Below are 54,291 nucleotides of genomic sequence, written 5' to 3'. Positions count from 1 at the left end.
GAGTGTGGTGCTGCTCGTGTTCGGGGTGGGGACGGTGGCGGGGATCTGGGTGATCGGGGCGGTGATCGACCGGTTCCTGCGGGTGTCGCTCGTGGTGGTTCTGGCGATGGTGGCCGGCGCGATGACCGTTCTGGGAGTGCTGGCGGGGCCGGGCGGAACGGCTGCCGGTTCAACGTCCGGTGGGCCGGCGGTTCTGCTGCTGGCGGTGGCCGCCTGGGGAGCGGCCTTCGGCGGGGTGCCGACGCTGCTGCAGACGGCCCTGGTGAACGCGTCGGGGCAGGAAAGCGCGGATGTGGCCACGTCCATGCAGACCACGGTGTACAACGCGGGCATCGCGGCGGGGTCGCTGGCCGGTGGGGTGGTGCTGGAGGGCGCCGGGGCGGGGGCGCTGCCGTGGACGACGCTTCCGCTGGTGGCGGTGGCCCTGACGATCGTGATCGTGGCGCGCCGCCACGCCTTTCCGTCCCGGCGGCGTCCCGTGGGCTAGTCGTACGTGGCCAGGATCCCGGTGACACGTGGCCGCGGACACGGGCTGCCGGTGATCATGGCAGCGGCGGAGTCCTCACGCAGTCCCATAGGAACGATCGCGGCTGCCGTGGCGTCCTCACGTACAGACCCCCAGGAACGATCACGGCAGCCCCTTCACAAGCAGTCCCAAAGAAAGCGGCCCTCGTTGCCGTCCGGCGCGGCGAAGCCCAACCGGCTCCAACCCGCTCCGCACCCGCTTCCGTCCCAGGCGTGGTGGCTCGGCGCGACGCCCTGCCCGGAGGCCGCGCGCCTTGGAGCGGTGGGCTTCGGGCGGCGCGCGCTGGGCGGTCCGGTGGCCGGGCGCCGGGCTCAGAGGCCGTGCCTGGCCAGGGGCTCGACGAGCTCGTGTTCCTCGTACGACAGGTGGGACAGCAAACTGTCGGTGAGCAGGTCTACGGTGGTGCGCAGGTGGTCGAGGCCGCCAGGGTCGGTGACGAAGGCGACGAGAGCGCGATCGATGCGTTCGATGATTTTGTGGATGGCTTGGTGTTCCTCCGCGAGGCGGTCGAGCACGGGGGCGAGCTCGGGCTCGGCGCGGCGCAGGCGGGGGAAGACGACGGCGTCCTCGCCGGAGTGGTGCATGGTGACGAGCCGGCAGTAGGACTCGCAGTAGGCGCTGAGGGTCCAGTTGTTCTGGCGCATGGTCATGGTGTTGATGTGGGAGCGGGCGGCGCTCGCGTCGAGTGTGCCGGCGGCGACCTGGTCGACGAGGTCGCGTAGCTGGGCGAGCTCGCCGCGCAGGTGGTCGTGGACGTCGATGAGGTGGCGGCCGTCGGCCTGTTCCCGAGGGGTGTAGCGCCGTTCGGAATCGGGGCGGGGGCCGGCAGGGCGGGTGCTCTCGTCCCAGACGCGGGCATCGGTGAGGCGCACACCGTCATCCGGCGTCGGAACGGCGGCCAGCGGAGTGCCCTGTGCCACGGCGCTCCGCGGTGCTGCCGCCCTGCCGCCGGTCTGCCAGCTGGCGGCTTGACCGGAAGCGGCTTGGGAGGAGGTGGCGGGGGCGTCCGGAGCGGTGGTTTCCCTGGGGGCTTCCGCGGTGGTTTCCCTGGGGGCTTCCGCGGTGGTTTTCATGGGGGCTTCCGCGGTGGCTTCCGCCGCGGTGACGTGTGAGCTCGTAGCGTGTGAGCTCGTGACTTGAGCGGTCGTGACTTGAGCGGTCGCGGGTTGTGAAGTCGTGGCTTGAGCGGTCGCGGCACGGGCCCTGTCGCGTTCGGCGGCGACGAGTTCGCGTACGGCCGGGGCCGTTTCCAGGGCGAAGCGCTGCATCACGGCGGGATCGTCGGCCATGAGGGTGAAGACGCTGATGCCATGCGTGAGGGCGAGCTCCGCGAGCTGCGCGGGGGGCAGCTCCGCACCGAGGTTGAGCAGGCGGCGGATGTCCTCGGGGGAGCGGCCCGCCTCGGTGGCGGCCTCGTCGATGATGGCGTTGCCTTCGCCGATCTTGTCGGTGCTCCGGAGGTAGGGAAGGGAGGGGAGCCAGCCGTCCGCGAGCCGGCCGGTGAGGCGGAGCATGCGGGGCTTGTACGCGCCGAGCCAGATGCCGATGTCGTGTGCCGGCCTCGGGCCGCGCTTGGCGCCGTCGATCCGGTAATGCTCCCCGTGGTGCTGAATGCCGCCGGGTGTGCCGGTGTCCCAGGCTGCCCGGATGATCGGGATGCCTTCCTCGAGTGCGTCCACGGCCTGGCCGGGAGTCAGGCGGGGGCCGCCGATGGAGGCGATGGCGTCCCAGAAACCGCCGGTGCCGAGAGCGAGCTCGAAGCGGCCGTGACTGAGGATGTCGAGGCTGGCGGCGGCCTGGGCGAGCATGGCGGGCGGGCGCAGCGGCAGCGGGTGAACGTTGCCCGCCAGCCGGATCGTCTCCGTGCTCGCGGCCACGTAGCTGAGCAGGGTCCACGTGTCGAGGAAGGCGGGCTGGTACGGGTGGTCCTGGAAGGTGACGAGATCGAGTCCGGCGCGTTCGGCGAGCTGGGCGAGGGCTACGACGGTGTCAGCCTGCTGGGCGTGCGGCACCAGGTTGGCGCTGAAGAGGAGGTCGTGGCCGTAGTCGGGCATGGGGGTTGGCTCCTTGGTTGTGCCGTTCGCCGCCGGAGACGCCTGCATTAGTTGGTGTAGCGAACCATTGCGTACAATGAGGAAATTAGTTCGTATCGCAAACCATTGTCAACTAGACTCTGAGCCGTGGTCACGACGAAAGAGCCGGTCCTGGGGTTCACCGAGGCGCTCGTACGCCTGGCGCACCTGGTGCAGGCGGTGTTCGGGGACGTCAGCCGGGAGCACGACCTGACGCCGCAGCAGGCCCAGTTGCTGTGCCTGCTGATGGGCGGGCCGGTCGGGATGACGGAGCTGACGCGTTCGCTGCACCTGGAGAAGTCCAGCCTGACCGGCCTCGTGGACCGGGCCGAGAAGCGGGGCCTCGTGGTCCGCATCCGGGACGCCCGTGACCGGCGGGCCTGCCTGATCGAGCTGACCTGCGACGGGGCGCGGATCGCGGTGCAGGCGCACGACGGGGTCGCGGAGCGGCTGGAGACGCTGGCGGGCGGGCTGCCGCCGGAGCACCGGGAGCTGCTGGCAGGGGTCATCGACGGGATCCTGACCGAGGACACTTCGCTGAGCGGGCGGATCTGGTTTTCCCCGGAGCGCGAGACCGGTCTCCGGACGTAGCGGATCCCCTGGAAGCCCCGGGTCTCGACTCGGCTCTCCAGCCGGGTTCTTGAGTTCGCGCGCTCAGCCCCGGTTCTTAAGTCCGCATGCTCTGCCGGGTTCTTAGTCCCGATGCTCAGATCGCGTGCTCGGCTCGGCTCTTCACTCCGAGGTCGGCTCCACGCTCCGGGGTCGGCTCCACGCTCCGGGGTCGGCTCCTTGCACCGGGCTCCTCGCACCGGGGGTCGTCAGGTCGGCGGGTGCATGCCTGGGGCGGGTGGAGGCACGAGCATGGCGCGAGTTGCGCGCTCGGTCAGGAGCGGGTTCCTGGGCTCGGTGCCCGAGGGGGTGTGCCACAAGCGGGTTCCTGGGCTGGGTTCCTGGGGTGGTGCGTCAGGAGCGGGTTCCTGGGCTCGGTATCTGCGGTGGTGCGTCAAGGGGTGAGGGTGTCCGCCAGGAACGTGGTCAGGGCGGCGGTCACCTCGGCGGGGCGTTCCAGCGGCGGGAGGTGGCCCGTTTCGGCAGGTCGATGAGCCGCGCAGCCGGGATGCCTGCCGCGAGCAAGCCGGACACCTCCTGGATGCCGGGCTCGCCGACAGTGTCCTTCTGGGTAAGCGGGGCGCCCTTCGTGGGTGGGGTGGCCCGAGCTGGTGGGGTGGGGGCGGTATAACCGGTGGTCGTGTGCTGGTCTGTGCCGCATGCTGAATAATGTCCTCGGTTGATATCGGGCGGAAGTTAGGGGTTCGCATGCGCCTCGGCAAGGTCACCGTCGCCGCTTCATGGCGAGGGCGCTGCACGCGCTGAGTCGATCGCCGTCGGGTTCGTGCCGGCGGGCGATGCTCCTCGTCTGAAGCGGTCGCTCGCGTAAACGACCGTTTCCTCTTCCGTCCGAGGAGCTCTTTTGCATGCCTCCATGTCCGCGCGCCTTGGCGCGGACTTCTCCAAGCTGTGGACCGCTTCGGCGGTGTCCAACATCGGTGACGGCATCACCATGGCGGCCGGGCCGCTCCTGGTCGCCTCACTCACCGCCGATCCCGCGCTGGTGGCCGGCGCCGCGTTCGCGCAGCGGTTGCCATGGCTGCTGTTCTCGCTGATCAGCGGCGCGTACGTGGATCGGCTCGACCGGCGCAAGCTGATCGTGGTGGTCAACCTGCTGCGTGGCCTGGTGCTCGGCGCGCTGGCCGTCTCGGTGGCGACGGGCACGACCGGCATTCCGGTCATCTATCTGGCGTTCTTCCTGCTCGGCGTGGGGGAGACGCTGGCCGACACGGCCTCGGCGGCGCTCCTGCCCGCCATCGTGCCGCCCGAGCGGCTCGCCGCCGCCAACGCGCGGCTGATGGCCACGTTCACCGTCGCCAACCAGTTCCTGGCCAAGCCCCTGGGCGCGGGGCTGTTCGCGGTGGCCGCGGCGCTGCCTTTCGGGGTGGACGCGGTGTCGTTCGCCGTGGCCGCCGCGCTGGTGGCGACCGTGCGCCCGGTGCCCGCGCAGCCGTACGAGCGGGCGCCGGGCGGGCTGCGCGCCGAGATCGCGGACGGGGTGCGCTGGCTGTGGCGGCACCCGCTGATGCGCACGCTGGCGCTCAGCATGGGGCTGGCGAACGTCGTGTTCTGCGCGGCGTTCGCGGTCTTCGTGCTCTACGCCCGTCAGCGGCTGGGGCTGTCCGAGGTCGGGTACGGGGTGTTGCTGACCACGTTCGGCGTCGGCGGCCTGGTGGGCACGGGGGTCGCGGCGCGGTTGCAGGCCAGGTTCGGGGCGGCGGCGCTGCTGCGGGCCGGACTCCTCGTCGAGGCCGCGACCCATGCCGCGCTGGCCGCCACCACCGTGCCTCTCGTCGCGGCGGCGGTGCTGGTCGTCTTCGGCGTCCACACGATGGTGTGGGGCGTCATCGCGGCGACGCTCAGGCAGCAGGTCGTGCCCGGCGGGCTGCTGGGGCGGGTCGGGAGCGTGAGCGCGCTGTTCGACGTCGGGGGCGCGGCCGTCGGGTCGCTGCTGGGCGGCCTGCTCGCCAAGGCGTGGACGATCACCGCGCCGTACTGGATGGCCGCCGTTGTGATGGTCGCCATCGCGGTCGTCGCCTGGCGCCCGCTCGCCCAGGCCGGCACCGCGTGACCGCCGACCTCGCCGCACCCCGGCCGCCCACGCGGGCACACCCGCCGACCTCGCCGCACCCCGGCCGCCCACGCGGGCACACCCGCCGACCCCGCCACATCGCGGCCCGCCATGCGAGCAACGCCTGTGCCATCGCTCTACGAACCGCGTCCCCCATCGACCAGCACGCTTCCATCAGGTGAGACCATCCATGCTTCCCGACGAACTCGGAACCGCTCTCGACCACGCCCTGGCCCGCCACTCGCTCCAGGAGCTGTCCGACTCGGTCGCCCGCCTCACCGAGCGCTACCGCACGCCGGCCGCCACCACCGGCCAGACGCACCTGCGCTCCAAGGCCGACATCGCCGCCTACGCGGCCTATCGCATGCCCGCCACCTACGCGGCCGCCGCCACGGCCATGCGCCAGGCCGCCGCAACGGCCTCGGGGTTCCGGCCGAGAACCCAGCTCGACGTCGGCGGCGGCACCGGGGCGGCGATCTGGGCGGCCCGCGAGATCTGGCCGTCGCTCGAACAGGCCACCGTCATCGAACACGACCCGCACATCATCGACCTCGGCAAACGCCTGGCCCGCACGTCCGAGGCGCTCCGCGGCACCGCCTGGCGGCAGGCGTCCGTCCGCCCCGGTCTCGACCGGCCCGCCGCCGACCTGGTGACCATGTCGTACGCACTCAACGAGCTCCCCCAGAAGGACCGCCAGGACGTCGTACGATGGCTGGCCGCCGACGCCGCGATGGTGCTCATCATCGAGCCCGGCACCCCCGCGGGCTACGCCACCATCGCCGCGGCACGCGAGGTCCTGACCGGGCAGGGAATGACGATCGTCGCCCCCTGCCCCCACGACGGCCGATGCCCGATCGCGCCAGGACGCGACTGGTGCCACTTCTCCGTCAGGCTCCCCAGAACCTCCCTGCACCGGCGGATCAAGGCGGGCACGCTCAGCTTCGAGGACGAGAAGTTCTCCTACGTGGCCGCCACGACCGGCGGGTGGCCGCGCGCCGGCGGCCGGGTCCTGCGCCATCCGCAGAAACGCAAGGGCGTGGTGGCGCTGCGGCTGTGCACCGGCGACAGGGAGGTCCGCGACGTGACCGTCTCCAAGCGCCAGGGTGACCTCTACCGCCGCGCCAGGGACGCGGGCTGGGGAGACGGGTGGTCGCCGGCCGACTAAAATCAATCTGTATTGACATAGAAGGCCGGGGAGTGGTTGGGTGCTGGCACGCACCACTCCCCGCCTCCTGAAGGGCCCGGCCCGTGAGCATCGAGTTCCTGCTGACCTCGCTCGTGATCGTCATCACCCCGGGCACCGGCGTGCTCTACACGCTGGCCGCCGCCCTGTCGCGCGGCGGGCGGGCCGGGGTCGTGGCCGCGTTCGGCTGCACGCTCGGCATCGTGCCCCACATGGCGGCCGCCGTGACGGGACTGGCCGCCCTCCTGCACACCAGCGCGGTCGCCTTCCAGGTCATCAAGTACGCGGGCGTGGCGTACCTGCTCTACATGGCCTGGAGCACGCTGCGCGAGCGCGGGGCGCTCAGCGTGGACCAGGAGACGGCCCCGCGTCCTGCGGGCAGGGTGATCGCCGACGGGGTGCTGATCAACATACTCAACCCGAAGCTGTCGATCTTCTTCTTCGCGTTCCTGCCGCAGTTCGTGAGCGCCGGCGAGCCGTCCGCGGTGCTGCGCATGCTGGAACTGAGCGCTGTGTTCATGCTGCTGACGTTCGTGGTCTTCGTCGGGTACGGGCTGTTCGCCGCCGCCGTACGTAACCACGTGATCTCCCGGCCGAAGGTGCTGACCTGGATGCGGCGCGGGTTTGGGGCGGCGTTCGTCGCGCTAGGGGCCAAGCTGGCGGTGACGGAGCAGTGAGCCACCGGGCCGGCCGGCGAGCACGTGCGGTACGGCCACACCATCATCAATCCCGACAATCTCTCGCATCTCTGCCCCGAGAATCCGGAAAGATCGGATTCCGGGTCCGCGGCGCGTCATTCTGGGTGGGTGCAGACGACTGACCTCCTTCACGCTCTATACGCCCGGCGCCTGCGCCGTCAGGTCATGGCGGGCCCGCTGCCGCGCCACGTAGGCCTGATCATCGACGGCAACCGGCGCTGGGCCAGGCAGCAGGGTATGGCGAACCCCAGCATCGGCCACAAATACGGCGCGGACCACATCTCACACGTCCTGACGTGGTGCGAGGGACTGGGCATCGATCACCTGACCGTGTTCCTGTGCTCGACGGAGAACCTGCAGCGGCGCGGGGACGAGGAGGTGGCCTACCTGCTCCGGGTGATCGAGCAGATGGTCGCCGACCGGTTCGACCGGCCGGACGCCCGCTGGCGGATGCACGTGGCCGGGCTGCTCGACATGCTGCCCGACTCCACCGCGCGGGCGCTCAAGAGCGCCGTCGAGGCGACCCGTACGTGCGACACCGGCTTCCACCTGACGCTGGCCATCGGGTACGGCGGCCGCCAGGAGGTGATCGACGCCCTGCGGGAGCTCCTGTACGAGCGGGCCGAGGCGGGCGAGTCGATGCGGGACCTGGCCGCGACCCTCAGCGTGGACGACATCGCCCGCCACCTGTACACCGCCGGGCAGCCCGACCCCGACCTGGTGATCCGCACGAGCGGTGAGCAACGCATGTCGAACTTCCTGCTCTGGCAGTCGGCCTACTCCGAGCTGTACTTCTGCGAGGCGTACTGGCCGGCCTTCCGCGAGATCGACTTCCTGCGGGCGCTGCGCAGCTTCGCCGCCAGGCAGCGGCGCTTCGGCGGCTGACGCCCGAGGCGCGGCCCAGGCCGGCGTGCGGGCTCGGTAATCCGGTTGCCTCGGCGGGGCGTGAGTGCTGAGGTGGCCGGATGATTCGTGATGAGGTGCTGGCCGCGTTCGACCGGCAGTTGCGGCGTGAGGCCGCTCCCGACGCGCCGGGAGCCAGGGTCGAGCGGGCGGGCGGCGTGGTGCGGCAGGTGGGGCCCGAGCACGGCTGGAACGGCGTCCTCTGGTCCGAGCTCGACCCCGGCGGCGCGGACGGGGCGATCGCCGAGCAGGTCCGGTACTTCGGCGGGCTGGGGCGGGCCTTCGAGTGGAAGCTGTACGCGCATGACCAGCCCGCCGACCTCGACCGCCGCCTCCTCGCGGCCGGTTTCACCGCCGAGCCCGTGGAGACGGTGATGATCGCCGAGGTCGCCGGTCTGGACGCGAGCGCCGGCGGTGCTCCGGAAGGCGTCCGCCTGGTTCCGGTCACCGGCGAGGAGGGCGCCGACCTGGTGGCCGCCGTCCACGAACGCGCCTTCGCCACAGACCCTGAGCCCACCGACCCCGCCACGGAAACGAACACGGCGGCATCCGCACACGGGATCGCGGCGGCGGAACAGGCGGCATCTGCGCACGGGATGGCGCCGGCGCAGCAGGCGGCGCCCGCGCAGGGTGTGGCGCGGGAGCAGGTCAGGCGGCGGCTGCTCGACCAGCTCGCCGCCGGCACCGCGATCGCCGTCCTCGCCATGGCCGGCGACGTGCCGATCAGCGCGGCCCGCATGGACATGCACCCCGGCACCCGGTTCGCGAGCCTGTGGGGCGGCGGCACCGTGCCGGAATGGCGCGGGCGGGGCGTCTATCGTGCGCTGGTCGCCTACCGGGCCCGCGAGGCGGCCGCGCGCGGCTACGACTACCTCCAGGTCGACGCCTCCAGCCAGAGCCGGCCGATCCTGCTGCGGCTGGGGTTCGCGCCCCTCACCACGACGACGCCGTACGTCCATCCTTGAGTACCCTTGACTCGACCCGTCCGCCGCCTGCGAGGAGACCAGCGCGTTGCCCGGAACGAACCCGCGCGAGCTCGGCCTGGCCGCCGACTGTGAGAGCTGCTTCGGGCTGTGCTGCGTCGCGCTGCCGTTCGCGGCCTCGGCCGACTTCGCGGTGGACAAGGCCGCCGGGCAGCCCTGCGACAACCTGCGCGAAGACTTCCGCTGCTCCATCCACCAGCAGCTCAGGCCGCGCGGCTTTCCCGGCTGCACCGTGTTCGACTGCTTCGGGGCCGGTCAGAAGGTCTCGCAGGTCACGTTCGAGGGCACGAGCTGGCGGCAGGCGCCGGGCACGGCCAGGCAGATGTACGCCGTGTTCCCGGTCATGCGGCAGCTGCACGAGCTGCTGTGGTATCTGGCCGAGGCGCTGACGCTGGAGCCCGCCGAGCCCGTGCACGCCGAGCTGCGCCACGCCCTCGACGAGACCGAGTGCCTGAGCCGCGAGAGCGCCGACGTGCTGGAGAAGCTGGACGTCGGGGCGCACCGGGCCGAGGTCAACGTGCTGCTGCTGCGTACGAGCGAGCTGGTCAGGGCCGGTGACAAGGGCAAGGACCGGCGCGGCGCGGACCTCATCGGCGCCAAGCTCAAGGGCGCCGACCTGCGGGCGGCCAACCTGCGCGGGGCGTACCTGATCGGGGCCGACCTGAGGGGCGCCGACCTGCGGCGCGCTGACCTGATCGGGGCCGACCTCAGGGGAGCGGAGCTCGCGGGCGCCGACCTGACCGACGCCATCTTCCTCACCCAGGCCCAGGTGAACGCGGCCCGGGGCGACGCCGCCACCCGGATCCCCGCCACCCTGACCCGCCCGCCGCACTGGGCCGCCCTCCCCGAGCCCCGCGACCGCCGCCCGGCCCCTGGCGCGGGCACCCGGGGCAAACCGGGAGGCACCGGCCGCCGCCCCCGCCGCCGCTGACTCTCCGCCGACGCCTGACCTCCGCCCGATGCCCGGCCTTCGGCTGGCGTCCCAAGGCCGGGTGTCCGAGGTCGGGTGTCCGAGGTCGGGTGTCCGAGGTCCGGGGCTCGGAGGTCACGCTGGGTCTGTGGTGTCGCCGAGCGACTCCAGAAGGTCCCGCAGTGTGCCGGCCAGCCCGTCGCGCTGGGTCGCGCTGAGCGCGGCCAGCACCCGATCCTCGGCCTGAACGTGATCGGGCAGCGCCCGGTCGATCAGCGCCCGCCCCTCGTCGGTGAGGGTCACCACGACGCCGCGCCCGTCGGACTCGCTCGGCGCACGCCGCACCAGCCCCCGCGCCTCCAGGCGGTCGAGCCGCTGCGTGACCGCTCCCGAGGTGATCATGGAGGCCCGCATCAGCTCGGCGGGCGTCAGCCGGTGCGGCGGATCGCTGCGGCGCAACGTGGCCAGCACGTCGAACGACGCCGGATCCAGCCCGTGCGAGGCGAACGTCTTCCGGAGCTCGGCATCGATCAACTGCTTCAGCCTGGACAGCCGCCCGATCACCGCCATGGGAGAGACGTCCAGGTCAGGACGCTGAGCGTGCCACTGCTTGAGGATGAGGTCGACGTGATCTGCCACCGCCCCAGCCTAGCGATGTCTTAGCGGTGAGGTAAATCACCTGGCGCAGTCGCTTAGCGCTGAGATACTTTGTCTTAGTGCTAAGCAATCGAATGATACTTGTGACCGCGCTGACCCCCGCCATCTGGGGGACCACCTACCTCGTCACCACCGAACTGCTCCCGCCCGGCCGCCCCCTGCTGGCCGCGGTGATCCGGGCCCTGCCCGCCGGGCTGCTCCTCGTGGCCATCACCCGCCGCCTGCCGAAGGGCATCTGGTGGTGGCGCGCGCTCGTGCTCGGCGCGTTGAACATCGGGGTGTTCTTCGCGCTGCTGTTCGTGGGGGCCTACCGGCTGCCCGGCGGGGTGGCCGCGACCGTCGGCGCCATCCAGCCCCTCCTGGTCGCCATGCTGTCGGCCGGGCTCCTGGGTGAACGCCTGACCCTGCGCACCACGCTGGCCGCCGTGGCGGGCGTGGCCGGGGTCAGCCTGCTCGTCCTGCGGGCCGACGCGCGGCTGGACGGACTCGGCGTGGCGGCGGCGCTCGGCGGAGCCGTGGTCATGGCCGCGGGAGTCGTCCTGAGCAAGCGCTGGCAGTCGCCCGCGCCGCTGCTGGCCACCACGGGCTGGCAGCTCGTGGCCGGCGGCCTGGTGCTGCTCCCCGTCGCCTTCCTCGTCGAAGGGCCTCCGCCGGCCGCGCTGACCAGCGCCAACCTCGCCGGGTACGCGTACCTCACCGTCATCGGCTCAGCCCTCGCCTACGCGCTGTGGTTCAGGGGCCTGCGGGAGCTGTCGGCGACCAAGGTCACCTTCCTCGGCCTGCTCAGTCCCGTGGTCGCCACCGCGCTCGGCTGGCTCGTACTCGGGCAGGAGCTCACAGCCGCCCAGGGGCTGGGCGCGTTCGTCGTCCTGGCGGCCCTGGTGACCGCCCAGCTCCAGCCCAGGCCCCGCCCGCTCCCGGGCCCGGCCCCCGTTCTGATCGGCAAGGGGTCCTGACCATCATGCGCATCACCGTTTTCGGCGCCGCCGGAGCCGTCGGCGGCCGAGTGGTGGCCGAGGCCCTCTCGCGCGGCCACGACGTCACCGCCGTCGTCCGCGACCCCGCCCGCTTCCCCCTGCTGCACCCCGCCGCGCACGCCCGCGCCGGCGACGCCTCCGACATCGGGGACGTGGCCGCGCTCAGCGCCGGGCAGGACCTCGTCATCAGCGCCACCCGGCCGCCGCCCGGCCATGAGAACGACCTGGTCACGACCGCCGAAGCGCTACTGGCCGGGCTGGCGGGGACCGGCGTGCGGCTGCTGCTCGTCGGCGGCGCGGCCGGGCTGACCGTGCCGGGCGGCGGCGGGCTCACCGTCGTCGACACCCCGGACTTCCCGCCCGCGTGGCGGCCCATCGCGCTGGCCTGCAACGCGCAACTCGACGCCTGCCGGGCCGAGCAGGGCGTGGACTGGGCCTACCTGAGCCCGCCCGCACTGCTCGAACCGGGGGAGCGCACCGGAACGTACCGGATCGGGGCCGACGAGCTGCTGGTCGACGCGGCCGGGCGGTCGGCGATCTCGATGGAGGACTTCGCGGTCGCGCTGCTCGACGAGGCGGAACGGCCGCGCCACCACCGGGTCAGGTTCACCGTCGCGTATTGACGTACCGGAGGCCGCCGGGTCCGCGGCCCGATTGGATGCCGCCGGGTCCGCGGCCGACTCGGATGCCGCCGGTTCCGCGGCTCGATCGGATGCCGCCGGTTCCGCGGCCATGGGGATGTCAATAGGGTCGGGAACCGTACACATCCCCCGTGATCGCCGAGGAGCCCGGCATGACCATCGCCCCGTACACCGTGACCGACCCCGTCGCCCAGCACGGCGAGGGGCCCGTGTGGTCCAGCCGCTGGGGCGGGCTGCGGTGGGTGGACATGCTGGCGGGCGACGTGCTGGCGCTGGACGCCGACGGCGCGGTACGCCGCCGCCACGTAGGCGCGGTGGCCGCCGTCGTACGGCCGCGCGCGTCGGGCGGCTATCTGGTCGCATCCGAGCGCGAGCTGCTGCTGTCCGGCTCCGACGACCTCGACGCCCCGCTGCGCTCCCTGGGCGAGGCGTGGAGCGACCCGGCGATCCGGATGAACGAGGGCGGCTGCGACCCCGACGGCCGCTTCTACATCGGCAGCATGGCCTACGACGCCGGACGCGGGCGCGGGTCGTTCTACGTGGCGGAGCAGGACGGGAGCCTGCGCGTGGTGCTGCCGGAGGTGACGATCTCCAACGGCTTCGACTTCAGCCCGGACGGCGCCCTCGCCTACTACGCCGACACCGAGACCGGCCGCATCGACGTGCTCGACTACGAGCCGGAGGGCGGGCTGACCGGCCGCCGCCCGTTCGTGAGCGTCGAGCCGGAGCACGGCGCCCCCGACGGGCTGACGGTCGACGCCGAGGGCGGGGTGTGGGTGGCGCTGTGGCAGGGCGGGGCGGTACGCAGATACACCCCGCAGGGGCGGCTCGACGCGGTCATCGACCTGCCCGTGCGCAAGGTCACGGCGGTCACGTTCGGCGGCGCGGACCTCGACCGGCTGTTCATCACCACCTCGGCGCTCGGCGTGGACCGCGCCGAGCAGCCCGACGCGGGCGCGCTCTTCGCCGCCGACCCCGGCGTGCGCGGCCGCCCGGTGCGTCCGACCACCTTGTGAGCCGGTACGCGGAAAATCCGGTTGTCCCAGCGAACCTAGGACCCTTAGGCTCCACTTTGGCCAGATTAGGTTCGTACGAGGAGAGAGCCGTGAAGACCATCACCGAGCAGGACATCCGCGCGTCCTTCGTCAACTGCTCCAAGGGAGAGGCCCGGCGGCTGAACCTGCCACGTGAGCTGGCCCGATCCCCTTGGGACGATCTCGACTTCCTGGGCTGGCGCGATCCGGGGGCGCCGGAGCGCGCCTACCTGGTCCTGGAGCGCGACGGCGGCCTCGTCGGCGTCTCCCTGCGCCTGGCGCCGGAGGTGCGCAGGAGCTTCGCCAAGTCCACGCTGTGCTCGGTCTGCGTGACGCCGCACGCGGGGCCCGGGGTGGCCCTGTTCGCCGCGCCCAGGGTCGGCGCCGCCGGTCGCCAGGGCAACACCGTCGGCGCCTACATCTGCGCCGACCTGGCGTGTTCGCTGTACGTACGCGACAAGAAGCAGACCGAGCTGGGCACCCGCTTCGAGTCGCTCACGGTGGGGGAGCGGATCGCCCGGGCCGTCGTCAACCTGGACGCGTTCCTGGACCGGATCCTCGACGACACCCTCGCGGACGCCGCGCGCTGAGGATTGGTGGGGGCGACGTCCAGCACGAGCCGTCGGACGGGAAGGGCCGTCTGCGGCGTCAGCCGGCTGTCCAGCAGCGCCCCGGCGCCTGCGGCGATTGGAACGCGGTGGGCGCCGGCGTGAACGTCGCCCATGTCTTGGACCGCGCGTGCACCCCCGCCGGTTCCATCGAGAACGAAACACGCGCCGCATAGGCCCGCGCGCCCCGGCCGCGGCAGGTAAAAGTACGCGGCCCGTGGCGGTATTTGTCCTTCGAAGCGCGGGCGGTCTCCTCCTTACCGTGGTCCCCGACCGTTGTTCGGGAGGATGTCATGCGAGCTCGTACATGGATCGTCGCGGCAGTCGCGCTGCCGTTCGCGTTGTCCGGCTGCGCCGTCCCCGGCACCGGCCGCGCCCCCACCGCCGCCCCCGCCACCACGTCCGCACCCGCGCCCGGCCGGGAACCCGCGCAGCCGACCGGCTCGCCCACCGGCTCACCCGGGCCGGACGCGGGGGCCGTGCCGGTGGCCGCCGCGACGTTCAGTCCCGGCGCGAAGAAGAGCGCGGAGGTCGAGGTGCTCGCGCTCAGACGGCGCGGCAAGCTGCTCGACCTGGTGCTGTCGATCACCGCCCACTCCGGGGACGAGACCTACATCTCGGTCGAGGACTTCACCGGCACGGGGCCGTCGGCGATCACGCTGGTCGACAACGTCAGGCTCAAGCGCTACCTGATCGTGCGCGACTCCGCCGGCGCGCTGCTGCAGCCGCCGTACTGGATCATCAAGGCGGACGAGGCGAGCGTGCGGACCTACACCTTCGCCGCGCCCCCTGCCGAGGTCACCCGCCTGGACGTGAGCATCGGCGGCCAGCCGCCCTTCCGCGACGTGCCGGTGACGTCATGATCCGCCACGCCCTGGCGGCGCTCCCCATGATCGCGGCGCTGCTCGGCCCGACGCCTGCCCCTGACGTGCCCGACGCGAACCTCCGGCAGGCCGTGCTCGACCTCACCGGCACGGTCGAAGCGCTGCAGACCGAGACCGGGGACGGGCCTCTCACCAAGATCACGATCTCGTCGGACGTGCTGTTCGCGTTCGACAAGGCGGCGCTGACCCCGGTCGCCGCCCGTCACCTGGCCCGGATCGCCGAACGCCTGCGTACGGCCACCGGCACGGTCCGCGTCGACGGCTACACCGACGCCAAGGGCACGAACGCCTACAACGCGGGCCTCTCACGGCAGCGCGCAGAAAGCGTCAAACGCGAGCTGGACCGCATCCTGGGCGGCACGCCGGCGATCGCCGCCACGGGACACGGCGAGGCCGATCCGGTCGCGCCGAACACCGAGGGCGGCAAGGACAGCCCCGGCGGCCGGGCCAAGAACCGCCGCGTGGTCATCCGCTTCGAGAGCTGAGACCCGGTCAGCGGGGCGGTTCGGTGGTGGCGGCGGTGTGGCAGGCGCCGAAGCCGTCCGCGCGCACCGCGATCCGTCCGGACTCGACGCGGAGCGCGGTCTCCGTGGCGTCGCGCGGCTCGCCCACCCCGGCCGCCGCCGCCACCTCACCCGTCTCGTCGTACACCACCCGCAGCCGCGGCCACGCCGGTCGCGGGAACGCCGCGCGCAGGCACGTGACCACCTCGGCGACGCACAGCCGGGCCAGCGGCATCAGCTCGTCAGGCGTGCTCGTGACCACCACCGCGGTGACCTCCGCCCCCGGCGGCGCGGCGCGTACCGCGTCCTCGGCGGCCGAGAGCCGGTGCACCCCCAGCACCGCCACCACGCCGTCGGCCGCCAGGCGCGCGGGCTCGCCCGTGATGGCGTCCAGCATGGCGGGCGGGGACCACGGCCCGGCGGCGAACCGCACCTTGGGGGTCATCGGCGCCACCGACCAGCGGTCGCCCAGGTCGAGGTCGGCGAGCTGCTCGCACACCCTGATCAGGTTGAACGGGTCCACGAGCCCCGGCGCCGCGCCCGCCAGCTGCCCCGCGCCCTGCAGGACCGTGAGCACGGACTCGGCCAGCTGCACCAGCCGCCCGTCCGGCGTCGTGGGTGGCCGCAGCCGCTCCAACGCGAGCCCGAGCAGCACCGCGTTCAGCTTCATGACCTGCGCGAACGCCTTCCGCGCCACCTCGTCGGCGAGGATCTCGGGCATCAGGTCCATGCCCAGCCTGGTCGGGCCGTGCTCGTCGTCGGTGACCAGCGGCAGCCGGGTCACCCACGTACGGGCCACCGCCCCGAGCGCCTCGCGGACCGTCAGCGCCGGCTCGGCGGGAGGCACCGCGGACGCCCGCTCGGCCAGCTCCGCCAGCACGGTGAAGTAGAGCGCCCGCTTGCCGGGAAAGTTGGAGTAGACCGCACCGCGCGTGAGGTCGGCGCGATCGGCGATGCCGTCGATCTTCGCCTCCCTGAATCCGCGTTCGGCGAACTCCTCCCTGGCCGCCGCCAGCACTCTGGCGCGATTGCGCTCCTGCGCCTCCGCTCTGGTGAGCCGGGCCATCATCCTCCTCGTTGCCGTTCACTCCCGAGCCAAGATACCGTGAGCATTCAGATGATGAGATCATTCGAAACGCGGAGTGGGGTCATGGGCGACGTTCCCGAGATGGACCTGACGGACCTGACGGTGCTGGGCGACCCGTTCGGCGCGTTCACACGGCCCAGGGAGGAGTCCGCGGTGGTGCGGCTGCTGGCGCCCGGGATGCCGGTGTTCTGGGCCGTGACGCGGCACGAAGAGGCCAGGGCCATGCTGAACGACCCCCGGCTGGAGACGAGCGAGAGCACGTTCATCCGCCCGGAGGTGCCGGAGCACTGCAGGCCGTACATGCGCAGCATGACCGAGATGAACGGCGCCGAGCACACGCGGCTGCGCAGGCTGGTGGCGCCCGCCTTCACGCCGCGCAAGGCGAGCGAGCTCGGGCCGCGGATCGAGGCGATCGTCGCGGACCTGCTCGACGAGCTGCCGGGCCACGCGGGGCCGGACGGCACGGTGGACCTCCTGGCGCACTTCGCCCAGCCGCTGCCGATCGAGGTGATCGGCGAGCTGGTCGGCATCCCCGCCGCCGACCGACCCCGCTGGCGCGCGTACGGCGCCGCCATCGCGGCCGGGCACGGCGAGAGCTTCCTCGCCTCCATCCCGAAGATCATCGAAGGCGCCCAGGAGGCGGCCGCCCGCGGCACGGCCGAGCCCGGCGACGACCTGCTCTCCGGCCTGGCCCGCATCGTGGCGGAGGACGGCGACCGGCTCGGCGAGGACGAGCTGGTCACCCTCGTCTGGCAGCTCGTCCTGGGCGGGCAGACACCGGTCAACCTCATCGCGAACTCCGTCGCCGCCCTGCTCGCGCACCCGGGGCAGCTCGCCGCGCTGCGCGCCGACCCCGGCCTCATGCCGCGCGCCGTCGAGGAGCTCATGCGCTGGTGCGGGCCGCAGCTGCTGACCTTCCCGCGCTTCACGCAGGAGGACGTCGAGATCGGCGGCGTGCTCGTCCCCAAGGGGGAGGCGGTCCTCGCCTCGATCGCCTCCGTCAACAGGGACCCGCGGGTGTTCGAGGAGCCGGACCGGTTCGACCTCGGACGCGAGCCGTCGGGGCAGCTCGGGTTCGCGCACGGGCCGCACTTCTGCGTCGGCGCGTCGCTGGCCCGAGTGCAGACCGGCATCGCGCTCGGCGCCCTTCTGCGCCGCTTCCCCGTCCTGGCGCTCGCCGGGGAGGCGCGGCACCTCCCGGACCCGGGCACGTGGCGGCTCGCCGCGCTTCCCGTGACCCTGACCTGATGGCACGCATCGGCAAGGGCGGCGACCTGCTGCTCTGCTCGTTCTGCGGGAAGAGCCAGCAAGAGGTGCGCAAGCTCATCGCGGGCCCGCCGTCCGTCTACATCTGCGACGAATGCGTGGAGCTCTGCACCGAGCTCATCGCCGAGGAACTGCAGGACGGGGCCGACGGCTCCCGCGAGCCGCCGCGGCCGCGGGAGATCCACGCGTTCCTGGAGCAGTACGTGATCGGCCAGGATCGGGCCAAGAAGGCGCTCGCGGTGGCCGTCTACAACCACTACAAGCGCGTCCGCCGGGGCGCCGCCCAGCAGGAGCCCGTCGAGCTCGGCAAGTCGAACATCCTGCTGCTCGGCCCGACGGGCAGCGGTAAGACGTACCTGGTGCAGACGCTCGCGCGGCTGCTGGACGTGCCGTTCGCCATCGCCGACGCCACCACGCTCACCGAGGCCGGTTACGTCGGCGACGACGTCGAGAACATGCTCCTCAAGCTCATTCAGGCGGCCGGCCACGACGTCAGCAGGGCCGAGACCGGCATCGTCTACATCGACGAGATCGACAAGGTCGCCCGCAAGGGCGAGAACGCGTCGATCACCCGGGACGTCTCGGGCGAGGGTGTCCAGCAGGCGCTGCTGAAGATCCTGGAGGGCACGGTCGCCAGCGTGCCGCCCCAGGGCGGTCGGAAGCATCCGCACCAGGAGTTCGTGCCGATCGACACGACGAACGTGCTGTTCATCGCCGGTGGCGCGTTCGACGGCCTGGCGGAGATCATCGAGCGCCGGACCGTCCGCGGCGGCGCGGGTTTCGCCGCCGTCCAGCCCGCACGCCAGGAGGACCCGCTGTCCCAGGTGATGCCGCAGGACCTGCTCGCGTACGGGCTGATCCCCGAGCTCGTCGGCAGGCTGCCCGTGGTGACGACCCTGGAGCCGCTGGACCGCACGGCGCTCATGCGGATGCTGACCGAGCCGCGCAACGCGCTGATCAAGCAGTACCGCAGGCTGTTCGAGCTCGACGGGGTGGAGCTGGAGTTCGACGAGGGCGCGGTGGCCGCCGTCGCCGAGCAGGCGCTGCTGCGCAGGACGGGCGCGCGGGCGACCCGGGCGATCATGGAGGAGGTGCTGCTCAACGTGATGTACGAGGTGCCGAGCCGGGACGACGTGGCCCGCGTCGTCGTCACCCGTGACACGGTGCTGGACAACGTCAACCCGACCCTGGTGCCGCGCGAGCACCGTGACGGGGAACGCCGCGAGAGGTCCGCCTAGCGGAACCCGCCCGGCTGCTCGGTGCCGGCCGGCGGGTTCTCGCGGTCGTCGAAGATCCGGCAGGTCACGGTGGCCGGCGGGCCGGCCGTGGCCGCGTACGGCTCGCTGTCGTCCTGCGGCGCGTACCCGAGCTTCCTGGCCGAGCCGAGGTCCCAGTGCCGCCTGGTGTTGGCCGACATCCCGAAGTGCACGCTCCAGCCGGGGCCGGCCGTCAGGGCGGCGCGCATGAGGGCGCCCGCGTCGCGGCCCGACAGCCACATGCCCAGATACCTGGCCTCGTCCAGCGCATAGCCGAGGCCGCCCAGGCGCAGGCCGACCACGGAGGCGCCGGTGCGGTCGGCGTGCAGGCGGCCCAGGGCCTCCACGACGACCTTGCTGAGGCCGTACGAGCAGCAGGGGCGCGGCTCCCAGGCGGGATCCACCGGGCGGTGCTCGGGCCGGTTGTACTCGCCCATCACGTGCACCGTGCTCGCCAGCACCACCCGCGGGACGCCCCGGGCGGAGGCGGCGTCCAGCACGCGCCGGGTGAGTACCACGTTGGCGTGGTAGACCTCCTCCCAGGAGGCGGCCACCCGCGGGTCGGCCGCCAGGTGGATCACGCCCGACGCCCCGGCCAGCGCCTGCTCGGGGACACCCGGGCGGCTCAGGTCGGCGATCACCGCCTCCTCGCCCGGCCGCACCTCGCCCGCCACCCGGTCCACGATCCGCAGCCGGTGCTCCGCCAGCAGCGCCGGTCGTATCAGCCGCCCCACCCGTCCGAAACCACCAGTGATCACAACAGGCCCCACGCATGACCCCCGTTTCGCTCTGCCTCGCACCTTATGCCGCGAACGGACACCCGATAAGGCCTGTCTTCTCAGGTTTTGGGGCGTGCGAGGGAGAGTCGTGGAGATCGCCTGGCCGGTACGCGGCACCGGCCGGGCCCCCGCGTCCCGGCCGGTGCCGCGTCCTGCCGGCCGCCTTTTGGCGGTCGGCCCGGTCGGCCCGGTCAGCCGGCCAGCCGCTCGCTGGAGCCGGAGCCGGAACGGCCCTCGTCCCCGTCCTCGGCCGGCCGGGCGGTGTCCTGGCCCGCGCGGTCCCAGCGGCCCTCCCCGAGCACCTCGCCCCGCCGCACGATCTCCACCGTGACGAACTGCGCGTGCCGCGAATGCCGGTGGACACGCACGGAAGAAGCGAAACAGGCGGCCGCGATCTCCGGGCCGAACGCCTCGAAACCATCCGCGGAAACCCCGGCCCGCAGCAGGAGGTAAGCCTTTTCCCCGAACTCCGACGGCGTTATCCAGAGCACCAGCGGAATGCGCCCCTTTCTCGTGTGCATGGGCGTCTCCAGAAAGATCCGCTGCAGCCGGTGCCGGGAGAACAGGCACCAGAAGTGACGGCGAATCCATTTCCGTCCTGCGGGCACCGTGGCCGGGACGGTGACGGTGCCGCCGAGGGCGAACAGCGCCCACCACGACCCCTGCCCGGCCGCCGCCGCCATCATGGCCGCCGCCGCGCCCGCCAGGCCGAGCAGCGCGATCTCCGTCCGCCACCGCCAGAGCAGCACGAGCGGGTTGGCCGACGGGACGAGGACCAGGCTCTCCAGCGGCACGTACGGATTGTGGCGCGTATTACGGAAGGTCATGACCATCAGCTCCACGAAGGGGTGCGTAGTGGCGCGTCCTCCGCCCAGAGCGCGGCGTCGGCGAGCCGGGCGGCCTTGAGCGCGTCGAAACGGGGGTCGCGGTAGTGCCGGGAGCCGAATCCCGTCTTGGTGACCGTCCACCCGTGCTGACGGGCCCGCTCGTCCTGGTTCGCGCACAGCGCCTGGTCGGCGTGCGTGACCACCGCGTCGAGCCAGGTCCAGAAGCGCGATATCCGCTCGGTGACGTAAAGCATGTGGGCCACCACTTCCCCTCCGTTGCCGCCTCCGTGGAAATGCGTTATATCTGCACAGGATTCGGGCCTTGTTCCGGCGGTTCCCCGTATGCTGGTTCCGGCCGCCTGGGCCGTTCTCCTGATTCCCCGGTCACCGCCCAGTTTCCGCCTCGCCCGCGGAAACTCCGATAAAGCTGGCCTCCGGGTTCGCGGTGCGGTTTTCCGCACCGCCACGAGGGTGTTTTCTTCAGCGCCCCGGCGGGCCGATCAAGAACTGTTGAGAGTCCACGGACGGGGGACTACGGTTTGTTGGTGACGTCACTCCGGATAGTGATCGCCGAGGACTATCTCCTGGTACGCGCCGGCATCGAGGCGCTGGTCGCGACCGAGGAAGGCGTCGAGGTCGTCGGCGTCTGCTCCGGTTACGACGGGTTGCTGGCCTGCGTCGACAAGCACCGGCCCGACGTGGTCATTACGGACATTCGCATGCCGCCGACCTTGACCGACGAAGGAATAAGGGCGGCCACGATGCTTCGCGAAACGCATCCGGACGTCGCCGTTCTGGTGCTGTCGCAGTTTCTCGACCCGAGTTATCTGCTGGCCCTGATCGCGCAGGGCAGCAGCCGGCGCGGATATCTGCTCAAAGAACGCATCGCGGCTCCTGGCGAGCTCATTTCCGCGGTCCGGACGGTCGCGTCGGGCGGGTCGTTCATCGATTCGGTGGTCGTCGACTCCCTCGTGTCCGCCAAGGCCCGCAACGAAGGCGGCGCGTTGCGGCAACTGACGCCGAGAGAGCGCGAGACCCTCGCGGAAGTCGCCGCCGGCAGATCCAACAGCGCGATCGCGGCCCGTTTCAAGGTCTCCGAGCGTGCCGTGGAGAAATACATCAATTCCATCTTCCTGAAGCTCGGCCTGCGCGGAGACCGGGACACCAACCGCAGAGTCAAGGCGGTCTTGTTGTTCCTCGACTCCGATTCGTCATCGAGATAGTGCGGGAAGGCGCAGGAGATAGTGATGGCAGCACCACCGACAGAGCGGCGATCGAATGCGACGATCGGGCTTGTGGAGCAACACCTCGTGCGCGTTCTGGTGGTGGACGATCTGCCGTCGTTCCGCCGGGCCGTCGCCGGCGTGATCGCCGTGGCGGACGGGTTCGAGCTCGCGGGGGAGGCGGCCAGCGGAGAGGACGCGCTGGGCTTTCTGGAGCGGCACGGCGTCGGCCTGGTGCTGATGGACGTGAACATGCCCGGCATGGGGGGCTTGGAGGCGGCGCGGCGGATCCGGTGCCGATATCCCGAGATCCTGGTCGTCCTGTTGTCGGTGAACAACACGGAGGACCTGCCCAGGGACGCCATGGTGATGGGTGCCCACTACCGGCACAAGGACCGCTTCGGTCCCGACGAACTGGAGGCGCTGTGGAGCGACGGGGGGCACGTGCGGTCTTAGCGAGCCTGCGGGGGCATGAGATCATCGAGATCGGCGCACCCGAATGGGAGCGCCTGCGCACCTACATCCAGCTCGACCTGGCCGGCGTCGTGGTGGCCGTCGCCTGGCTGATCGCGCTGCGGGTCGCGGGCGTCGAGGGTGTCGACGGCGCCTGGCTCGTCGCGATCGTCTCCCTGCTCGTCGTCATGGCCGCGTTCCTGCTGCGGGCCATTCAGATGATCCACCGCTTCCGGCGCTTCGCCGCGGTCGTCATCTTCGCGGTCTCGAACTGGCTGGTGGCCGTCATCGTCACCTCGATCGTGCCGTTCGCGCTCGCCATCCTGACGCTGGCCGTGCTCCTGCCGGTGCTGGTGGCCGTACAGCACATGAATCACGCGCGGCTGTCGGCGATGCTCGGGGCCACGATGCTGGCCGGGACCATCCTCGTGGCCGCGAGCACTCAGCCCGGGATCGTGGCGGAGACCGAGGCGCTGGAGGTGGTCGCGCACGCGCTGGCCCTGGCGTTCATCCCGTTCATCACCGTCCTGGTGTCGCTGGCGGCCTGGCAGAACCACGTCATGCTGGTCGCCAGGGCCGAGGCGCTGCAGGAGTCGCGGGCGCGGCTGGTCGCGGCGGCCGACCGGGAGCGCTGCCAGATCGAGCGCAACCTGCACGACGGCGCCCAGCGCCGCCTGGTCGCGGCGGCCGCACAGACGCGGGCCGCGCAGCGCCTGCTCGGCACCGAGCCGGAGGAGGTGGGGCCGCTCCTGGCCCGGCTCGTCGACGACCTGCAGGTGGCCAGCGCGGAGCTGCGCAACCTGGCGCACGGCATCTATCCGCCGCAGCTCGCCCAGTACGGGCTGGAGACGGCGCTGCGCGCGGTGGCACAGCACGCCCCGCTCCCGACCACCGTCCGCGCCTCCGGGATGGGCCGCTACCCGCCCGAGATCGAGATCAACATCTACTTCTGCGTGCTGGAGGCCCTGCAGAACGCGATCAAGCACGCCGGCGACCAGGCCACGGTCGCCATCGCCCTGCAGGACCGCAACGGGCTGTCGTTCGACTTCCAGGACACGGGCAACGGGACCAGGTCCGACCAGATCCACACCGGCTCCGGCATGACCAACATGAACGACCGCATCGGCGCCATCGGCGGCACCCTCACCATCGACACCAGGCCGGGCGGGGGGCTGCACCTGCACGGGCACCTGCCCCGCTCCGTGCTGGAGAGCGCGGGCGTCCGCCGCTCGGTGCAGCAGCGCGGCGGCGCCGTACGCACGGCGTTGCAGGGGATCTGGCTGCTCATCGCCTGGCTGTACACCGCGATCCAGCGGGACGAGCAGCCCCACCCGCACCCTTTCCTCGTCTCCGGGCTGCGGGCCATCCAGACGGTCGCGCTCGTGGCGGGCGTGGCGGCGCTGGCCGCGTTCGCCGGCACGCGCACCGGCCCCCTCCTCGCCCTGGCGGGCGGGTGCGCCGTGGCGGCCCTGCTCGTCGTGGTGGCCGTGCGGTTCGTCCGGCGCGACCGCGTCGAGCACGCCATCGCCGTCTCGGCGGCGATCACGTGGTGCTACGCCATCACCCTGACCGCGCTGGTCCCGGCCGCGCTGCCGTACGCGACGCTCGTGACGGTGTCGCCCGTGCTGCTGTCCGTCGCCTTCCTGCCGCGCCGCCGCTTCAAACTGATCATGGCCTGTACGGTCGCCACCGCCGTGGCCGTCACCGCCGCCGGCCGCTTCTCTCCCGGCCTCCCCTTCACCGGCGTGCGCGCCCATCCCTGGATCGTCCCCATCGTCATCGCCCTGGTCCTCCTCGGCCTGACCAGGGCCTCGTTCCTCGCCTGGCAGAACCACGTGATGCTGGTGGCCAGGGCCGAGGCGCTGCAGGAGTCGCGGGCGCGGCTGGTGGCGGCGGCCGACCGCGAGCGCCGCCAGATCGAGCGCGACCTGCACGACGGCGCCCAGCAGCGGCTCGTGGCGGCGGCCGTGCAGTCGCGGGTGGCGCAGCGCCTGCTGACCACCCAGCCCGGCAAGGTGGGGCCGCTGCTGGCCCAGCTCACCGAGGACCTGCAGGAGGCGGGCACGGAGCTGCGCGACCTCGCCCACGGGATCTACCCGCCGCAGCTCGCCGAGTACGGGCTGGAGACCGCGCTCCTGACGGCGGCCCGCCACTCGCCGCTGCCGACCGCGATCCACGCGGAGGGCGTCGGCCGCTACCCGCCCGAGATCGAGATCAACCTCTACTTCTGCCTGCTGGAGGCGCTGCAGAACGCGATCAAGCACGCGGGGGAGAAGGCCACGGTCGCGATCGAGCTGCGCGGCGGCGACGGGCTGACGTTCGACTTCACCGACAGCGGCAAGGGCGCCCGCCCGGAGCGGCTGCGCAGCGGGCACGGGATCACCAACATGTACGACCGGCTGGGCGCCATCGGCGGCACCCTGACCATCGAGACCCGGCCGGGCGCCGGGCTGCGCCTGCACGGCGACCTCCCCGGCGTGACCTGCCTGGGCCGCCCCTCGGCCCTGGCTGGGCCACCCCTCGGCCCGGGCCCGGGCCGCCCCGAGGCGTAGGCGGCCGATGCGCGATCCGGCTGCGTTCCGGCTGTGGTCCGGCTGTGGTCCGGCTGCGTTTCCGGCCGTGTTCTGGCCGGTCGGAGCCGGTTCCTGGACGTGAGAACGCCTCTGGTACTGTGGCCGTCCTGAAGAGGTCGTCTCAAAGGAGGTGAGACCCATTACCGCTGTGTCAGTCTGGGTGCTCCCCTTCGTCAGCCGAGCGGCCCACCGGATCAGGTGACCGCGGGAGCGCCCATCGGCATTCCGAAAGGCTCCCATGTCGGTTTTTTCGTCATCTATTGATATTCCTGCCATCGTCGCGCGGCTCCGCGCCGCCGGCTGCGTGTTCGCCGAGGACGAGGCGGAGCTGCTCGTCTCCACCGCCCGTGGCCCCGAAGAGCTCGCCGCCATGATCGAGCGGCGCGTCGCGGGCCGGCCGCTCGAACACGTCCTGGGCTGGGCGGAGTTCTGCGGGCTCCGGGTGGTCGTGGAGCCGGGGGTGTTCGTGCCCAGGCCGCGTACCGGATTCCTGATCGAGCAGGCCGTCGCGCTGGCCCGCGGGGTCGCGGGCACGCCGGTCGTCCTCGACATGTGCTGCGGCACGGGCGCGATGGCGGCGGCCGTGGCCGCCGGGCTGGGCCGGGCCGAGGTGCACGCCGCCGACCTCGATCCCGCCGCCGTGCGCTGCGCCCGGCGCAACCTCGCCGACGCGGAGGTCTACGAAGGCGACCTGTACGCGCCGCTGCCCGGCTCGCTGCGGGGCCGGGTCGACCTGCTGATCGCCAGCCCGCCGTACGTGCCGTCGGAGTCCGTCGGGCTGCTGCCCCCCGAGGCCCGGCTGCACGAGCCGCGCATCGCGCTGGACGGCGGCGGCGACGGCCTCGACGTCGTACGCCGGGTGATCGCCGGAGCGCCCGAGTGGCTCGCGCCCGGCGGGCACCTCCTGGTCGAGACCAGCGAGCGCCAGGCGGCCGAGACCGTCGCGGCCGTCACGCGAGCGGGCCTGGCGGCGCGGGCGGCGAGCTCCGGCGAACTGGACGCCACCGCCGTCATCGGAACCCGCCAGACCCCCTAGGGAGGGCGCCCGGCTCCTTAGCGCTGTTAAGGTGGCGGGCGATGGCACAGAAGGGACTGGCGCGCGACACGGTCGTCCGCGCCGCACTGGAGCTGCTCGACGAGGCCGGGCTGGACGGTCTGTCGATGCGCCGCCTCGCCGCCCGGCTGGGCGTGCAGAACCCGGCGCTCTACTGGCACTTCCGCAACAAGCAGGAGCTGCTGGACGAGATGTCGCGGGAGCTGCTCGCCCCCGACATGGGCGGGCCGCACGACGGTGAACGCTGGCAGGACTGGCTGGCCAGGCGCTCGCACGCCTACCGGCAGATGCTGCTGAGCCATCGCGACGGGGCCCGGCTGGTCACCGGCAGCAATCCGGGCGAGGGCGTCGCGCGAGGGTTCGAGGAGGAGCTGAAGATCCTGGTCGGCCTGGGGTTCACGCCCGCCCAGGGCCTGCACGCGATCTCGGCCCTGAGCCACTACACCCTCGGCTTCGTCCTCAACGAGCAGGCCCAGCGCGAACGCGGGACCCGCGGCGAGACCCGCGACCTCGACGCGTACGCCGACTTCCCCCTCACGGTGGCCGGCGTCCGCGCGGGCGGCACCCCCACCAGCGACGAGGCGTTCGTGTACGGTCTGGGGCTCATCATCGCCGGCCTGGCCGCGTCCGGCCTGGCCTAGACCGTCCGAGCACTCCGTCCTCCATAATCAGTGATCATCGCCGGAGGACGGAGTGCGCGCGTGAAGAAGTTAGCGACGGCCGCCATCATGCTGGCCGGCCTGGCGGTTCCGGCCGGTCCCGCGACCGCGGCGCCGGGCGACTACTGGGTCGTGGGCGGGGACCAGGCCGCCCGGCGGCTGATCGCGTTCGATCCCGCGGTCGCCGACTGGAACAGCTCGGCGGCCGTCAAGTGGACGTGGCAGCCCAGCGTGACGCCCGGCGGGTTCACGGCCGACGAGGTCTCGGCCTTCGGGCTCATCGCCGACTTCAAGCTGCGCGACCGGCCGGCCGGCGGGCAGAGCGTCGTCGTCGCGGCCGGCGGCACCAGGGGGATCGCCACGATCGTCTCCTACCCGGGCGGCGTGCGGCAGTGGGCGCAGATCCTGCCCGGGAACCTGCACGCCGCCGAGCTGCTGCCCGACGGCAACATCGCGATCGCCGCCTCCACCGGGGGCTGGGTCAGGGTGTACGCCGCCTCACAGGGCCCGGACGCCGGGGCGTACGCGGAGTTCGAGCTCACCGACGCGCACGCCGCGCTGTGGGACCCGGCCATCAGGCGGCTGTGGGTCATCGGCCAGGACGCCGTGTCCGGGGAGCCGATCCTGACCGCGCTGGCGGTCGAGGGCACCCCCGCCCAGCCGGTGCTGCGCGAGGACACCCAGCGCAGAGCCGCGCTCCCGACGGGCGGCGGCCACGACGTCTACGCCTACGCCCACGACGCGAACAAGCTCTGGCTCAGCACCGGCTCCGCCGCCTACCTCTACGACAAGACGACGAGGACGTTCGACGCCGCGCCCGGCGGGGCGAACAGGGGCGCGGTCAAGTCCATCGGCAACCAGCCGTCCGGGCAGATCGTGCAGACCAGGGCCGACGCGGCCAAGGTGCCGGCCGGCGCGTGCACGCGCAACAACTGGTGCACGGACACGGTGGACTTCTTCTCGCCCGCGGCGACCCGCAGGCGTACGGGGGCGGCCTTCTACAAGGCGCGGGTGTGGAGCCCGTATTACAGCGTGCCCGACCGGCCGCTGCGTGGCACGGTCTGGGGTCGTACGCGCGGCGCGTCCGGGGCGTGGGAGGCGAGCGCGGCCGAGATCGACGGCAACGGCGGCATCTCCGACGTGGCGGTGGCGGCGCTGCCGGACGGCAGCCTGCACGTGCTGACCGTCGTGCCGGGCAGCGGGATCTGGGACCGGGGCCGCAGCGCGGCCGGCGTGTGGGACGAGCACGCCGTCAAGATCGACGACAACGGCGACGTCTCCGACGTGGCGGTGGCCGCTCTGCCCGACGGCAGCCTGCACGTGCAGTCCGTGGTGCCGGGAGCGGGCGTGTGGGACCGGACACGGAACGCGGCCGGGGTCTGGGCGGCCGCCTCGGTGAAGATCGACTCCAACGCCGCCGTGCGCGCGGTCTCCGCGGCCGGGCTCCCGGACGGGACGCTGAACGTGCAGACCGTCGTGCCGGGAGCGGGCGTCTGGAACCGCACCCGTAACGCGGCCGGGACGTGGGCGGCCGGGTCGGTGAAGATCGACTCCAGTACGAACGTGACCGCGATCTCGGCCGCCGGGCTCCCCGACGGGACCCTGCAGGTGCAGACCGTGCTGCGGGGAGCCGGGGTGTGGAACAGGACGCGGAACGCGGCCGGGACGTGGGCCGCCGCCGCGGCGCAGGTGGACGCCAACGGCTCGGTGACCGCCGTGTCGGGCGCCGCACTGCCGGACGGGACCCTGCAGGTGCAGACCGTCGTGCCCGGGTCCGGGGTCTGGAACCGGGGCAGGAACGCGGCCGGGGCCTGGGACTCCGGTGCGGTGAAGATCGACGGCAACGGCAGCGTCCTGGCCGTTTCGGCGGCGGCGCTGCGCGACGGCGGCCTCCACCTCCTCACGCTCCCCGACCTCGCCTGACATCCCCCTGAACCGCCGGGCTCGGCAGCGGCGCCCGCTGAAATGCCGGCACGGGGAATTTCGTCGGCTTATGGAATTCCTCGCGTAATACGCCCTTTTTGGGGTGCGGCATGCCCGTTGTTTGTCGGTGGACTTCCTCGGTGATTCGCGATTTCATTTCCTCCGTCGATCCGGCCGGTGGCTCGTTTAAATGCGGAGGATTATATGGCTCGTGCCCGGAAAATACTGGAAATCGCCGTAGCGCTCGCGGTGACGTCGGCGACCGTCACCCAACCGGCGTCGGCGGCGGCGCGCGATCCGCTGCGGATCACCCGGTTCCTCGGGGAGCAACGGGTGCCGCACATGATGAGGTTCGAGGGGACCGCCGTGGGCGGCCTGTCCGGCGTCGACCGGGATCCGCGCACCGGCACCTGGTACTTCATCTCCGACGACCGCTGGCGCTACGACCCCGCCCGCTTCTACACCGGCCGGCTGGACATCGACCGGCGCACGGGGGCGTTCAGCGCGGTCCGGCTGACCGGGGTGACGACGCTCACCCGCGGCGACGGCAGCCCGTACCCGGCGTACGGCAAGGCGGCCTCGGCCGATCCCGAGTCGATCAGGTTCGATCCGTGGAGCGGGCGGCTGATGTGGGGCGACGAGGGAGACCGGCCCGACTCCGCCAATCCGGATATTCCTATTTCGCCCCCGGCGGTCAGGGGAATGGACATGAGCGGGCGGCATGTGGGCGAGCTGCGGCTGCCCGCCAATTTGCGGCTGACCGACGTCGAAAACGGCCCGCGGCGCAATTCCGGTTTCGAGGGGCTGGCGGTCTCACCCCGTACGATCACCGGCATCACCGAGGGCCCGCGCTACGAGGACGGCGCGATGCCGACGGCGGAGCGCGGCTCGGTCGCGCGGCTGACGGTGTGGAGCCGCCAGGGGGCCCTGCGCGGCCAGTACGCCTACCCGCTCGACGCCCTGTCCACCGCACCGAACCCGCCCGCCGGCCCCGCCGATTCCGGGGTGTCGGAGATCCTGGCCATCGACGAAGGCCGCTACCTGGCGCTCGAACGCTCCTGGATCTCCGGCGCCGGCTACCGGGCGAAGCTGTACGAGATCGACCTGCGCGGCGCCACCAACGTGCTGGAAAGGAGCGCCCTGGCGAGCGGCGGGGCGTACCGGCCGGTGGCCAAGCGCCTGGTCAGGGACCTGAGCTTCTTCCGCCCTCCAGTACAGAACCTGGAGAGCCTGGCCTGGGGCCCGCGCCTGGCGACCGGCGAGTGCACCCTGGTGATCGGGTCGGACGACAACTTCGACGAGCGCGAGATGACGCAGTTCATGGCGTTCGGCGTGACCGGCGTCCGCGCCTGCAGGTGAACGCACACCGGCTCACATGGCGTGGATGCGGCGGCCGGTGATCTGCTGGGGCACGATGCGGATGTAGAGCTGGCGCTCGCCGCCCACCCACGGGGTGACCCCCACACCGGCCGCCTCAGTCGTCTCCTCCTGGGCCAGATGGTGGGCCGGACCCTGGACCAGGACGCTCCAGCCCTCGCGGTTGGTCTCGTCGATCATGTCGATCTCGAACGCGATCTTGATGTCGACCCCCTCCAGACCGGTGGTCAGGTCCTGGTCCATGGCGCCGCCCGCGGCCGTACGGAAGACGACGGCGCCCTGGTGCATCTTGTAGTTGACGGGCAGCACCGTCGGCCCGCGCGAGCTGTTGAACGCCACCCGCCCGATCCCGCCCGGCCCGATCAGCCGCAGGCACTCCTCCCGGTCGAGCACCTCCACGCTGGGGTTGGCCATGGCGGGACCATGCCCGGGCGGCCGGTCGAGGCCGCCGCCCAGCAGGTCGTCGATCGTGGTCTGCAGCGCGTCGGCAAGGCGGTAGAGGGCGCCGGCGCCCGGGGTGTCGGGGTTCTCCTCGAGATATTCGACGTAGCCGGGCGACATGTCCGCGCGCCGGGCGACCTCCTCGCGGGTCAGTCCCAGACGCTCGCGGTGGTGGATGATGCGGCGTCCCAGATCGCCGGGTCCGGTCATGATGGCTTCTCCTCGCCTGTCGGTACGGCGTGCGGTGCCGTCGCCGCGTTCCTGGTCATGGTCGGCCACGTGAGCCGGTCGGCCAGCGCGTCACCCGCGCTCATCCATGCGGGGACACCGCCAGTGTTCGGCCTGGTCAGAGGCAAGGTGGCCATGTTCTGGACGCTACCCGCGCAGGAGACGCCCAGCCCTGGCCGATGGACCCGTTCCGGCAGGGCCTTTGGTCCCGTACCTCTCGAATCCACCGAGGGCATCTCACGTCATGGCAAAGTCAGTACGGGAGCACGCGTCCGGACGGGGTACGCAGATCGAGGCCCGGCCGGGGGCGCGCCGGCTTGGGGCGTACGACGACGGTTTGTCTGGTCCGCATCTCGATCACCTCCTCGGGCGGGCGTCGTCTGCTATTCGCGCCCGTCCCGCGCGCGGATGCCGGCGCCGCTGTCGTGCCTTCCGGACGGGCGGACGGGCGGCCGGATGGGTACTACCTTGCTCAGCAGGTCGTGAACTGGGCGGTGACGCTGGAAGGGTGGCTGCGCATGAGATCGTTCGCCGTGCCGTTGCTGGTCGTGCTGGGGCTGGTCGCGGCAGGGTGCGGGAGCGCGGGAGACACGCGGGCGACGGCCTCCTCACCGCCCTCCGGCTCCGCCACCTCCTCGCCCGCCCCCTCCCCATCGGCCGCCACACCCTCCGCTCCCTCGGAGAGCGCGACGCCGAGCCCGCCCCCGTCGTCCGGCCTGGTGGCCGGCCGTTATCAGCCGCTGTGGCCGTTCTCCAGCAGTGGGGAAGCCGCCGCGTGGCAGCGCGTGTACCGCAAGGACGGCCGGCAGCGGTGGCGTCTAGACGCGGGCCGCACCGCCGTCGCCTTCGCCCACGACTTCCTCCGCTTCACCGAGATCGACCAGGCCGTCAAGACCGTGCACCAGGGCCGCCACGCCCGCGTCCACGTCGGCTACCGCAACGCTGAGGGAGGGTCCGGCACGCTGGTCGCCGCCGTCGTCCATCTCGTCAGGTACGGCTCGGGGCCCGACGCCCCCTGGGAGGTGGTCGGCACGGACGACACCGACCTCTCGCTGACCAAGCCCGCGTACGGCGCCGCCGTCGGCTCACCGCTGACCGTGGGCGGCCGCATCACGGGCGTGGACGAGAGCATCAGGGTCCAGGTCCGCCACCCCGGCTCGGCCACCCCGATCGGAGAGCGGTGCTGCGTGGGCGCGGGCGGCAGCGACTCGCCCTGGTCGGCCCGGGTCTCCTTCACGGCGCGGACGGGACGCACGCTGACCGTCGTCGCCTCCACCGGCGGCCACGTGGCGGCCGTCGAACGCTTCGCGGTGACGGGCGTACGCATCGCCTCCTAGCAGCCGGGCTGCCCCGGCAGCTCGAAGACGCCGCGATCGGCTATCGTTTTATAAACGAACGTTCATTAACCGGGGAGGGCCGGGCATGGGCAGGCCGCGCACGACCAGCGACGAGGCGATCCTCCACGCCGCCGCCCGCGCGATCGGGCGGCACGGACCCCAGGGGGTCACGCTGGCCGCCGTCGCCCAGGAGGCGGGGCTGTCCCCGGCCACGCTGGTCCAGCGGTTCGGGTCCAAGCGGGGGCTGCTGCTCGCCGTCGCCGGCCACGCCACGGAGACGGTGCGCCTGCCGTTCCAGCGAGCCCGTGAGCAGCACGGCTCGCCGCTGGCGGCCTTGCGCGCGGCCGTCGCCGGCCTCTCGGAGGGCGTGTCCACCCCGGAGGAGCTCGCCAACAGCCTCGGCTTCCTGCAGCTCGACCTGACCGACGCCGAGTTCCGCGGGCACGCGGCCGAGCACGCCCGCCGGACCCGCGACGAGATCGCCGCGCTGCTGGCCGATGCGGTGGCGGCGGGGGAGCTGGCGGGCGAGACCGAGGTCGATCGGCTGGCCCACGCGGTCCAGGTGACCTACAACGGCGTGCTCATCCTGTGGGCGCTGACCGGCGGGGAGCCGCTGGCCGCCGCCATGCGCGACGCGGTCGACGAGACGCTGCGTCCCTACGCTCCCGGCGGCTGAGCCGCCCCTCTTTCGCCCTCTGCGAAAGGGTTTCGGACAAGGTCATCCCTTGTCCGGATATCCCAGGCGCTGCGGATACTCGACTCCGCGACGCTCCGGCCAAAGACTGGACCGACGCCCCCTGCGTCGCGGGATGATTCGACAGTCCAACGGCCGATCGGTGATCGAGGTGCTCATGAGCCACGTGGCGAACGATTCGGCCGAGTCCCTGGCGGAGCTCGCCAGGAGACACGGACTGCGCCCCGCCATCGCCCGGCCGGGGCTGCCGGTCTATCTGCGGCAGCTCTGGGAGCGGCGGCACTTCATCCTGACGTACGCGACCTCGCGCAACGTCTCCAAATACTCCGGCTCGGCGCTGGGCCAGCTCTGGCAGGTCATCACCCCGCTGCTGAACGCCGCGATCTACTACGTGATGTTCGGGCTGATCCTCGGCGGCAGCAAGGGCATCGAGAACTACCCGGCGTTCCTGCTCACCGGGATGTTCGTGTTCACCTACACACAGCGGACCGCCACCGCCGGCGCCAAGTCGATCTCCGGCAACCTGTCGCTGATCCGCGCCCTGCACTTCCCGCGCGCCTCGCTGCCGCTGGCCTACACGATCCAGGAGCTGCAGCAGCTCGGCATCTCCATGGGGGTGCTGCTGGTCATCGTGGTGCTGACGGGCGAGCTGCCGAACTGGTACTGGCTGATGATCCCGATCGTGTTGCTGTTGCAGACGATGTTCAACGTCGGGGCCGGGCTGATCCTGGCCCGGATGGGGGCCTCGCTGCGGGACCTCAACCAGTTGCTGCCGTTCATCATGCGTACGTGGCTGTATGCCTCCGGCGTCTTCTTCGCCATCCACGACAAAGTGGTCAACAGCGCGGGCCTGCCCGAATGGGTGGCCAGCGTGATGTACCTGAACCCGGCCGCCTCCTTCATCGAATGGATGCGCGACATCCTCATCGGCAGCCACAGCCCGCCGCAGATGGTGTGGATGTCATGCCTGTTCTGGGCGGTGGCTGCGCTGATAGCCGGGTTCTGGTACTTCTGGCGGGCCGAGGACCGGTACGGGCGCGGCTGACCTCGTACGCGCGGGGTTGGTGCCGTACCGGCGTTGTTGTTGGAGTTGCGGCAGGGCCGTCACGGCCCTCCGCCGCCGCACCCTCCGCCGCCCCCGCCACCGTCTCCGCCGCCGTCACTACCGCCACCGCCGAAATCTCCGCCGCCGCTCCCGCCGCCCGCGAAGTCGAACATGCCGCTGAAGTCGAAGAACCCGCCGGAGTCTCCGCCGCCGTTCGTTCCGCTGTCGTAGAGGAGAGGGAAGCTCGCCCCGGCACCGTACGAGCCGCAGTGCCCCGGCGTGCAGCACGCCGCGACGCGCAGGTTGTTCCTGGCCCTGGTGTCCCGCCGCAGCGTGTCGGCCAGCCGCCGGTCCGGCAGTTTGGTCAGCCCGTGCAGCGCCACCAGCGCGACGTCGTCGGAGCTCTTCCACGACCCGTCCGCCGCGTCCTGGGCCCCGGCCTTGGTCAGGGCGGTCCGGCCGGCCTTGGTCAGCGGGTTCGCCATCGAGCGGCGCAGCCACCAGAAGAAGAGCACGCCCGCGACGGCCGCGCCCGCCGCGATCACCAGCGTGTCCAAGGGCCCATGCAGGAACGGGCTCAGCAGCGCCACGGCCAGCGCCAGCCCGGTGAAGACGAACAACCAGCTCGTACGCCGCCGCGTTCGTACCCGGGCGGCCGGCGACATCAGCAGCCCCTGCCGCCACAACGGCGTGGACAGCCGCCGCAACGCGTGGTCGCCGCCCGCGCTGTGCCGCACCTCGGCCGTGGTACGCCCGCCGGGCACGGACGCGACGTGCCGATACACGGCGCGTTCGACCGGAACGTGCTTGTTCGGCTTGAACCCCTGCACCGGCGTGACGACTCCCTCGCTCGACACCCGCACGCCGTCCTGCGAGAGCAGCGACACCAGCGCCGTGTTGACCACCCGGCGCGGCCCTCCGGCCAGGTAGGCCGCCTCATAGACGTCCAGCGGATATCGCCGCACCCGCGCCGTGGCCGTACGGGCGAAGAACAACGCCACCTGTGTCCGGATCGCGGTGAAAGCGATGAGCACGAGCAGCCCGACCGCAGCCCAATAGAAGACCCCGTCCATCTTGCTTCCCCCTGACTGCCTGAATGCATACACCCCGTTTTCGGCAGACCCATTCGCATTGATGGACGATTCTCAGTGGAACCCGGGTTCCCGCGAACGCTTACAAATTTGTCGGAACGTTCTCAGCCATTGCCGCGCGCCTCGAACTCGGCATAGAAACCCTCGTTCTTGGGGATCTTGACCAGGGTCTCGACGACCTTGCCCGTGAGATCCACGATGCCGATGCCCTGGGGGACGGGGGCGAGCAGGTGCCGCTCGTCGTACCAGCCGAGCACGGAACCCCAGACGGGGCTGAAGGCCAGCTTGATCCTGGTGACCGCCTTGCCGGTGGCCGTGTCCCACACGCAGGCCGACTTCTCCAGCGGCATGCAGGCGGTGACGAACCGGCGGCCCGACGGGCTGAACGTCCCCTGTCCGTCGCTGGCCGGCCGGCCGCGTACGTGCCAGGTCCGCTTGACGGCGCCGGTGAGGTCGTACTTGCGGATGGAGGTTTTGCCGTTCTTGCCCCAGCGGACGACGACGCCCTTGCTGTCGCGGGTCCACTCGAAGCCGCCGACGGTGATGAGGGCCTTCTTGATGCGGACGAAACGGGCCTTCATCGCGGGCACGTCGACCAGGACGATGCCCTCCGAACGAGGCTCTGACCCGGATGCGAACACGTTGAACAGCAGCTTGCGACCGTCCGGCGACCAGGTGGGCCAGAGCGTGTGGAGGTAGTTGCCCGCCAGCTTCGGGTCGGCGGCGACGGGCAGCGGCACCACCGTCCTGTCGCCGGTCCTGCGATCCACGAAGGTCACCTCGGGCGCGCCCGAGGACTTGTTCCCGCCCAGGCTCGTGGCCCAGCGCCCGTCGGGGGAGACGGCGACGCCGCGCGTGTCGCTCTGCACGAACGCGCGTTTGGCCGGCTCCCAGACCCACGGCCGGGACGGCATGGTGGCGGGAGTCGCGTAGGAGGTGAACTGGATCGGGCGGCCCGCCATCTTCGCCACCAACCGGGCCGCCGTACCCGGCAACGGGCCGGCCACCGGCTGCGCGGGAGCGGCGCCGAGTGCGGCGGTCATGGCCAGGACCACACCTAAGTTCGCGATCATCTCTGCTCCTCGGGGGGTCGGTTGAGGTCAGCGGATCCTACCGGGATCACGAGAGACACCGATGGCCTTTCGCATCGGGTACGAGCCGCCTGACGGCCTCTTCACATCGGAGGACAAGCCACCCAGAACTCTCCTCACCTTGAGGGATGAACTGCCGGGGCGGTCCGGTTGCAGGGGTGGGGGCGATCTCGCGCCTCCGTTCGCAGATGCCGACGAGGAGTCCCGTGAGCACGCACGCAGATCCAGCAGGCCGCCCGTCCACCGTCCGCCAGCTCAGGCTCGTCGTCGAGGCGGAGGACTACGAGGCCGCGCTGGCCTTCTACCGCGACGTGCTGGGCCTTCCGGAGCAAGCCGCCTTCTCGAACGGCGATGGGGCGCGGGTGGCGATCCTCGACGCGGGCCGGGCCACGTTGGAGATCGCGAACCCGGCGCAGAAGAAGATGATCGACGACGTGGAAGTGGGCCGTCAGGTGGCTCCCAAGTTCCGGGTCGCCTTCGAGGTCGACGACGCCCGCAGCACCACCGAACGCCTGGTGGACGCGGGCGCGACCGAGGTGGCACCGCCGACGGTGACGCCCTGGGAGTCGCTGAACGCCCGGCTCGACGCGCCCGCCGGCATGCACATCACGGTCTTCCAGGAGCTGCGCAGCATCGAGGAGCGGGAGTCTCTCGACGGCTTCGACACCGACCAGAACCGCTGACGACCGCCGCGACGACTGAGGCCCACTCCCACCCCAACAGCCCACCGACCGACCCGCCTCAAGCCCGGCTCTGAGCGGTCGGTGGGCGGCTGTGGCTCAGGCCCGCCTGATGCTCTCCCGCCCCCGGCTCGGTGAACGCTCTCACCCATAAGCGCCTTCAGGATGCTCAGCCCGGGACGGCTTCGCCGGCGGCTGCCACGTTCTGGGGCGCAGGAATCACGGGATCCTCTCCCTGAGCAGCCGATCGTTGCGGATGCGCACCAGCACCTCGATGTCGTCGTTTCCGGTCACGGTGTGCACCCCGCACAACGAGTGATGGACATCATCGGGCAGCTCGGCACACCTGCGGGCGTGCTCGCCGCTGGCATCGGCCTCGCCGTGCAGCTCGTAGACCAGCACGGCCAGGTCGTATCCGGCGTCGTGGACAACAGCTTGCTCCCTGCTCGCTCAGCCGTCCGCAGCCGGTCGGCCGGGGCGCGGATCTGACCGACGGCGGCCAGCGTCTGCGCATACCCCCCGGACTGGTTGCCTGCGTGCGTCGGGATAACTTCGGGTGAGCCTGTTCTCGTGCCGAGCGGTTGCCGTGTACGCGAGATGCCCATGAGGGTCGTGTCTGGACGTGCCTTCCGTGTGGTTGGCGATCTTGCCGGTAGGGCGGGTGGTTCTCCTCAGGTCGAGTTGCGCTCTGCTCCTCACTCTGGTCCGTTGCTTGGGCCGAGCTTGCGTGCCATCCAGAATGCGGCCCCGGCGAGAGCGCCCGTGCCCAGGATGGCGAGCAGGACCCACGGTCCTATCTGGTTGATGTTGCTGGCGCTTCCAGCGTTGATGTGGGGAGCATCGGTGTTTCGCGGGCTCGGAGAGAGGGCCGCGCCTGCGGACGTTTGAGCGGATGCGTCGTCGTCGGTTGGTGGGGTTGTCCCGGTAGGCGGCGGGATTGCGTTGCTTGCGGGTGGTGTGGTTGATCCGTTCGGGAGAGTGGGCGGGATCGTGCTGGCGACATGGTCCGGGGACGGTGCTTCGTCGGCCGGGGTGTCGGGAGCGGCCGCTTCGCCATGGTCGTGGGTCGTGTCTGCGAGGCCGGTGTCGGAGGCTGTTGGGCCCTTTGCCGGTTCGCTGGTGCCTTTCAGCTCGCGTAGCGGCCCGGGGTCCTGTGTGAGCGGCTGGTCCGTAGGCTTCTTGGTGGCTTTTGAGGTTTTGTTCTTTGCTGGTGATTCCCGTCGGGAGATGGTGCGCGAGGTGCCGCTGCTGCTGATGGGTCTTCGTAGGGCGGGGCTGTCGTCGTCATCGTCGCCACCCCCGTCGTCCTCATCATCATCATCGTCGTCGTCGTCACTGTCGGCTGCGGCTGCAGCTGCGGGTGCGGTCATGGTCTGGCTGCGTGATGCCGTATGGGCGGTCTGCATGGCGAAAGCGGCGGATGTGGTGGTGCCGATGGCGAACGCGACCACGACGGTCAGCAGGAGCCACCCCCGTGCCAGGTGCATGCGCGCCTCCCGATCGTCGATCTTGGGATGTTCCGTTGGCCATCCTGGGTGTGGGCGATTACGTCGCGATGAGGGGTTGATGAGAGATCTTTAATGTGGCGGCGGCCTTGAGCGTGCCGGATGCCAGGGCGCCCTGAAGCCTGCCGTCCCATGCCTTCGGTGCTTCCGGGCCTTCTGGGCCTCTGGGCCTCTGGGCCTCTGGGCCTCCCGAGGTTTCCCGTTCCTCGGCCCGGCCCTCCGTTGCACAGGGTCGACCCGAGAGCGAGGCGATGGCGGGCCCTCCAGGCGCTGGTCACGCTGGCCGGGCCCGCGCTGCTGACGGCGCTGACGCTGTTCGTCCTGTCTCTGCTGTTCTTCCCCGGCGCGCTGCCGTGGCTCGGGCCGCTGCTGTGGCCGCCGGGCTCGCGATCGTGGGGCTGGCGGGGGTGGCCCGCTGGGGGAGCACCCGTTATCGGGTCACCGGTGAGCATTTCGACGTGCGTTCCGGCGTTCTGGTACGCAGGCTGCGCTCGGTCCCGCTGACCAGGATCCGCAACGTGGACCTCACCGCCACCCCGGTGCACCGGGTGCTCGGGAGCGGGCTGGCCGCCGACCGGCGGCGAGTATCGGGCCGCGTTGCCGGCGGGTGCGCGGCTGTGGTCGGGGTCGGACCCCCGGCTGGCCGAGGTCGTACGGGGCGGTGGCGCGGGGGTGGTGTCCGGGCTGTCGGCGGCGTTTCCGAGCCGTTCATGATGCTCGCCGACGCTGTGGCGCGCGGCGACGCCGAGGCGGAACGGGCGTGCCAGGAGCGGGTGGACGAGGTGCTCGCCGTGCCGGGCGGCACGGTGCAGGGCATCAAGCTGGCGCTGAGCCTCCAGGGCCGGGGTACGGGCGCGCTCCGCATGCCCGCCCCCGAGCTCAGCCCTGAGGTACGACAGCGCATCGCACGCCTGGTCGAAGCCGCACCCGCACGCTGAGCGGCAGGAACACGCCGCCCCGCTTGAGGGCGGCGGCCGTGGCCGCTGGCACGGTCGCCCGGCCAGGACACGGCGTGCGTCACCCGGCCAGCGTGCGGACGGTCTCCTCGAATCGCCGGGCTTCGTCCCGGTCCACGGTGAGATCAAGGGGCTTGCCCTTCTTCCACGCCGTGAGCGGCTCGGCCGGCGGCTGGGCGATGAGTGCGGCGATGGGCGGGACGGCCTTGCGCACCGGCTGTGCGAACAGCGCCGACCCCGCCCGTACGAGGCCGCGCAGCGGTTGCTTGAAGGGCTCGTGCAGCCTGGTCGCCACGAACACCGGGTTGTACAGCACGTACTTGATCCGCTCGGACGCATAGGCGGCCCCCAGCAGCTCGCTGGCCCTGGCGCCCTGCATGGTCGCGGTGAGTGCCCGATAGCCGGCCGTGAGCTGGAGGTCGTCCCAGCGGATCCGGCCGCCCTGCCCGGCGCCGCACAGGTTGACGATCACGGGCGCCGGCGTGTTCTCCAGCGGGCCGCGCAAGCCCTCGGCCATGAGCCGGCGGTTGATCACGTAGAGGGCGAAGGTGTGCTCGAAGCCCTCCGCGGTCTCCACCCGCACCGGGTTGAACCGGAACGCGGCCAGCACCAGCGCGTCGATCGCCGGGTGCTCATCGATGAGCCGTTTCACCAGCTCACGGCTCTGATGAAGGGAGCTGAGATCGGCCCTGACGAACTGGGCCGACGGCACCTCCGCGCGCAGCCGCCGCCCGCCCTCCTCGCTGCCGCCCACGGCGACGACCTGATCGCCGAGCCCGGCGTGGTGGCGGGCGAGACCCAGGCCGAGGCCGCTCGTGCCGCCGGTGATCACGATGGTGCGGGGCATAAGTTGAGACCCTCCTCAAGTTGAGATGGCCCTCAAGTTAGCTAAGCTGGCGAACATGCGCAAGGACGCCGTGCACAATCGCGAACGCCTCCTGGGAGCGGCCCGGCGGCTGTTCGCGGACCGGGGGCTCGACGTGCCGCTCGACGAGATCGCCCGCGCGGCGGGGGTGAGCATCGGGACGCTCTACAACCGGTTCCCCACGCGGGACGCCCTGGTGGAGGCGGTCTTCGCGGATCGGGTGGCGACCGTGGCGGGGCTGGCCGAGCAGGCTCTGGCGATGGGGGACGCCTGGGAGGGGTTCGCGGCGTTCATGACGGGCGTGTGCGAGCTGCAGGCGTCCGACCTCGGCTACAACGACCTCGCCGCACGGGCGGTGGCGATGGACGGAGACCGCGGGTACGGCCTGATGAGGGAGATCCTCGAACGTGCCCAGCGGGCCGGGCAGCTACGCGGCGACGTCACGCTCGCTGACATGGCCTTCGTGGTCTGGGGAGTGGCGGCGACCATCCGAGCCACGTACGAGGTCGCGCCGGGAGCCTGGCGGCGGCACCTCGCCCTGACCCTGGACGGCCTGCGCGCCGTCGCGGCCCGGCCTCTGCCGGTCCCGCCCATGTCCGTGGCGAAGACCCGGGCCGCCATGCGGGAATGCTGACGGAGATCAAGCGGGGGCCGGTTCGGCGACGAGGGCGACGCGGACGGCCGACGGGTCATGGCCGTGGAGGGGGATGGCGAAGACCGCCGTGCGCTCGCGGGCGCCGAACACCACGAAGCGCAGGTCGTCCTCGTCCCAGGTGTCCTGAACGTCCGAGGTGAGCTGCGCGGACGCCGAGCAGTACGCCGGGCTGCGGTAGAGCAGGTGCAGCGACGCGCCCAAGGGGACGTCGCGCCCGGCGGGCACGGCGAGCGGGCTGCGCAGCCGTACGAGGAGCCGGCGCAGGGGGACGAGCCAGTGGCGGTCCAGCTCCGCCGAGAGGGCCAGCAGGATCACCGCCTCGGCCAGGGCGAGCGCTGCCACGGGTGGAAACGGCTGCGCGCCGATCGCCAGGACGCTCGCGGCGAGCAGGAGGCCGGCGCGGGCGAAGGCGCGTACGTTCACAGGACGGGAGTGTGCGCCCAGGCAGCCGCACGACGCGGCGGGCGCGGCGACGGCGGAGTAGGCGAGGTAGGCGAGGAAACCGGCCGACACCAGGGCGGCGGCCACGCCGTCGAGGGGGGAGACGGGCGGGATCAGCAGCGCCGCGGCCACCGCGAGCTCGACGACCCCGGCGAGCCGGAGCGCGGGGACCGCGCGCGCCGGGCCGGTCAGCCGGGCCAGGGCGGTCTGCCCGGCCTGCGCCCGCATCCGCCGGCTGAACAGCTTCAGCAGTCCTGCCCAGGCGAGGAAGAGAGCGATGACGTACGGCTGCGACGCGGCGATCCCTTGCATGCTCCGGCTCCTAGTGCGGGGAGAAGACGGTGGCGATGTCGACCTCGTTCGTGTCAGGCCGCCAGGCCCCGAGGATCTGGACGTGCTGGCTCACCTTGAGCGACGACAGGTCGGACGAGGGCGGCGCCTCGGCGTGGATCGCGACCGACTTGCCGGCCACGACATGACACAGCACCTCTTGCCCGTTGTGATCGAGGTGGATCTTCTGGCTGGTGATGTTCTTGATGTGGCCCTTGATGTTGACGATGTTGAGCCACACCGACTCCGCGGCCAGCACGCCGTCCGGCATGCGCACGCCGCGCGCGTACAGGCCGTCACCCGGGTGGGCCTGGTCGAAGGCGACCGGTCCGAGCTTCCACAGGCTGGTCCCGTCGACCACCCTGATCTGGTGGAAGACCATGTTCGAGCCCAGGACGAGCAGCGTGTTGTCCTTGATCGAGCGGATCCGTCCCTCGGCGAAGTTGGGGTCCGGGGTGCCGGGCTCGATCCCGGGCGCGGTCGTCGCGAAGGCCGCCTCGGGGCCGAGCGAGCCCAGCGCGGTCGCGGCGACGACACCGGCGCCGCCGCCTAAAAGTGCGGACTTGAGCAGGTTCCGCCTGCTGGTCATGGTCGCCTCCCTACGCGGCCGAGATCTCGCACGGCCGCAGGCCGGTCGAGAGGCTGGCGATCTGGCTGTAGGCGGCGGGGGTGAGGTCGATCAGCCGGTTGCTGGCGCAGGTCGAGCCGCAGCAGCTGCGCTCGCCGCAGAACAGGTCGGTCTGCGGGCCGCAGTCGGCGATGGCGGTGACGACGCTGACGCCGCTGCACAGCGCCGTGGTGCGGTGGCGGAAGCCGCAGGTCCTGCGGGAGAGGCTGACGCCGCAGCTGTCGGGGCGGGTGATCGCCCAGCAGGCGTCGGAGGTGTTGGGCCAGGCGTGCTGCAGGCTGCCGGAGTTGCAGGTGCCGCAGGCTCCCTTGCCGGTGCTGCTGCATGGGCCCCATGCGGTGCCGCAGCAGAACCAGGAGACTTCTCCTTGGATGGGGGCGAGTAAGTCGATCGGCGGGTCGGGGGTCTGGGTACGCGCCATGCGCGTCCTCCTTGAGTGGTCCCGATGCGGGGGGTGCTGAAGGTTTCCGACTTGATCTATGAGTACCATGTAAGGATTTTTCGTCAATGCCCTGTTTTGTCGGCAGGGCATTGACGAAGGCACTCAGCGCACCCGGACCTGAGAGGCGGCCGTGCCGCCGCCGGGCGTCCGCCAGCCGGTCACCACCGTCGGATCGGCGGCCAAGGCGCGGGTCAGGGGCACGGTCACGGTCGTGGACCCCCGGCGGGGCACGGAGACGACCCGGCCGCCCGCCGTCCCGCTCGCGTCGCGGACGAACAGGTGCGCCTCACCTGCGGCGTTCGCGTGCAAGGTCACCTTCACCCCGTCCTGACCTCGCACGGACGAGACGACCCGGCCGCTCTCGGACGGCTTCGCCGCGGGACCGCCCGCGAGCGGGAGGCCGAGCCGGGCCGCCTGCTCCAGCGACTGCGGCGAGTCCAGGCTGGCCAGGGCGGTGCTGGGGATCACCGCCGCCGGCGGGGTGGTCGGCCGGTCCGCCGGCGGCCGGTAGCCGGGGAGCGTCGCGACGCCCCACCGGTACGGGTCGCCCTGCACGCCGCCCCACGTCGACCAGCCGATCCGGGTCTGACCGGTCTTGTCCTGGGTGTCGGAGTCGTAGACGAGGATGTTCAGGCCGAGATGGGCGGGATCGACCGCTCCCGGCAGGATCTCCATGGGGATGGCCACCTCCACGGCGTATCCGCCGTCGGAGATCTTCGAGGCCACCCGCATGCCGGTGGCCGGCCCCTGGTGGTTGTCGGCGTCCCGCAGGGCGCACGCCGGGCCCTCCGCGGTCACCGGCAGCACGGCCGCCTTGAAGGTGGTGGAGGTGTTCTCGGACGTGCCCCGCGGGTCGAAGGCGAGCTCCACCGAGTCGGTACGCCAGTGCCGCTTGCAGTCGGCGGCCGCCAGCCGGGTGCCGAGCACGTCGTCCTTGACCTGGACCAGGGCGTACAGCGTGTCGTCGTGCCAGGTGAGCTTGGCCGTGCCCGAGCAGTCGGCCGCCGACGAGCACGCGGTGCCCTCCCAGAGGCGGGAGACGTCGAGGGCGGGGCCGGGGTACTCGCCGTCGGCCTCCGTCCCGTCGACGGCGGGCGCCGACGCGGCCTGCGGGATGGACGCCGCGGGGACCAGTTCGAGCGCGGGCCGGCTCGTGCCCGCACCGTCCACGGTGATCGTGTAGGCGTAGTCGCCGCCCTGGTTGGAGGTCTTCAGCGACGGGTCGGAGTTGGTGACCGTGAACGGCACCGTCGTGGCCGCCCCGGCGGCGAGATCGGCGTAGGGGGCCTCGGTGCGGTCGGCGGTGAAGCCGTCGGGCAGGGCGATGCGCACGGTGCCGGACCTGGTCGTGTCGCTCACGTTCGTGACCACGACGCCGACCTGCCTGGAGCCCCCGGACGGGAGCGTGAGCACGGGCGTCACCAGGCCGCGGAGCTGGGGCACGCCCACCTCGGCGGTCCATCTCTCGTACTGGGCGACCTGGGGGAGCGGCTGCTGCCCGCCGCGTACGGCGGGGCTGACCTCGACCTGCCTGTCGGTGTAGCCGCGCCCGTGCTCGGTGGCCAGCGTGGCCGCGACGCGCACCCGGCCGGCGCCGGCGTCCTGCGGCGGCGTCACCGTGAACGTCGCCGATCCGCCGCGCCCGGCGGCCAGCCTGCCCAGGTCCCCGGAGCCGCGGACCTGCCAGCCCGCGGGCAACCGCAGCGTCGCGGACGCGCGGCCGAGCGCCTCACGCGGCGGCGCGGTCGCGCTGGCCGTCACCGTGAACGCCGTCCCGGGCCGGACGTCGAACGTGCCGGCCCGCAGGCCGAACAGGGTGCCGACGGGCACCGAGCCGCTCGCCCTGGTCAGCGCCCCGTCCAGGATCGCCGTGGGCGCGGACGCCGCCGCGGTGCCCGGCTCGGGGAAGGGGACCCGGGAGTCCACCTGGGTGAAGAAGTCGCAGCCGAGCTGGGCCGGGTCGGAGGGCACGTCGGGGAAGACGGCCCAGCCCTGGGAGGCGTACGAGCGCTGGGCCTCGCGCTCGACGGCGGCCCACGTCTTGCCCGCGCTCTGCGAGGGGCGCCCGCTCCAGACGCCGTAGACGTTCTGGGCCGGGTTGGCGGGGCGGAAGGTCGAGGCGCAGTCCGGGCCGGTCTGCGAGGTGCCGCGCCCGCCGCCGAGCAGCAGCCGGGCGGGCGCGAACGGGCGCAGGCCCTCGCGGGTGAGCTGCTCGGGGAACGCCTTGGGGTCGGCCGCCGCGTAGAACGCCTCGACGGCCAGCCGGGCGGCCTGCTGATGGTTGCCGTGGTTGCCCGGCGTGGGGGCCGGATCCATGGTCAGCAGGACCTCGGGACGGGTCTGCCGGACGACGCGGACGACCTTCTCCAGCGTGTCGCCGCCCCAGACCTGGTCGGTCAGCGGCGCGCTCACCGTGTAGTAGAAGTCGACGTCGTCGAGGTTGAACACCTCCCGCACGCCCGCCTTGGCGACCGCGGTGCGCTCCTCGGCCTCGCGCAGCAGGCCGAGCGCGGGGCCCTCCTCGGGCCCGACGGCGTTGCCGCCGCCCTCGCCCCTGGTGACGGTGACCACGCCGGTGCGTACGCGGTGCTCCTCGTTCCACTGGCCGAGGGTGGACAGGCTGAACGCCTCGTCGTCCGGATGGGCGCCGACGAACAACGCGTCGAGGTCCACGGAAGCGGCGGCGGCTCGTACGGGCGGGGCGGGCAGGACGGCGAGCAGAGCCACGGCGGCCAGCACCGCCATGGGACGGGAACGACGCATGGGACCTCCCAGGTTTACTCGCGGACCGCCCCCTGGAGCAGCCCGCGGACGAAGTGACGCTGGAGGAACAGGTAGAACAGCACGACCGGGGTCGCGACGATGACCGAGCCGGCCGCGAGCAGGGTGAAGCCGGAGGTGTACTGGCCCTGGAAGAAGGCCAGCCCCAGCGGCGCGGTCCGCAGCGACTCGCTGGTCACCATGATCAGCGGGATGAGGAACTCGTTCCACGTCCACATGAAGACCAGGACGGTCAGGGTGACGACGGCGGGCCGGGCCGGCGGCACCAGCACCTGCCACAGGATCCGCCAGGTCGAGGCCCCGTCGATGCGCGCGGCCTCGACGATCGCCCGGCTCGACGCGCGGAAGTAGGCCCGCATCCAGAAGGTGCCGAACGCCACCGACAGCGCGACCTGCGGCAGCGCCACCGACCAGAACGTGTCGATCAGGCCGAGCGAGCGCAGGTCGAAGTAGAGCGGCACCGCGATGGCCTCGCTCGGCATCATGATCCCGAGCATGAACAGGTAGAACAGGATCGACTGGCCGCGGAAGCGCATGGTGCCGAACGCGTACCCGCTCATGATCGACAGCACGACGCTGACGACCACGACGAACGACGACACCGCCAGGCTGCTGCGCAGGTAGGAGCCGAACCGGCCGATCTCCCACGCCGCCGCGAAGTTGCCCAGGCCGGCGGTGCCGCCGCTGTCGGCGGGGCCGAACGCCGCGGCCAGGATGGTCACGATGGGGAAGAGCGCGAACGCCGCGAACACCGACAGGATGACGTAGTTGGCCAGCCGCTCCCCGCGCGAGATCACGTGATCCTCCTGTCGGCGAAACGGTTGATGCCGAACGAGATCGCGAAGATCACGACGGTGAGCGTGACGCCGATCGCCGCCGCGGAGCCGACCTGGCCGAGCCCGAAGGCCCGGTGGTAGACCTCGTACGACGGCACCGAGGTCGAGTCGCCCGGGCCGCCCCGCGTGGTGACGTACACCAGGTCGAACGTCCGCAGCGCGGCGATCACCGTCAGCGTCAGCGCGACCGCGATCTCCCCGCGCACCGACGGCAGCGTGACCGCGAAGAACTCCCTGACCGCCCCCGCGCCGTCGAGCCGCGCCGCCTCGTACAGCTCGCCCGGCACGCGGCTCATCCCGGCCAGCAGCAGCACGGTCACCAGCCCCGTCTCGAACCACGTGCCGACCACGCCGACCGCGGGCAGCGCGAACGTGTAGTCGCCCAGCCAGCCGCGCGCCAGCGAGTCGAGCCCGAGCGCGCCGAGCAGGCCGTTCAGCGTGCCGTCGGGCGCGTACACGCGCCGCCACGCGACCGCCACCACGACCATGGCGATCACCTGCGGCAGGAACACCACCGTGCGGAAGAACCCGAGCCCGCGCACCTTGGCGTGGTTGAGTATCGCGGCCAGCATCAGCCCCATGACCAGCGGGATGAACGCGTAGAACACGATGAGCACCAGGGCGTGCGCGAACGCCGCCCGCAGCCCCTCGTCGGCCGCGATCGCCAGGTAGTTGTCCAGGCCCGCCCATCGGCCGAGGGACAGCCCGTCCCATTCGTACAGCGACAGGTGCACCGCACGGCCGATCGGATAGAGCAGGAACACCGCATAGACGGCGAAGGCGGGCAGCAGGTAGAGGTAGGCGACGCGGCGGGGCTCCCCTGGAGGCCCGGCGGCTGTGCGGGCCATTCTCAGCCGTTGCTCTCGGCGAAGGCCTTGTAGTCCTTCTCGAGTGTGGCCAGGAACTCCGGTGGCGTCGCCTTCCCGGCCAGCAGGTCCTGCAGCGCCGCACCGAGCGTGTCGGCGAAGGTGGGGGTGGCGTAGTCGAGGTACGGCACCAGGCCGTTCTTGGCGGTGACCGTGCCGAACGCGGCGAAGACGTCCTGCTGCGGGCCCGCGGGCACGCTCTGCGCCGCTGTGTCGGCGACCGGCAGGTTGCCGGTGGTCGTCAGCACCTTCATGGCGTCGGCGTTCGTGATGAAGTCGATGTACGCCGCCGCCGCGTCCGGGTTGGGGCTCTTGGCCGTGACCGCGAACGGCAGGCCCGTGCCCCCCGTCGCGACCGGCGCGGCGTCGGCCGACGCGCCGGGCGGGAGCATGAAGCCCAGGTCGTCGCCCAGCGCCTTCTGCAGGTCGGCGAGCAGCCAGGTACCGGCGATCATGAACACACCCTGCCCCTTGCCGAACGCCTGCCACGCGGGGTCGTAGCCCTGGCCGTTGAAGCCCTCGTTGAAGTAGCCCTTCGTGGCCCAGCCGGCCAGCTGCTCGGCGGCCTTGGTGTTCTCCGGCGTGTTCCACGAGGCGCCCTTGCGGCCGAAGGCCAGCGTGCCGATCTGGTCCGCCGCGACGCCGCGGCTCTGCACGGTGCCGAAGACGTGGATGGCCGGCCACTTGTCGAGGTTCCCGAGCTGCATCGGCACCTCGCCGGCCGCCTTGGCCTTGGCCAGCGCCGCCTCGAACTCCGCCCACGTCTTGGGCGGCCGCAGGCCCAGCTTGGTGAGCTTGGCGCTGTTGTAGAACAGGCCGACGACCTCGCCGACCTGCGGCAGGCCGTACAGGTTGCCCTCGCCGAAGAGCTTGCCGTCCGCGCTGTAGCGCGAGTAGCGCAGCACCGGCTCCGGGTAGCGGGTCTTCCATCCGTACGCCTCGGCGTAGGCGTCCAGCGGGCGGAGCTGCCCGGCCTTCACGAACGCGCCCATCGAGGAGCGGCCGTTGTTGGCCTCCACCACGTCGGGCGGCTCGTTGCCGCTCAGCGCCAGGCGCAGCGTCGTGTTGAGGTCGTCGAAGGAGCGGGACACCCGGTTGAGCTTGATGTTGGGGTATTTGGCCTCGAACGCGGCGTTGAGCTGCTTCATCTGGGCGGCCTGACCTCCGCGTACCTCCTGGTCCCAGACGGTCAGGGTGACGTTGCCGAGAGCTGCGGCGTCGGTGCGCACCGGCGCGGCGCTCGACGGGGCGGCGCCCGGCGGGGAGGAGGCGGCGGGCGGCGCGGAGGAGCCGGGCGCGCACGCGGCCGCGCCGAGGGTCAGGGCCAGGGTGAGGGTCGCAGCGAGAGCCGTGGCGGGTCCGGCGGGCCGTGGCCGTCGCGTCGAGGCGATCATGGGGGTCACTCCTTTTGCGCAGGCACGCGAGGCGTGTTCGGGTCCTCGTCCTCGGGGGTTGCGGTGGACGGCTTCGTGGCCGGCTGCTCGCCCGATGCCTGTGACGCCGGCTGGGTCGCTTGCTGGGCTGCCGGTTGCGTCGTCGGCTGGGTGGCCGGTTGGGTGGCCGGTTGGGGGGAGCCGCCGACGTCGGCGTACCGGGCGATGGTGGCGACGGCGCGGCGGACCGCGCCCACCGGGACGGTGGGCACCAGCCGGTCGAGGAAGGCGTAGCGGCGGGCCAGCGAGCTGCCGTAGGCGCCGCTGTGGCCGGCCGCCTCGCGCACCTCGTGCCACCAGTCGGCGATGTCGCCCCAGCCGGGCGCGGCCAGCGAGCCGCCGAACTGCTGCACCGCCAGCGCCGCGCAGGCCCCGGCGAACGCGAGCCGGTCGGACAGCGGCCACTTCGACAGGGTGCCGAGCACGAATCCGGCCCCGAAGACGTCGCCCGCGCCGGTCGGGTCGAGCGCGGTCACCCGCGGCGCGGGGACGAACGCCTCCTCGCCCGTCGTGGAGTCGATGGCCATGGCGCCGTTGGCCCCGTCGGTCACCACCGCCACCGGCACCTTGTCGGCGATCGCGTAGAGCGCGTCGCGCGGCGTGTCGGTACGTGTGTAGGCCATCGCCTCGGTCGCGTTCGGCATGAACGCGTGGCAGCGCCCGAGCTGCTCCAGCACGGACCGCGGCCACCTGCCCGACGGGTCCCAGCCCACGTCGGCGAAGATGAGCGCGCCGTTGCGATGCGCCAGCTCGGCCCAGTTGCACGTGCTGCCCGGCGTGTCCAGCGGCTCGTCGGGGGAGAGCGTCACGATGACGGCCTTGGAGCGCGGCGGCGAGCCGATCATCTCGGAGGCCGGCATGGGAGCAGGATGCCCGTGGGTGACCATGCTGCGGTCGCGGTCGACCGCCATGGAGACCGTCACCGGCGAGTGCCAGTGCTCGAAGCGCCGCGACCTGGACAGGTCCACCGACTCCTGCTCTTCGAGGGTGCGCCAGCAGAAGTCGCCGTAGTCGTCGTCGCCGAACGCGGCGGCCAGCGAGGTGCGCAGGCCCAGCCGGCTGGTCGCGATGGCGAGGTTGGCGATGCCGCCCGGGCACGATCCCATGCCCTCGGCCCAGATCTCGGTGCCCGCGGCGGGCATCGCGGGCAGGCCGGTGAAGACGATGTCGAGAAAGACCGTGCCCGCCAAGAACACGTCGAACTGCGGGCCCTCCGGGGTCCGCTCGTCGGCGAGAGGGTCGTACGCCTGGACAGACACGGGAATGGATCCTCCTCGACACAGCGAGATGTGCGCAATCTTGCACGTTTACTCGCACACTTCAAGTGTTTCGCGCCAGATAGTGGTGCAAGATGCTTACTTCTGCGCGAAATTGACTGATAGACTCCCGCCGTGCTTCAGCGCCTCAGGCATGCGGAGATCATGCGCCGGGTCCGGCTGTCCGGTGCCACCAGCGTTCGCGATCTCGCCAGCCAGCTCGGCGTGAGCCCGTCCACCATCCGCAGGGATCTCGAGGTCCTCGACCGCGACGGCACGCTGCGGCGCGTCCGCGGCGGAGCGCTCGCCGACGCCGATGCCGACACCCACCGGCCGTTCGCCGAGGTCGCGGCGGTGGACGAGCAGGACAAGGAGGCGGTGGCGATCCGCGCCGCGCAGCTCGTACGCGACGGCGAGGTGGTCCTGCTCGACATCGGCACGACGACGATGCGCCTGGCCAGGCGGCTGCGCGGGCGCCGGGTCACCGTGGTCACCTCCAGCCTGGCGGTCCTCGACGCGTTGCGCACCGACACGGAGGTCGAGCTGCTCCTGCTGGGCGGCATGGTCCGCCGGCCCTACCACTCGCTGGTCGGGGTGCTGACCGAGGCGGCGCTCGGCCAGGTGGTCGCCGACCGCGTGTTCCTGGGCGTGAGCGGCGTGCGGCCGGACGGGCAGCTCGTGGACACCACGCTCGCCGAGGTGCCGCTGAAGCGCGCCATGATCGCGGCGGCGGGACAGGTGGTGCTCGTCGTGGACCGGCACAAGTTCCCCGGCACCGGCGCGCTGCGGGTGTGCGGGCCCGAGGACATCGACGTGATCGTCACGAACGACGGCGCCGACGAGGGCACCCTGCGCGCCTGCGCGGCGGCCGGTACGGAGGTGCTGCGCGCATGACAGCACAGCGCCGCACGGAGGAAGGATGGCCGGCCGATGGGGAGTCCGCTCGCGTGAAGGAGTGCCGATGAGACTGGCCGTGCTCGGCGGTGGCGGGTTCCGGGTCCCGCTCGTGTACGGCGCGCTCCTGCGTGACGGGGGCAAGCCGCGGGTCGAGGAGGTCGTGCTGTACGACGTGTCGGCGGACCGGCTGGAGGCCATCGAGCACGTGCTGCGCCAGCTCGCCGCCGGGCACGACGACCCGCCGGCGGTGCGGGTCACCACCGACCTGGACACCGCCCTGCGCGACGCCGCGTTCGTCTTCTCGGCCATCCGCGTCGGCGGCCTGGCGGGCCGGACCGCGGACGAGCGGGTCGCGCTGGAGCTGGGCCTGCCCGGCCAGGAGACGACCGGCCCCGGCGGCGTCGCCTACGGCCTGCGCACGATCCCGGTCGCGGTACGCGTGGCCGAGCGGGTGGCCGCCCTCGCGCCGGACGCATGGGTGATCAACTTCACCAACCCGGCCGGCATGATCACCGAGGCCATGCGGCGCGTGCTCGGCGACCGCGTGATCGGCATCTGCGACTCACCGATCGGGCTCATCCGGCGCGCCGCCACGGCACTCGGCCTCGACCCGGCGCGCGTGTCGCCCGACTACGTGGGTCTCAACCATCTCGGCTGGCTGCGCGGCCTCACCCACCAGGGGCGCGACGTGCTGCCCGCGCTGCTCGCCGACGACGAGGCGCTGCGGCGGGTCGAGGAGGCGCGCGTCTTCGGCCCGGACTGGGTGCGCGTCCTCGGCGCGCTCCCCAACGAATACCTCTACTACTACTACTTCACCAGGGAGTCGGTCGCCGCGATCTCCGGGCAGACCCGGGGCGAGTCGTTGCTGCGGCAGCAGGAGGCGTTCTACGCGGCCGTGCGCGCGCGGCCGGGTCAGGCCCTCGCCGAGTGGGGCAGGGCGCGCAGGGAACGCGACGAGACGTACATGGCCGAGGCCCGTGACGTCACCGACGCCGGCGAGCGCTCGGCCGCCGACCTGGAGGCAGGCGGGTACGAGGGCATCGCACTGGCCCTCATGGCCGCGATCGCCCGCGGCGAGCCGTCCACCATGATCCTCAACGTGCGCAACGGCGCCGCGGTGCCCGGCCTGCCCGACGACGCGGTGGTGGAGATCCCGTGCGCGGTCGACGGCGCGGGCGTCCGGCCGCTGGCCACCAGGCCGCTCCCCGGCCGGTTCCTCGGCCTGGTCCAGCAGGTGAAGGCGGTCGAGCAGACGGCCATCGAGGCCGCGCTGACCGGGTCGGCGGCGCGGGCGGTCGAGGCGTTCGCGCTGCATCCGCTGGTGGACTCGGTGTCCACGGCCCGCAGGCTGCTCGACGGCTACCGGGCCCGCGTCCCGGAACTGGCCGCCGTCTTCCCGCGCTGACGTCTTCCCGCGCCCACGGCGTGTGCCCGGCGGGGCGTGGCGGTCAGACGGCTCCGTGGGCGATGAGGCTGCGGGCGCAGTCGAGCACGGTCTGGGCGGCCGGCCGGGGCCGCCAGCCGAGCACCCGCTCGGCCTTGGCGATGCTGTGCCGGTTGCGGCGTCCGAGCGAGACGGTGATCGAACGCAGCGGCTTGTCGAAGAGCGCGACGAGCCGGACGAGGACGTCGGGCAGCTGACGGGCCGGCACCTTCGAGCCGGCCTCCCCGAGACCTGCGCGCAGGGTGGCCGCCATCTCGCGCATCCAGGTGAACTCCCCGGTGGCCAGGAACCGCTGCCCGGCCGCCTCCGGCGCGGTCATGGCGCGGAGGTGCAGGTCGGCGAGGTCGCGCACGTCGACGATCTCCAGACCGATGCGCGGGCTCCCCGGCAGCCGGCCGCCGATCATGCGCGCGACGATCCCGGTCGAGCCGAGGTCGGCGGCGCTCAGGATCGGGCCGAAGACCGCACCGGGCAGGATCGTGGTCAGGGTCGTCGCATCGGACCGGCCGGCCATGAAGTCCCAGGCCGCCTTCTCGGCGAGGTCTTGGAGCGGCGGTACGGGGTGAGCGTGGGGTCGTCCGGGTCGGTCCAGAGCGTTTCGTCGGTGATGCCCTCTTCGGCGTACGACGACGGGCTGGCCGCGTTCGCCGCGGAGGTCATCACGACCCGCCGTACACCGGCCGTGGTGGCGGCGCGCAGCACGCGCAAGGTGCCGTCGCGGGCGGGAGCGGTCAAGGCGTCGCCGCTCTCGTCGTCCGCGCGGAGCGGCGAGGCCACGTGGAGCACGTAGTCGCAGCCGGCCGCCGCCGCGTCCCAGCCGTCGTCGCGGGTGAGGTCGGCGACGGCGAACGCCAGCCGGTCGCCCGGATCGGCGGCGGCGGAGAGCGCGGCCACGACGGCGGCCTGCCTGGACGCGTCGCGGACGGTCGCGCCGATGCCCGGCGCAAGCGCGAGGCCGTCCTGGTCGCCGCCGTCGAGGTCTTCGCCGAACGCGGCATCGAGATCGCCCTCGACGAGGTCGCGCGGCGCGCGGGTGTCGGGATCGCCACCCTCTACCGGCACTTCCCGACCAGGGAGGCGCTCATCGCCGGCGCCTATGTCCGGGAGATCGGCCTGCTCTGCGACGGCGTGGACGACCTGCTCGCCGCCATGCCTGGGGACGAGGCGCTGATCGCCTGGATGCAGCGCGCTTCGCCGGCTACGTGGCCGGCAAGCCCGGCATGGTGCTGGCGCTCAAGTCCGTCGTCACCGCCACCGACGCGGCGGCGCTGACGGCCGGCCACGACCGCGTCTACGCCGCGCTCGACCGGCTCATCGACGCGGGTCGGCGCGACGGCCTCATTCGCGCCGACGCCTCGTCAGAAGACCTGGCCGACGGCCTCAGCGGGGTCACCCTCGCCAACAGCCGGCCAGGCACCCAGGAGCGCGCGAACCGGGTCATCGTCCTGCTCGTCGACGGCCTGCGCCACAACGCCGGGCCACGCCGGTGACAGCCGGGCCGTGACGCGTCCCGGATCGGCTCAGCGCAGCGGCTCCATCGTCTCGCCCAGCTCGTTCGTCGCCGACAGCGACGGGTCCCGCTTCCTGGAGACCGCGAACGCGCCCGGCACCGCCCGCCCGTTCAGGTCGATCTGGATGACCCGCCTGCTTCCCGCGGCCACGTAGTAGTGCCGGCCCGACGGAGCCGTCCACCAGGCCCCCGAAACCAGGTCGCGCCGGAGCCTGCTGCAGTCCCACGAGTTCGTCCTGGTGCCGGTCGGGTGGGCGGTGGTGCGTCCGCGATGGGTGCTGAAGAGCACGCCGCGCACCACGCTGCCGCCCAGCGCGTCGGTGAGCCGCAGGCAGACCCACCGGCCGTGCGGCCCCTCGGGCAGCCGCCCGCTCCAGAACTCCCACGCGGTCGCCGCCTGGATCTCGCCGTCCGGGCGTTCGATCGCGCAGCCGAGCCCCTTCCAGGCCGTGAACCCGCCCGGCACGGTGTCGAGCTCGCTGGGCCCGTACCGGTTGATCTCGGCCGGTGGCGGCGGCTGGTAGTAGGCGTTCGCGAGCGTCAACCGGCCCAGGTCCAGCATCGTGTACGGCATGCCGTGCGCGATCTCCGGCGCCCGCAGCCGCAGCACCGGCCCCTGCCAGCAGCTCTTCCCGCCTTCTGCCCGCACGGGCCCGGTCACCCCGCCGGTGATCGGCACCCGCCGCCAGCGGGGCGCGGCGCCGGTGAGCGGCGCGGCCGACACCTCGCGCACCCACGGGGGCAGCAGGTAGCGGCTGCCGGCCACCGTGGTGCGCAGCTTGAGCGGGCTCGTGCCGTCCGGCTTGGCGCGCGGCTCGGGAAAGACCTCCAGCGCGCCGGGCCCGGCCGCCTCCGTGTAACGGGCGACCTGTGCGCCCTGGCGCATCAGCACCACCGTCGCGTCCTCGACCCGGCCGGCGTACAGGAGCTGACCGTCGGGCCGGCCCCACGCCCGCAGGGCCCTGGCGACCAGGCTCGCGTCGCCGGTCAGGCCGCCTCTCGCCTCCCAGGTGGCCAGGTCCAGCGCGGTGCCGGCCCGCCAGGCGCCCGGCGGCGCGGTGGTGGCGGGCCGCCGCGCACTCCTCCCCGGCAGATGTTGTCGC

At 72.2% G+C, this 54,291-nt stretch carries 56 protein-coding genes and 1 pseudogene (1 of these 57 only partly in view); 33 read left to right on the top strand and 24 right to left on the bottom strand.

The annotated features are described in order from the left end of the window. On the top strand, positions 1–487 hold the 3' portion of the coding sequence (locus tag ABEA43_RS20450; protein ID WP_345563923.1) for an MFS transporter. The gene continues 746 nt to the left of window position 1, outside the view; only the last 487 of its 1,233 coding nucleotides appear in the window; the start codon falls outside the window, past its left edge; the stop codon is at positions 485–487. A 350-nt stretch (positions 488–837) separates the two neighbouring features. On the opposite strand, the gene ABEA43_RS20445 is transcribed toward ABEA43_RS20450, so the two are convergent. Then, a complete protein-coding gene (locus ABEA43_RS20445; protein WP_345563921.1) occupies positions 838–2,580 on the bottom strand; it encodes an LLM class flavin-dependent oxidoreductase in 1,743 nt (580 codons plus the stop codon). 126 nt (positions 2,581–2,706) lie between these two features. Here ABEA43_RS20445 and ABEA43_RS20440 point away from each other — a divergent pair, with 126 nt between their 5' ends. The 7 genes from ABEA43_RS20440 (at position 2,707) to ABEA43_RS20410 (ending at position 9,976) form a co-directional block, all read left to right on the top strand. Then, complete coding sequence (locus ABEA43_RS20440; RefSeq protein WP_345563919.1) at positions 2,707–3,189, top strand: MarR family winged helix-turn-helix transcriptional regulator; 483 nt, start codon at positions 2,707–2,709, stop codon at positions 3,187–3,189. An 892-nt stretch (positions 3,190–4,081) separates the two neighbouring features. Further along, on the top strand, positions 4,082–5,278 hold the full coding sequence (locus ABEA43_RS20435; protein WP_345563918.1) for an MFS transporter: 1,197 nt from the start codon (positions 4,082–4,084) through the stop codon (positions 5,276–5,278). A 190-nt stretch (positions 5,279–5,468) separates the two neighbouring features. Continuing rightward, positions 5,469–6,443: a small ribosomal subunit Rsm22 family protein gene (locus ABEA43_RS20430; protein ID WP_345563916.1), complete on the top strand. Its 975-nt coding sequence runs from the start codon at positions 5,469–5,471 to the stop codon at positions 6,441–6,443. 83 nt (positions 6,444–6,526) lie between these two features. Further along, on the top strand, positions 6,527–7,138 hold the full coding sequence (locus tag ABEA43_RS20425) for a LysE family translocator (protein WP_345563914.1): 612 nt from the start codon (positions 6,527–6,529) through the stop codon (positions 7,136–7,138). Positions 7,139–7,324: 186 nt separating this feature from the next. Next, a complete protein-coding gene (gene uppS / locus ABEA43_RS20420; protein ID WP_345564340.1) occupies positions 7,325–8,044 on the top strand; it encodes a polyprenyl diphosphate synthase in 720 nt (239 codons plus the stop codon). Positions 8,045–8,124: 80 nt separating this feature from the next. Continuing rightward, the gene (locus ABEA43_RS20415) at positions 8,125–9,027 is read left to right on the top strand and encodes a GNAT family N-acetyltransferase (protein ID WP_345563912.1); all 903 of its coding nucleotides are present in this window, start codon (positions 8,125–8,127) and stop codon (positions 9,025–9,027) included. A 46-nt stretch (positions 9,028–9,073) separates the two neighbouring features. Continuing rightward, the gene (locus ABEA43_RS20410) at positions 9,074–9,976 is read left to right on the top strand and encodes a pentapeptide repeat-containing protein (RefSeq protein ID WP_345563910.1); all 903 of its coding nucleotides are present in this window, start codon (positions 9,074–9,076) and stop codon (positions 9,974–9,976) included. Positions 9,977–10,090: 114 nt separating this feature from the next. Here ABEA43_RS20410 and ABEA43_RS20405 read toward each other — a convergent pair whose 3' ends face one another. Beyond that, positions 10,091–10,594: a MarR family winged helix-turn-helix transcriptional regulator gene (locus ABEA43_RS20405; RefSeq protein ID WP_345563908.1), complete on the bottom strand. Its 504-nt coding sequence runs from the start codon at positions 10,592–10,594 to the stop codon at positions 10,091–10,093. 92 nt (positions 10,595–10,686) lie between these two features. On the opposite strand from ABEA43_RS20405, the gene ABEA43_RS20400 reads away from it, so the two are divergent. The 6 genes from ABEA43_RS20400 to ABEA43_RS20375 all read left to right on the top strand — a co-directional run bounded on the left by ABEA43_RS20400 (position 10,687) and on the right by ABEA43_RS20375 (position 15,241). Beyond that, positions 10,687–11,568 (top strand): EamA family transporter, encoded by an 882-nt coding sequence (locus ABEA43_RS20400; RefSeq protein ID WP_345563906.1) that lies wholly within the window; start codon positions 10,687–10,689, stop codon positions 11,566–11,568. 5 nt (positions 11,569–11,573) lie between these two features. Beyond that, positions 11,574–12,212, top strand: coding sequence for an NAD(P)-dependent oxidoreductase (locus ABEA43_RS20395; protein ID WP_345563904.1), 639 nt, complete (start codon positions 11,574–11,576; stop codon positions 12,210–12,212). A gap of 170 nt (positions 12,213–12,382) precedes the next feature. Continuing rightward, positions 12,383–13,246 carry an SMP-30/gluconolactonase/LRE family protein gene (locus tag ABEA43_RS20390; RefSeq protein ID WP_345563902.1) on the top strand — a complete coding sequence of 288 codons (864 nt, stop codon included), beginning with the start codon at positions 12,383–12,385 and terminating at the stop codon, positions 13,244–13,246. An 89-nt stretch (positions 13,247–13,335) separates the two neighbouring features. Further along, positions 13,336–13,854 carry an FBP domain-containing protein gene (locus ABEA43_RS20385; RefSeq protein ID WP_345563900.1) on the top strand — a complete coding sequence of 173 codons (519 nt, stop codon included), beginning with the start codon at positions 13,336–13,338 and terminating at the stop codon, positions 13,852–13,854. 311 nt (positions 13,855–14,165) lie between these two features. After that, complete coding sequence (locus ABEA43_RS20380) at positions 14,166–14,735, top strand: hypothetical protein (protein ID WP_345563898.1); 570 nt, start codon at positions 14,166–14,168, stop codon at positions 14,733–14,735. Continuing rightward, positions 14,732–15,241, top strand: a complete 510-nt coding sequence (locus ABEA43_RS20375) for an OmpA family protein (protein WP_345563897.1) — start codon at positions 14,732–14,734, stop codon at positions 15,239–15,241. Before ABEA43_RS20380 ends, ABEA43_RS20375 begins: the two co-directional genes overlap by 4 nt. 7 nt (positions 15,242–15,248) lie before the next feature. On the opposite strand, the gene ABEA43_RS20370 is transcribed toward ABEA43_RS20375, so the two are convergent. Continuing rightward, complete coding sequence (locus tag ABEA43_RS20370; RefSeq protein WP_425570324.1) at positions 15,249–16,325, bottom strand: TetR/AcrR family transcriptional regulator; 1,077 nt, start codon at positions 16,323–16,325, stop codon at positions 15,249–15,251. 84 nt (positions 16,326–16,409) lie between these two features. Here ABEA43_RS20370 and ABEA43_RS20365 point away from each other — a divergent pair, with 84 nt between their 5' ends. Then, positions 16,410–17,594, top strand: a complete 1,185-nt coding sequence (locus ABEA43_RS20365) for a cytochrome P450 family protein (protein ID WP_345563895.1) — start codon at positions 16,410–16,412, stop codon at positions 17,592–17,594. Further along, on the top strand, positions 17,594–18,850 hold the full coding sequence (gene clpX, locus ABEA43_RS20360; RefSeq protein ID WP_345563893.1) for an ATP-dependent Clp protease ATP-binding subunit ClpX: 1,257 nt from the start codon (positions 17,594–17,596) through the stop codon (positions 18,848–18,850). The genes ABEA43_RS20365 and clpX overlap by 1 nt, the downstream gene beginning before the upstream one ends. Here the strand turns inward: clpX and ABEA43_RS20355 are convergent. The 3 genes from ABEA43_RS20355 to ABEA43_RS20345 all read right to left on the bottom strand — a co-directional run bounded on the left by ABEA43_RS20355 (position 18,847) and on the right by ABEA43_RS20345 (position 20,728). Further along, the gene (locus tag ABEA43_RS20355) at positions 18,847–19,626 is read right to left on the bottom strand and encodes an NAD-dependent epimerase/dehydratase family protein (protein ID WP_345563892.1); all 780 of its coding nucleotides are present in this window, start codon (positions 19,624–19,626) and stop codon (positions 18,847–18,849) included. The two genes, clpX and ABEA43_RS20355, sit on opposite strands and share 4 nt — an antisense overlap. 212 nt (positions 19,627–19,838) lie before the next feature. Then, positions 19,839–20,474: a hypothetical protein gene (locus tag ABEA43_RS20350; protein ID WP_345563891.1), complete on the bottom strand. Its 636-nt coding sequence runs from the start codon at positions 20,472–20,474 to the stop codon at positions 19,839–19,841. Positions 20,475–20,479: 5 nt separating this feature from the next. Next, a complete protein-coding gene (locus ABEA43_RS20345) occupies positions 20,480–20,728 on the bottom strand; it encodes a hypothetical protein (protein WP_345563890.1) in 249 nt (82 codons plus the stop codon). Between the two features lie 309 nt (positions 20,729–21,037). On the opposite strand from ABEA43_RS20345, the gene ABEA43_RS20340 reads away from it, so the two are divergent. From ABEA43_RS20340 to ABEA43_RS20310, 7 genes are all read left to right on the top strand, one after another. Continuing rightward, positions 21,038–21,697, top strand: coding sequence for a response regulator transcription factor (locus ABEA43_RS20340; protein WP_345563889.1), 660 nt, complete (start codon positions 21,038–21,040; stop codon positions 21,695–21,697). 87 nt (positions 21,698–21,784) lie between these two features. Next, positions 21,785–22,153, top strand: coding sequence for a response regulator (locus tag ABEA43_RS20335; RefSeq protein WP_345563887.1), 369 nt, complete (start codon positions 21,785–21,787; stop codon positions 22,151–22,153). Then, positions 22,123–24,702 carry a sensor histidine kinase gene (locus ABEA43_RS20330; RefSeq protein WP_345563886.1) on the top strand — a complete coding sequence of 860 codons (2,580 nt, stop codon included), beginning with the start codon at positions 22,123–22,125 and terminating at the stop codon, positions 24,700–24,702. The genes ABEA43_RS20335 and ABEA43_RS20330 overlap by 31 nt, the downstream gene beginning before the upstream one ends. Before the next feature lie 259 nt (positions 24,703–24,961). Then, the gene (locus ABEA43_RS20325; RefSeq protein ID WP_345563885.1) at positions 24,962–25,759 is read left to right on the top strand and encodes a putative protein N(5)-glutamine methyltransferase; all 798 of its coding nucleotides are present in this window, start codon (positions 24,962–24,964) and stop codon (positions 25,757–25,759) included. A gap of 41 nt (positions 25,760–25,800) precedes the next feature. After that, the gene (locus ABEA43_RS20320) at positions 25,801–26,418 is read left to right on the top strand and encodes a TetR/AcrR family transcriptional regulator C-terminal domain-containing protein (protein WP_345563884.1); all 618 of its coding nucleotides are present in this window, start codon (positions 25,801–25,803) and stop codon (positions 26,416–26,418) included. A 60-nt stretch (positions 26,419–26,478) separates the two neighbouring features. After that, entirely contained in the window at positions 26,479–28,359 is a 1,881-nt protein-coding gene (locus tag ABEA43_RS20315) for a DUF6528 family protein (RefSeq protein ID WP_345563883.1), read from the top strand. Positions 28,360–28,563: 204 nt separating this feature from the next. Next, positions 28,564–29,718 carry an esterase-like activity of phytase family protein gene (locus tag ABEA43_RS20310; RefSeq protein WP_345563881.1) on the top strand — a complete coding sequence of 385 codons (1,155 nt, stop codon included), beginning with the start codon at positions 28,564–28,566 and terminating at the stop codon, positions 29,716–29,718. A gap of 12 nt (positions 29,719–29,730) precedes the next feature. Here ABEA43_RS20310 and ABEA43_RS20305 read toward each other — a convergent pair whose 3' ends face one another. Continuing rightward, complete coding sequence (locus ABEA43_RS20305) at positions 29,731–30,387, bottom strand: helix-turn-helix domain-containing protein (RefSeq protein ID WP_345563880.1); 657 nt, start codon at positions 30,385–30,387, stop codon at positions 29,731–29,733. Beyond that, complete coding sequence (locus ABEA43_RS20300; RefSeq protein ID WP_345563878.1) at positions 30,384–30,542, bottom strand: hypothetical protein; 159 nt, start codon at positions 30,540–30,542, stop codon at positions 30,384–30,386. The genes ABEA43_RS20305 and ABEA43_RS20300 overlap by 4 nt, the downstream gene beginning before the upstream one ends. Positions 30,543–30,923: 381 nt before the next feature. Between ABEA43_RS20300 and ABEA43_RS20295 the strand changes: the two genes are divergently transcribed. The 3 genes from ABEA43_RS20295 to ABEA43_RS20285 all read left to right on the top strand — a co-directional run bounded on the left by ABEA43_RS20295 (position 30,924) and on the right by ABEA43_RS20285 (position 33,481). Beyond that, positions 30,924–31,742, top strand: coding sequence for a hypothetical protein (locus ABEA43_RS20295; protein ID WP_345563876.1), 819 nt, complete (start codon positions 30,924–30,926; stop codon positions 31,740–31,742). Positions 31,743–31,827: 85 nt separating this feature from the next. Beyond that, positions 31,828–32,418: a TetR/AcrR family transcriptional regulator gene (locus ABEA43_RS20290; RefSeq protein WP_345563874.1), complete on the top strand. Its 591-nt coding sequence runs from the start codon at positions 31,828–31,830 to the stop codon at positions 32,416–32,418. 133 nt (positions 32,419–32,551) lie between these two features. Beyond that, positions 32,552–33,481: an ABC transporter permease gene (locus ABEA43_RS20285; RefSeq protein ID WP_425570312.1), complete on the top strand. Its 930-nt coding sequence runs from the start codon at positions 32,552–32,554 to the stop codon at positions 33,479–33,481. Positions 33,482–33,540: 59 nt separating this feature from the next. Here ABEA43_RS20285 and ABEA43_RS20280 read toward each other — a convergent pair whose 3' ends face one another. Together ABEA43_RS20280 and ABEA43_RS20275 are read right to left on the bottom strand one after the other, a co-directional pair. After that, positions 33,541–34,554, bottom strand: a complete 1,014-nt coding sequence (locus ABEA43_RS20280) for a TIGR04222 domain-containing membrane protein (RefSeq protein WP_345563873.1) — start codon at positions 34,552–34,554, stop codon at positions 33,541–33,543. Positions 34,555–34,676: 122 nt separating this feature from the next. After that, on the bottom strand, positions 34,677–35,645 hold the full coding sequence (locus ABEA43_RS20275; RefSeq protein WP_345563872.1) for a WD40 repeat domain-containing protein: 969 nt from the start codon (positions 35,643–35,645) through the stop codon (positions 34,677–34,679). Between the two features lie 224 nt (positions 35,646–35,869). Between ABEA43_RS20275 and ABEA43_RS20270 the strand changes: the two genes are divergently transcribed. Further along, positions 35,870–36,346 (top strand): VOC family protein, encoded by a 477-nt coding sequence (locus tag ABEA43_RS20270; RefSeq protein WP_345563870.1) that lies wholly within the window; start codon positions 35,870–35,872, stop codon positions 36,344–36,346. Between the two features lie 216 nt (positions 36,347–36,562). Here ABEA43_RS20270 and ABEA43_RS20265 read toward each other — a convergent pair whose 3' ends face one another. Together ABEA43_RS20265 and ABEA43_RS20260 are read right to left on the bottom strand one after the other, a co-directional pair. After that, positions 36,563–36,745: a hypothetical protein gene (locus ABEA43_RS20265; RefSeq protein ID WP_345563868.1), complete on the bottom strand. Its 183-nt coding sequence runs from the start codon at positions 36,743–36,745 to the stop codon at positions 36,563–36,565. A 293-nt stretch (positions 36,746–37,038) separates the two neighbouring features. Further along, positions 37,039–37,830, bottom strand: a complete 792-nt coding sequence (locus ABEA43_RS20260; RefSeq protein ID WP_345563866.1) for a hypothetical protein — start codon at positions 37,828–37,830, stop codon at positions 37,039–37,041. 371 nt (positions 37,831–38,201) lie between these two features. On the opposite strand from ABEA43_RS20260, the gene ABEA43_RS20255 reads away from it, so the two are divergent. Next, the gene (locus ABEA43_RS20255) at positions 38,202–38,786 is read left to right on the top strand and encodes a PH domain-containing protein (RefSeq protein ID WP_345563865.1); all 585 of its coding nucleotides are present in this window, start codon (positions 38,202–38,204) and stop codon (positions 38,784–38,786) included. 79 nt (positions 38,787–38,865) lie between these two features. On the opposite strand, the gene ABEA43_RS20250 is transcribed toward ABEA43_RS20255, so the two are convergent. Beyond that, complete coding sequence (locus tag ABEA43_RS20250) at positions 38,866–39,651, bottom strand: SDR family NAD(P)-dependent oxidoreductase (RefSeq protein ID WP_345563863.1); 786 nt, start codon at positions 39,649–39,651, stop codon at positions 38,866–38,868. A 55-nt stretch (positions 39,652–39,706) separates the two neighbouring features. Here ABEA43_RS20250 and ABEA43_RS20245 point away from each other — a divergent pair, with 55 nt between their 5' ends. Further along, positions 39,707–40,303 (top strand): TetR/AcrR family transcriptional regulator, encoded by a 597-nt coding sequence (locus tag ABEA43_RS20245; RefSeq protein ID WP_345563861.1) that lies wholly within the window; start codon positions 39,707–39,709, stop codon positions 40,301–40,303. A gap of 6 nt (positions 40,304–40,309) precedes the next feature. On the opposite strand, the gene ABEA43_RS20240 is transcribed toward ABEA43_RS20245, so the two are convergent. From ABEA43_RS20240 to ABEA43_RS20205, 8 genes are all read right to left on the bottom strand, one after another. Further along, a complete protein-coding gene (locus ABEA43_RS20240) occupies positions 40,310–41,077 on the bottom strand; it encodes a MauE/DoxX family redox-associated membrane protein (RefSeq protein ID WP_345563860.1) in 768 nt (255 codons plus the stop codon). Between the two features lie 10 nt (positions 41,078–41,087). Then, positions 41,088–41,684, bottom strand: a complete 597-nt coding sequence (locus ABEA43_RS20235; protein ID WP_345563859.1) for a cell wall protein — start codon at positions 41,682–41,684, stop codon at positions 41,088–41,090. Positions 41,685–41,694: 10 nt separating this feature from the next. Then, a complete protein-coding gene (locus ABEA43_RS20230) occupies positions 41,695–42,144 on the bottom strand; it encodes an RlpA-like double-psi beta-barrel domain-containing protein (RefSeq protein WP_345563858.1) in 450 nt (149 codons plus the stop codon). Positions 42,145–42,267: 123 nt separating this feature from the next. After that, on the bottom strand, positions 42,268–44,928 hold the full coding sequence (locus ABEA43_RS20225) for a sugar-binding protein (RefSeq protein WP_345563857.1): 2,661 nt from the start codon (positions 44,926–44,928) through the stop codon (positions 42,268–42,270). Between the two features lie 14 nt (positions 44,929–44,942). Then, positions 44,943–45,743 (bottom strand): carbohydrate ABC transporter permease, encoded by an 801-nt coding sequence (locus tag ABEA43_RS20220; protein ID WP_345563855.1) that lies wholly within the window; start codon positions 45,741–45,743, stop codon positions 44,943–44,945. Beyond that, the gene (locus ABEA43_RS20215) at positions 45,740–46,630 is read right to left on the bottom strand and encodes a carbohydrate ABC transporter permease (protein WP_345563853.1); all 891 of its coding nucleotides are present in this window, start codon (positions 46,628–46,630) and stop codon (positions 45,740–45,742) included. Before ABEA43_RS20215 ends, ABEA43_RS20220 begins: the two co-directional genes overlap by 4 nt. Positions 46,631–46,632: 2 nt before the next feature. Further along, positions 46,633–48,042 carry an extracellular solute-binding protein gene (locus ABEA43_RS20210; RefSeq protein ID WP_345563852.1) on the bottom strand — a complete coding sequence of 470 codons (1,410 nt, stop codon included), beginning with the start codon at positions 48,040–48,042 and terminating at the stop codon, positions 46,633–46,635. Positions 48,043–48,047: 5 nt separating this feature from the next. Beyond that, positions 48,048–49,340: a PfkB family carbohydrate kinase gene (locus tag ABEA43_RS20205; protein WP_345563851.1), complete on the bottom strand. Its 1,293-nt coding sequence runs from the start codon at positions 49,338–49,340 to the stop codon at positions 48,048–48,050. Positions 49,341–49,472: 132 nt separating this feature from the next. Between ABEA43_RS20205 and ABEA43_RS20200 the strand changes: the two genes are divergently transcribed. Together ABEA43_RS20200 and ABEA43_RS20195 are read left to right on the top strand one after the other, a co-directional pair. Continuing rightward, positions 49,473–50,231 (top strand): DeoR/GlpR family DNA-binding transcription regulator, encoded by a 759-nt coding sequence (locus ABEA43_RS20200; RefSeq protein WP_345563850.1) that lies wholly within the window; start codon positions 49,473–49,475, stop codon positions 50,229–50,231. Positions 50,232–50,298: 67 nt separating this feature from the next. Next, a complete protein-coding gene (locus ABEA43_RS20195) occupies positions 50,299–51,639 on the top strand; it encodes a 6-phospho-beta-glucosidase (RefSeq protein ID WP_345563849.1) in 1,341 nt (446 codons plus the stop codon). A 43-nt stretch (positions 51,640–51,682) separates the two neighbouring features. Here ABEA43_RS20195 and ABEA43_RS20190 read toward each other — a convergent pair whose 3' ends face one another. Together ABEA43_RS20190 and ABEA43_RS20185 are read right to left on the bottom strand one after the other, a co-directional pair. Further along, a complete protein-coding gene (locus ABEA43_RS20190) occupies positions 51,683–52,192 on the bottom strand; it encodes a Rossmann-fold NAD(P)-binding domain-containing protein (protein WP_345563847.1) in 510 nt (169 codons plus the stop codon). Further along, complete coding sequence (locus ABEA43_RS20185; protein WP_345563846.1) at positions 52,162–52,740, bottom strand: NAD-dependent epimerase/dehydratase family protein; 579 nt, start codon at positions 52,738–52,740, stop codon at positions 52,162–52,164. Before ABEA43_RS20185 ends, ABEA43_RS20190 begins: the two co-directional genes overlap by 31 nt. On the opposite strand from ABEA43_RS20185, the gene ABEA43_RS20180 reads away from it, so the two are divergent. Together ABEA43_RS20180 and ABEA43_RS20175 are read left to right on the top strand one after the other, a co-directional pair. Continuing rightward, on the top strand, positions 52,639–52,950 hold the full coding sequence (locus ABEA43_RS20180) for a TetR/AcrR family transcriptional regulator (RefSeq protein WP_345564338.1): 312 nt from the start codon (positions 52,639–52,641) through the stop codon (positions 52,948–52,950). The two genes, ABEA43_RS20185 and ABEA43_RS20180, sit on opposite strands and share 102 nt — an antisense overlap. Continuing rightward, positions 52,881–53,168: an SbtR family transcriptional regulator gene (locus tag ABEA43_RS20175; protein ID WP_345563844.1), complete on the top strand. Its 288-nt coding sequence runs from the start codon at positions 52,881–52,883 to the stop codon at positions 53,166–53,168. Before ABEA43_RS20180 ends, ABEA43_RS20175 begins: the two co-directional genes overlap by 70 nt. A gap of 30 nt (positions 53,169–53,198) precedes the next feature. On the opposite strand, the pseudogene ABEA43_RS20170 reads toward ABEA43_RS20175, so the two are convergent. After that, positions 53,199–54,291, bottom strand: a pseudogene (locus ABEA43_RS20170) (hypothetical protein); the annotation flags it as partial.

The organism is Nonomuraea rosea, from assembly GCF_039539705.1.
Taxonomy (GTDB): Bacteria; Actinomycetota; Actinomycetes; order Streptosporangiales; family Streptosporangiaceae; genus Nonomuraea; species Nonomuraea rosea.
The sequence above is the reverse complement of the archived record's forward strand: the minus strand, read 5'-3'. Positions and strand labels throughout refer to the sequence as shown.

Bases quoted from the DNA above. Each gene is read 5' to 3' on its own strand.
- ABEA43_RS20290 (WP_345563874.1), top strand. From the start codon at position 31,828: ATGGGCAGGCCGCGCACGACCAGCGACGAGGCGATCCTCCACGCCGCC.
- uppS (WP_345564340.1), top strand. From the start codon at position 7,325: ATGGCGGGCCCGCTGCCGCGCCACGTAGGCCTGATCATCGACGGCAAC.
- ABEA43_RS20320 (WP_345563884.1), top strand. From the start codon at position 25,801: ATGGCACAGAAGGGACTGGCGCGCGACACGGTCGTCCGCGCCGCACTG.
- clpX (WP_345563893.1), top strand. From the start codon at position 17,594: ATGGCACGCATCGGCAAGGGCGGCGACCTGCTGCTCTGCTCGTTCTGC.
- ABEA43_RS20350 (WP_345563891.1), bottom strand. From the start codon at position 20,474: ATGACCTTCCGTAATACGCGCCACAATCCGTACGTGCCGCTGGAGAGC.
- ABEA43_RS20215 (WP_345563853.1), bottom strand. From the start codon at position 46,630: ATGGCCCGCACAGCCGCCGGGCCTCCAGGGGAGCCCCGCCGCGTCGCC.
- ABEA43_RS20365 (WP_345563895.1), top strand. From the start codon at position 16,410: ATGGGCGACGTTCCCGAGATGGACCTGACGGACCTGACGGTGCTGGGC.
- ABEA43_RS20430 (WP_345563916.1), top strand. From the start codon at position 5,469: ATGCTTCCCGACGAACTCGGAACCGCTCTCGACCACGCCCTGGCCCGC.
- ABEA43_RS20400 (WP_345563906.1), top strand. From the start codon at position 10,687: ATGATACTTGTGACCGCGCTGACCCCCGCCATCTGGGGGACCACCTAC.
- ABEA43_RS20415 (WP_345563912.1), top strand. From the start codon at position 8,125: ATGATTCGTGATGAGGTGCTGGCCGCGTTCGACCGGCAGTTGCGGCGT.
- ABEA43_RS20435 (WP_345563918.1), top strand. From the start codon at position 4,082: ATGTCCGCGCGCCTTGGCGCGGACTTCTCCAAGCTGTGGACCGCTTCG.
- ABEA43_RS20225 (WP_345563857.1), bottom strand. From the start codon at position 44,928: ATGCGTCGTTCCCGTCCCATGGCGGTGCTGGCCGCCGTGGCTCTGCTC.
- ABEA43_RS20390 (WP_345563902.1), top strand. From the start codon at position 12,383: ATGACCATCGCCCCGTACACCGTGACCGACCCCGTCGCCCAGCACGGC.
- ABEA43_RS20245 (WP_345563861.1), top strand. From the start codon at position 39,707: ATGCGCAAGGACGCCGTGCACAATCGCGAACGCCTCCTGGGAGCGGCC.
- ABEA43_RS20230 (WP_345563858.1), bottom strand. From the start codon at position 42,144: ATGGCGCGTACCCAGACCCCCGACCCGCCGATCGACTTACTCGCCCCC.
- ABEA43_RS20275 (WP_345563872.1), bottom strand. From the start codon at position 35,645: ATGATCGCGAACTTAGGTGTGGTCCTGGCCATGACCGCCGCACTCGGC.
- ABEA43_RS20370 (WP_425570324.1), bottom strand. From the start codon at position 16,325: ATGGCCCGGCTCACCAGAGCGGAGGCGCAGGAGCGCAATCGCGCCAGA.
- ABEA43_RS20260 (WP_345563866.1), bottom strand. From the start codon at position 37,830: ATGCACCTGGCACGGGGGTGGCTCCTGCTGACCGTCGTGGTCGCGTTC.
- ABEA43_RS20345 (WP_345563890.1), bottom strand. From the start codon at position 20,728: ATGCTTTACGTCACCGAGCGGATATCGCGCTTCTGGACCTGGCTCGAC.
- ABEA43_RS20210 (WP_345563852.1), bottom strand. From the start codon at position 48,042: ATGATCGCCTCGACGCGACGGCCACGGCCCGCCGGACCCGCCACGGCT.
- ABEA43_RS20380 (WP_345563898.1), top strand. From the start codon at position 14,166: ATGCGAGCTCGTACATGGATCGTCGCGGCAGTCGCGCTGCCGTTCGCG.
- ABEA43_RS20190 (WP_345563847.1), bottom strand. From the start codon at position 52,192: ATGGCCGGCCGGTCCGATGCGACGACCCTGACCACGATCCTGCCCGGT.
- ABEA43_RS20195 (WP_345563849.1), top strand. From the start codon at position 50,299: ATGAGACTGGCCGTGCTCGGCGGTGGCGGGTTCCGGGTCCCGCTCGTG.
- ABEA43_RS20235 (WP_345563859.1), bottom strand. From the start codon at position 41,684: ATGACCAGCAGGCGGAACCTGCTCAAGTCCGCACTTTTAGGCGGCGGC.
- ABEA43_RS20375 (WP_345563897.1), top strand. From the start codon at position 14,732: ATGATCCGCCACGCCCTGGCGGCGCTCCCCATGATCGCGGCGCTGCTC.
- ABEA43_RS20280 (WP_345563873.1), bottom strand. From the start codon at position 34,554: ATGGACGGGGTCTTCTATTGGGCTGCGGTCGGGCTGCTCGTGCTCATC.
- ABEA43_RS20395 (WP_345563904.1), top strand. From the start codon at position 11,574: ATGCGCATCACCGTTTTCGGCGCCGCCGGAGCCGTCGGCGGCCGAGTG.
- ABEA43_RS20310 (WP_345563881.1), top strand. From the start codon at position 28,564: ATGGCTCGTGCCCGGAAAATACTGGAAATCGCCGTAGCGCTCGCGGTG.
- ABEA43_RS20240 (WP_345563860.1), bottom strand. From the start codon at position 41,077: ATGCAAGGGATCGCCGCGTCGCAGCCGTACGTCATCGCTCTCTTCCTC.
- ABEA43_RS20325 (WP_345563885.1), top strand. From the start codon at position 24,962: ATGTCGGTTTTTTCGTCATCTATTGATATTCCTGCCATCGTCGCGCGG.
- ABEA43_RS20285 (WP_425570312.1), top strand. From the start codon at position 32,552: ATGATTCGACAGTCCAACGGCCGATCGGTGATCGAGGTGCTCATGAGC.
- ABEA43_RS20300 (WP_345563878.1), bottom strand. From the start codon at position 30,542: ATGGCCACCTTGCCTCTGACCAGGCCGAACACTGGCGGTGTCCCCGCA.
- ABEA43_RS20445 (WP_345563921.1), bottom strand. From the start codon at position 2,580: ATGCCCGACTACGGCCACGACCTCCTCTTCAGCGCCAACCTGGTGCCG.
- ABEA43_RS20305 (WP_345563880.1), bottom strand. From the start codon at position 30,387: ATGACCGGACCCGGCGATCTGGGACGCCGCATCATCCACCACCGCGAG.
- ABEA43_RS20295 (WP_345563876.1), top strand. From the start codon at position 30,924: ATGAGATCGTTCGCCGTGCCGTTGCTGGTCGTGCTGGGGCTGGTCGCG.
- ABEA43_RS20250 (WP_345563863.1), bottom strand. From the start codon at position 39,651: ATGCCCCGCACCATCGTGATCACCGGCGGCACGAGCGGCCTCGGCCTG.